Origin of the sequence: Cryobacterium sp. HLT2-28, assembly GCF_004402495.1 — a bacterium.
GTDB classification, from domain to species: Bacteria; Actinomycetota; Actinomycetes; order Actinomycetales; family Microbacteriaceae; genus Cryobacterium; species Cryobacterium mannosilyticum.
Genome location: NZ_SOFH01000018.1, coordinates 283,221 through 325,502, shown reverse-complemented (window position 1 = coordinate 325,502; position 42,282 = coordinate 283,221). Strand labels below are relative to the sequence as shown.

Sequence of the window (42,282 nt, the reverse complement as noted above, 5' to 3'; positions counted from 1 at the left end):
CATGATCCGCGGCAAACCCCAGGTCAAGGCGCCAGCCTGGGCAGGAACCACCACCACCTGGCAGCCCGGCGCCACCCACCGCGCCCAGCAGGCCAGCCAAGCCCGCAGCTGAACCGGACCGGGGCTCGGGGTCGACAAGCTCGACCACCGGGGCTCGCCTGCGCGCGGGCTAGACGTGTTGGATGGGGATCGCCGTGCTCGACGGCGGCCTCTGGAACAGGAACTCGAGCGCCGGTTTGAGTTCGGCGACCCAGGCCGCGTAACCCTCGTCGCTGAGGTGCAGCCGGTCCGTCGTCAACGCGATCGCGAGCTCGCCGTCCGGCTCGGCCATCGACGGCCAGAGGTCGAGGAACTGGGCGTGCTGGGTGGGCGCGAACTGGCGGAGATGGCGATTGATCGAGCGGAGGAGATGGCTGTAGTCCCGCTCGCGCGGGGGGACCGAGACCACCAGGATCCGGGCACCCGGCAGGTGCTTGCGCAGCTCGACGATGATGGTCTCGAGGTTGCGCACGATGTACTCGTCCGAGCGCCGCCAGCCCAGGTCGTTCGTGCCCACCTGCAGCACGACGGCATCCGGTGCCGTCGCGACGACCTTCGGCAGCGAGGCGACCACCTCGTCGGTCGTATACCCGCTCACGGCGAGATTCTGCACCTCGTACTCGGGAAGCCACTCGTTCCAGCGTCCCGCGACGGTGAGGCCATCCCCCACGAACACCACAGTCTGCGACATAACGGCCTCCCTCACGTTCGTTAATCATGCCCCGGGCGGGGCAGTCGGCCTAGTGTTTTCCGGCCGGCAGTGAGGTGTCGACGGCGGCGGCCTCGGCGTCGACGGAGGCCTGCTTCGACGCCGCCGCGGCGGCCGTGATCCGGTTCGCCATGCCACTGAAGATGACACCGTGGAACGGCAGGATGGAGAACCAGTAGAGCCGGCCGCCGAGCCCGCGGGGGAAGAACACGGCCCGCTGGCGGTAGATCGAACCGCCGTCGGGCGCCGGTTCCACGGTCATCTCCAGCCAGGCCCGCCCGGGGACGCGCATCTCCGCCCGCAGCCGCAGGAACCGGCCGCGATCGATCTGCTCGACCCGCCAGAAGTCGAGCACGTCACCGGTGTGCAGGCGCTGCGGGTCCCGGCGGCCGCGCCGCAGTCCGACGCCGCCGACGATCTTGTCCATCCAGCCACGCACCGCCCACGCCAGCGGGAACGAGTACCAGCCGTTGTCGCCGCCGATGCTCTCGATGATGCGCCAGAGGTCGGCAGGTTTCGCCGCCGTGTGCTTCTCCCGCAGGTCGGTGTAGACGAGGTGGCCGGCCCAGTCGGGGTCACTCGGCAGGGGGTTGCTCGAGGCACCCTCGATCGACGCGTTGCGCCAGCTCGTCTCGACGTCACCGTCGCGCATCCGCCCGAGGGCGAGGCGCACGGCCCGTCGGTACCCGGTGAGGCCTCCGGGCGGGCGCGGGATGTACTGGTCGATGTCGCGCTCGTGCACGACGCAGTCGTTCTGGAGCGAGGCGATGATCGGCACGGCGAGGCTGCGCGGGATGGGGGTGACGAGGTTCACCCACTGCGAGGCGAGCCACGGTGTGAACACGGGCAGCGAAGCGATCGGTCGCTGGCGGAGGCCGGCCTCGAGAGCGTAGCCATTCATCATCTGGCCGTAGCGGAGCACGTCGGGGCCGCCGATGTCGAACGTTCGGTTGACGTCGGCGGGAAGGTCGGCGGCGGCCACCAGATAGTAGAGCACGTCGCGGACAGCGATCGGCTGGATGCGGTTGCGCACCCACTTGGGCGCCGGCATGTACGGCAGCACATCGGTGAGGTGCCGGATCATCTCGAACGAGGTCGACCCGGAGCCGATCACGACCCCGGCCTGCAGCGCGGCCGTCGGCACGCCGGAAGCGAGGAGGATCCGCCCCACCTCGGCCCGGGACCGGAGGTGCTGGGACAGCTCGGCGGTATCGGGGTGCAACCCGCCCAGGTACACGATCCGGGTGACCCCACCGGCGGCGGCGGCGTCGGCCACGTTCTGCGCGGCGACACGCTCGGTACGCTCGAAGTCGCCGCTGGTGCCCATCGAGTGCACGAGGTAGTACACGGTGTCGATCCCGGCGAGCGCCGCCCGCACTCCGGCTGCGTCGCCGAGGTCCCCTTGCACGATCCGGACCCGGTCCTTCCAGGGCACATCGGTCAGTTTCTGCGGCGACCGCACGAGCACGGTCACCTCGTTCCCGGCATCAATCAGCAGGGGAACAAGGCGCCCGCCGATGTATCCGGTGGCGCCGGTCACGAGAACTCTTCTGGCCGTCATGCGGCCAGCATAAGGGCGCAATCTGGGTTGGAGCCGAGGATCGGGCGGACCTGTGCACCGACCCGTGCCGGTCCAGGCGCGCCGGCCCGTCGACCCTGTGGATTACTCGCGCGGGCGGGCACGGACTCCGGCATCATCACCGCATGACTCTTCGCCTCAATCCCCGTTATCCCCTCGTCTGGCGCACCCCAGACACCATCCAGATCGGAATCGACCATCCCCTCGTCGTGATCTCCCAGGTCGGCGCCGGACTGGAGCATGTCCTCGCCGCCCTGGTCTCCGGGGTGCCGCACTCCGGTGCGATGATGCTCGGCCGGCGGGCCGGGACGCCCGAGGCCGCCACCCTGGCACTGCTGGAGTCCCTGCGACCTGCCCTCATCGTCACGGCCGAACGCGGGCCCTGGTCCACCGGCGCGGAGCCGGTCCCCGTCGCCGCGTCGCCGCGCTCCGCCGCCCTCGTCTGCGTCGACGGGGACGGCCCGACCGCGCTGCGGATCGGAGCGCTGCTGCGCGACCTCGGCCTGCTGGTCGTCGGCCCCGCCCACGAACCGGCCCGGCCGCACCGTGCAGCCGTGAATCCTGCCGCGCCGAACCCGCCCGCACTGGCGGTCATCATCGGCCACTACGCGCTCGAGCCGGCCCGGCACGGCCGCTGGCTGCGCGGGGACGTGCCGCACCTGCCGGTGGTCTTCAGCGACAGCGAGGTGCGCGTGGGACCGCTGGTGGAACCGGGGGTCGGCCCGTGCCTCTACTGCCTCGAGCTGGCCCACCTCGATTCCGACCCGGCCTGGCCCGCGATCGCCTGCCAACTCCTCACCCGCACCGCCCCCACCGAAACCCGCCGGCTGGGCATCGACGTCGCCGCGCGCGTCGCCGGCCTCGTGCAGGACCGGCTGGACACCGGCCGGTCGGGCCTGACCCGCACGTCACTGGTGCTCGATGTGACGACAGGGGCGATCAGGCGCCGCGAGCACCGGCCACACGAGCGGTGCGGATGCCGATCTCTGCCAGGAACCGTGACTGCTCGCGCGGGGAACGCTGCTGGTGGCCTGCCGCGGACCAGCTCAAGCCGAGCCGCCGACGTGCCCGGGTGATGCCCACGTACAACAGCCTCCGTTCCTCGTCGATCTGGTCGAAGCCGGCGGCGTAGCTGATCGGCACCAGCCCCTCTGACAGGCCGACCAGGAACACGGCGTCCCATTCGAGGCCCTTGGCCGAGTGCAGGGTGGCCAGGGTCACGGCCGACACCGTGGGCTCATGCTGCCCGGCCTGGCGTTCCATCAGCTCGTCCGTGAACTGGCGGAAGGTCGTGCCGGGGGCGGCCTGGTCGACAAGGCCCATGATCGCGTTCAGGGACTCCCACCGGTCGCGCACCGCCCCCGCGGCGTCGGGTGCCCTCTGGCTCCAGCCGAGGGAGCGCAGCACATCGCTGACCGACTTGAACAGGGGTTCGCCGATGATCGACACGGATGCCGCGCGCAGCTGCATCACCGCCTGCTTCACCTCGGCGAGGTCGAAGAACCGTTTCGACCCGCGGATCTGGTAGTTCACGCCGATGTCGCCGAGCGCGGTCTCCAGCGCCGCCGCCTGCACGTTCATCCGGTAGAGCACGGCGATGTTCTCCGGGCGGGTTCCGCCCTCGATCAGGTCGAGGATGCTCTGCGCCACTCCCCTGGCCTCCGCCATGTCGTTCGGGTACTCGCGCACGATCGGCACGACACCCTCCTCGCTGGCGTGGGCGTGCAGGGTGAGGGCGCCCGCCCGGCCGCGCATCAGCTGGTTCGCCGCGGCCACGATCGAGGCCGTCGACCGGTAGTTCTGCTCGAGCCGCACGACCGTCGCATCCTCCCACCGCTTCGGGAAGTTGAGCAGGTAGTCGCTGCGGGCCCCGGCGAAGGAGTAGATGGTCTGGCTGGCGTCGCCGACGACGCAGAGGTCTCGGCGTTCGCCCAGCCAGAGGGTGAGCAGGTCGTGCTGCAGGGGCGACACGTCCTGGTATTCGTCGACGATGAAGAACCGATACTGCTCCCGCACCTGCAGGGCGACCGACGGTTCCGCCTCGATCATGCCGGCCATGGCGAGCAGCACGTCCTCGAAGTCGATCTGCTTGCGCTCGTCCTTGAGCCGCTCGTAGCTCTCCTGCATGGCCATCACCTGGTCGACGTCGAGGCGCCCGGGCAGGCTGCGCCTGGCGATGCCCGCGCCATACTGCTCGATGCTCAGCCCGCTGGTCTTGCGCCACTCGATCTCGGCGGCGAGGTCGCGCAGGGTGGCCGTGTCCAGTTTCAGCTTCAGGGTTTCCGCGGCGTGTCCGAGCAGCCGGCCCTTGCCGTCGAGGATGCGGGGCGCCTGACCGCCGACGACGTGCGGCCAGAAGTAGTTGAGCTGGGACAGTGCTGCGGCGTGGAAGGTGCGCGCGGCGACCCCGCCGGCGCCGAGCTGGCGCAGCCGGCCGCGCAGTTCCGCGGCGGCGCGGGCGGTGAAGGTGAGGGCCATCACCCGGTCGGGCGCGTAGGCGCCGGTCAGCACGCCGTAGGCGATCCGGTGGGTGATCGCCCGGGTCTTCCCTGTGCCCGCGCCGGCAAGCATGCAGACGGGCCCGACGAGGGCCTCGGCGGCGACTCTCTGCTGGTCGTCGAGGCCGGCCAGGAGCTCGTCGCCGGTCAGCGCCATCCGTGCACCTGGTCCGGTCCGAAGTCGATCGGTTCGCCCAGCCAGGCTTCGATGATCGCCCGGGCGATCGACGAGCGTCCCGGCAGGATGATGCTCGCCCCCGACGCGCGGAGTTCGTCGCGGCTGAACCAGCGCAGGTCGAGGATCTCCTCCCCGTCGGGCAGCAGCCCGCCCGGCGACTGCCCGTCGGCGAGCCTGGCGGTGAAGCCGAACATGATCGAGGCCGGGAACGGCCAGGGCTGGGAACCCAGGTAGACCGGGTCGGTGACCCGGAGCCCGGATTCCTCGAACATCTCCCGGATCACCGCGGCTTCGAGCGACTCGCCCGGTTCGACGAAGCCGGCCAGCAGAGAATACCGGTTGTTCTCCCAGAGCGCGTTCGAGCCGAGCAGGATGCGGTCGTCGGCGTCGGTGATCAGCACGATCACCGCGGGGTCGGTGCGCGGGAAGACCTGGCCGCCGTCCACGGGGCAGAGCCGGCTCCAGCCGGCGGACTCGACCGTGGTCGCGGCGCCGCAGCGCGGGCAGTGCGGGTGCGAGACATGCCAGTTGGCCAGGCCGAGGGCCTCGGTGAAGAGGCCGGCGTCACGGTCGGACAGCTCGGTGGCCAGGGTGCGCAGCGACGCCCACGCCTCCGGGCGCGGTTCGAGCGCGTGCGCGGCCTCGTCGCCGAGCACGGCGGCCACCAGCCGGGTGCCCACCGGTTCGGCGGCGTCCTCGGCCAGCGACCGGCCGAGGTAGACCCGAACGGTCGGCTCCGGCACCGTCTGCGGCTCGAGCAGGAGAATCCGCGGGGCGTCAGCGCTGCCGGCGGCGGGCGCCAGCAGCACGGAGCCGCGCCAGAGCACAAGCACGCGGGTGCCGGCATCCGCCCACAACTCGTCGAACAGTCCCGGCCGTGACCGGGTCTCATGGTCGCGGTCGACCGCGTGACGGGACAGCGGCAACCGGGCCGTGAACGAGAACGACATGGTGACCCCTTCGGGCTCTGGCGTGACAGCCGAGTAGGTGTGGGGCGTGGCGGACAACCGCGCCGGGGGGAAGTCGACCTAACCTAGTAGGCATGGCCAGATCCCACCTCACTCTAGCCGCGCTGGCCACCTCCGCTGTCCCGGGCCTCGACGTGGTCCAGGCTCGGCTGCACGGGTCCAGCGCGCGCACCCCAGGCGCCCACGGCGCCTTCGACTCTGCCCTGCTCATCGACAGCGACGGCCGCACGCTGATCATCCGCGTGCCGGCCAGCCAGGCCGCCGAGACCGAGCAATCCGCCGATCTCGTGGCGCTGCGCGCGCTGACGACCGGCACCCGAAGCCGGCTGCCGTTCGACGTGCCCGAGTTCGTCGGCCAGGCTCCGCTCAGCGGCACCCGCGCGATCGTCTATGAGCTGCTGCCCGGCGATTCCTTCGACGCGGATGCCCTGACCGGCCACGCGGGGGTGTCCGGTTCGATCGGGCGTGCCATCGCCGCGATCCACGGCCTGCCGACGGCGTTCGTCGGCACCGCCGGTCTCCCCCAGCAGAGCGCGGAGGAGTGCCGCACGTCCACGATCGAGCTGATCGACCGCGCCGCGGCGACCGGCTACCTTCCCGCGGCGCTGCTCCGCCGGTGGGAGCTGGCCACCGACGACGACTCGCTCTGGCAGTTCGCCCCCTGCGTCGTGCACGGGTCGATGTCGGCCGAGTCGTTCCTGATCAGCGACGATGCCGTCTCCGGCGTGCTCGGCTGGTCGGCGCTCAGCGTCGGCGACCCGGCCCGCGACCTGAACTGGCTACTGGCGTCGCGCGGCGCGGCCGGCGAGACGGCCGTCGCGTCGTACGCCGCCGCTCGCCAGGGCAACGACCCCCGGATCACCCAGCGCGCCATGCTCTACGCCGAACTGGAGCTGGCCCGCTGGCTGCTGCACGGCACCGACACCCGCAACCAGTCGATCGTCGACGACGCCGTGGCCATGCTCGACGGCCTGGTCGACAGCGTGCACACGAACACCATGCATCCGTTGTCGCCGAAGACCGGGCCCATCCTCGACGTCACCGACGTGGAGAATATGCTCGCCGCCACGCCGCGCGGCATTCCCCGCCGCGACCTGGGCTCGTCGATGCACACGGATGCCTACAACCTCTCCGAGTTCGGGCCGAGCGAGTTCGACGATGACTCTGCCGGCTCGGCCGACTCCGTCGGCGGGGCCGCGTCGGACACCACGGCCGGCCCGTTCGCGGACGACGCGACCGGGCCGATCGGCACGGTTCAGATCGACGCCGGGCCGGCGACCGACGACCAGGCCGCGACCAGGTCCTCCTCCGAGTAGAGCCGGTCGGGGGCGACGACCGTGTCGTCGGCGACGAAGTAGAACACGGCGTCGACGATGGCCGGGTCGATGCCCTTCCAGCGCGCGTAGGCCAGGCGGTAGAGCGCAAGCTGGGTCTGCTTGAGCTCCAGGTCCGCCGCATTCTTCGGCGCCCGGCCGGTTTTCCAGTCCACGACCTGGTAGCCCGTGTCGGTGCGGTACACGGCGTCGAGCTTGCAGACGAAGACCTGCCCGGCGAGCACGTGGTGGATCTCGATCTCCACCTCCTCGGGCGCGAGGCTGCCCCACGGGGAGCGTTCGAAGGTGCGTTGCAGCCGTTCGAGTTGCGCCTGTTCGAGCGGCTGGTCCTGGTCGAGGTCCAGGTCGAACGCGTCGGGGTCCAGGTCGCCGAGGTCGAGCTCACCCAGGTCCGCGTCGATGACGTCCCCGGCGCTGGCGCCGCCGGCACGGCGCTCCACCCAGGAGTGGAACAGGGTGCCCAGCCGGGTGGCCCGGTACGGGCGCTCGGGCATCGGGCGGCGCAGGCGGGCCAGGGTGCCGGCCGGGTCGTCGACGAAGTCCTTGAACCGTGAGGCCGAGATGCGGGTGGGCAGCGGCATCAGGCCGGAGCCGGCCAGGCGCTGCGCCCGTTCCTCGAGCAGCAGGGTCACGGGGTGCGACCAGCGGGTCGCCAGGTCGGTGCCCGCCTCGGCTGCCTCCGCGGCCCGGTCGACCCGGGCGGCCGCAGCCTCGACGACGGCACGCCTGGTGCCGAGTGGATCGAACGGCCACCGTTCCGCCTGGTCGAGGCCGGCGTCGGGCTTCTCCGACGCGTCGCTGACCAGCGGGACCGGGCCGATCAGGCCTGCGGCGGCGAGCTCCAACAGGTAGCGACTCGGTTTGCGCATGGTGCTGCCGCTGCCCCAGAACGACCCGGTGAGCAGTAGCTCGCGCTGGGCCCTGGTGGTCGCGACGTAGATCAGCCGGCGTTCCTCATCGTCGTGGCGGGCGGCGAGCTGCTCCTTGTAGGCCGTGAATTCCAGGTCGAACGACAGCTGGGTCTCGTGCCCGTGCCAGTGCAGCTCGGGGAGTTCTGCGCGGTCGCCGCGGAACGGGTAGGGCAGTTCGCCGAAGCGCAGCCAGCCTGCGCCCTCCCGGGTCTGGGCCGGCAGGCTCTTCTCGGTGAGGTTGGGGATGGCGACGTAGTCCCATTCGAGTCCCTTGGCGCCGTGCACGGTGAGCAGTTGCACGGTTCCCTTCTCCGACGGCTCGACCCGGGGGCCCAGGTCGTCGGCACGTTCCGCGCGCGCCAGCCAGCGCAGGAAGCCGGCCAGGCTGCCGATCTCGTCGCTGGCGAGGAACGCGGACACGGTGTCATGGAAGGCGTACAGGTTGGCCAGTCCCAGGCCGTTCGCCTCGTTGGCGATCAGTTCGACGTCGAGCAGGGTCTCCTGTTCGATCAGCCGCACGAAGTCGAGCAGGGGCAGGCCGGCCCGGGAGCGGAGCCAGGCGAGCTGGCGGCCGGCGGCGCGCAGCCGGGCCAGGCCCGGCTCGCTGAAACCGGCGAGCTGCCCGTGCCGGTCGGGCGCCGCCGCCACGAAGTCGAGGGCGTCGACGAGGGAGGCACCCTCGTCGACGGCGACGGATGCCCGCATCCTGGCCTTGAGTTCGTCGGTGACCGCCTGCTGGGCCCAGTCGTGGGCGGCCAGCCAGCGCGCCACCGCGGCGAGCTGCTGCAGGTCGCGCGGGCCCACCCGGTAGCGGCCGCCGCTGAGCAGCCGCACGAGTTCGCTGCCGGACGCCGGGTCGGCCACGACGCGCAGCACGCTGACGACATCGGTGACCTCGGGCGTGGACAGCAGCCCGCCGAGGCCGAGCACGTGCGCGCGCACCCCGTTCTCCCGCAGCACCTCCGCGAAGAACTCCATCTCCCGGCGGGCCCGGAACAGCATGGCCCCGGAGTGGTCCCCGCCCGGGGCGAGCCGTTGGGCGAACCAGCGGGCGAGCGTGCGGGCCTCCTCGGCGATGGTCTCGCTCATCCAGGCCTCGACCGTGCCGGTCTCCTTGCCGGCCGGCACCTTGAGCGTGTCCACCTGGATGCCGTCGGGCCGGGCTCGCAGCGCGTCGCTCAGCGGCGCCACGAGCGCGTTGGCCGCGCCCAGCACCGTCACCGGGTTGCGCCAGGTGTAGGAGAGCGACATCGACGGGGCCTCGGCGTTGGAGAGGCCCGCGAAGCTCTGCGAGAAGCCGAGCAGGTTGGCGGAACTGGCCCCGCGCCAGCCGTAGATGGACTGGTGCGGGTCGCCGACGGCCATCACCGGATGACGCGCGAACAGGGTGTGCAGCAGCTCGGTCTGCAGCACGGAGGTGTCCTGGTATTCGTCGAGCAGCACCACCCGGTACTGGTCGCGGTAGCGGGTGACGACCTTCTCCACCTTCTGGCAGACCTGCAGCGCGAGCGCCACCTGGTCGGAGAACTCGATCAGTCCGAGCCGGCGTTTTTCGCTGCAGTACCGTTCGGCCAGTTCGAACAGCACCGGCAGCGGCCCGACGGCGGCCAGCGACTCGTCGACCGAGGCGTAGGGGATCTTCTTGCGCGGGTTGCCGAAGGGCAGGTCGCGCAGGTAGGCGAAACCGTCGGCCAGTCCGGCCAGGTCGTGGCCGGCGGCCGGCCGGCCCGGGATGACCGGGGGCGGGTTTTCGGCGAGGGCCCGGCTGAACGCGAGCACGGCATCCGTCACCGCGTCGACGCTCTTGCCGAACGGGACGAGCCGGTGGTCGCCGTGTTCGACCACGACCCGCCGGGCGAGCAGCCACGCGCTGGTCTCGCTGAGCAGCACCGATTCGGGTTCCCGGCCGAGGAGCAGGGCGTTGTCGGTGAACAGGCGGCTGGCGAACGAGTTGTAGGTGGAGACGGTGGGGCTGTTGAACAGGTCGGTGGAGTCTGTTGGCGGCGAGTCTGTCGGCGGCGAGTCTGTCGGCGGCGAGTCGGCGGGCGGCCCGTCGGGCCCGGCCGGTTCGCCCCGCGGCAGCAGGCCCTTCGCGTCGAGCTGGTCGATCCGCTTGCCGATCCGTTCGGCCAGTTCGCCGGCCGCCTTGCGGGTGAAGGTGAGGCCGAGGATCTGGTCGGGCCTGGCGTGCCCGTTGGCGAGCAGCCAAAGCACCCGGTTCGCCATCGTCTCGGTCTTGCCGCTGCCCGCGCCCGCCACGACGAGGGTGGGGGCGAGCGGGGCCTCGATCACGGCCTGCTGCTCGACGGTCGGCGGGAACATCTCCAGCGCTTCGGCGATCTGGACGGCCGAGATCCGGGTGACCGGGGCTGTGGCGGCGGGGCTCCAGGCGGCGGGGTTCCGGGCGGCGGGTTTCTGCGCGGCGGAAAGGGGTGCGTTCATGAGCTGACCTGCTTGATGACGTGGATTCGGCAGGACCCGTGCGAGCGCGGGTCGAGGCAGTGGGAACTGATTTCGGCGACGAAGGTGGCCGCGCCCATCCCTGCGGCGTCCTCACCGACCCGGCGGCGGAAGGCGCCCAGCTCGTCGGGGGTGAAGGCCGGCTGGGTCGGGTTGCGGTAGTTCTGCTTGACCGTGCCGGAGGAGACGATCACCAGGCGCGCGCCGGCCAGCGGAGTGCCGGGCGGGATGCCGTCGATGGCGCCCTCGGTGAAGGCCAGCTGGTAGGCGCCGAGCTGCGGATGCTCCGCCACGCCGGCGTCGCTGATGGGGTCGCCGCGGCCGGTCTTCAGGTCGACGATCACGGCCCGCCCGTCGCGGAGCCGTTCCACCCGGTCGACCGTGCCGGAGAGCACCGCGCCGTCCACGTCGAGCGCGAAGGTGCCCTCGGCGCTGAGCAGGGCACCGCCGGTGTGCTCGAAGTCGAGCAGGTACGAGGCGAGCCGGTCGGTGAGCACCCGCGCCTCGACCTTCTGCAGCCGTGACTGCCAGTCGGCGTCGAAGTGCAGTTCGTTCCAGCGGGCGTCGACGGCCTGCCAGAGGGCGTCGGGGCTGCGGTCGGTGGATTCCTCCAGCACCTTGTGGATGATCGTGCCGAGGTTGGCGGCGGTGTTCGACGTGCCGCCGCCGACCTGCCCGATCGCCCAGTGCAGCGGACAGGTTTCGAACGCGGCCATCCGGGACGGCGAGACCCGCACCGGCCCGTCGCCGGCCTCCGGGTCGTTGAGCGGGCGCACGGTGCTCGGATCGGTGAGGCCGTACCACTCGCCGGGGGCCGCACCGGCCACCCCCTCCCGGGCGAGCCGGGCGAGGGTGGCCGCCGCCTCCGTTGCCCGGTCCGTGGCCTCGTCGCCGGGCCCGGAAACGCCGCCGAACCGGGTGAGGTCGCGGCGGAGCCGGCCGACCAGGCCGCGCAGCGACAACGGGTAGCGGCTGGCGTCGCCGGAGTCGAGGTCGCCGGTCGAAACGGCGTCCGGCAGCAGCCGCAGGAACACCGACGGCTCGTTGTCCTCATTGTCGACGGCGGTGACGAGCAGCTCGGTGCGGGCGCGGCTGGCGGACTGGGCGAACATCCGCAGTTCGTCGTGCAGCACGGCGGTGCGCTCCCCGCCCGGCTGCGGCACGAGGCCGGCGGCGAGCGCCGCCAGGTCGCCGGCGCCCAGCAGCGAGCCGCGGATGCGCAGGTCGGGCCAGACGTTCGCCTGCACCCCGGCGATGACGACGAGGTCGAAATCGCGGCCGATCAGTCCGCTCGGGGTGGAGACGACGACCGCGTCGCCGAGCGCGCGCGGAGCCAGGGTGTCCTCGGGCACGTCGGTGTCGACGAGGTGTTCGAGGAATAAGACCGGCGGGGCGGCCGGGGTGCGCTCCACGTAGCGCTGGGCGGCGGAGAACAGCGCGACCACGGCGTCGAGGTTGTGGTTGGCCTCGTCGGCCACGATGCCGGTGCCGGCGGCCTGGTCGTGCCATTCCCTGGCCAGGCCGCTGCGCTGCCAGAGTCCCCAGAGGAGTTCCTCGATCGTGGCGCCGGCGTCGTATTCGACGGCCGCCGCGCGCAGGCTTTCGCCGCAGCTCGCCGCCCGGCGGGCGGTGCGGTTGTCGATTCCGCCCAGCAGCCCGGGGTCGGCCAGGGCGTCGACGAGCAGTTCGTCCGCGCTGCGCGGGCCGCCTGCGGGCAGGTCGTCCCGGCTGAGTTCCTGTTGGCTGAGTTCTTGTTGGCTGAGTTCTTGTTTGCGCAGGTCCTGTTGGCGCAGGTCCTCTTGGCGCAGGTCCTGTTGGCGCAGTGCCGCTTTGAGACGGCGCAGCGTGATCGGGTCGAGGCCGCCGAGCGGGCCGCGGAGCAGGTCGACTGCCGTCGTGGCGTCGAGGGTCTTGCGTCCCAGGGTGATCTCGAGGGCGAGAATGAACGCACGCACCGCGTATTCGTCGCGCAGCGCGGTCTGCGCGCTCGACACCTGGGTCGGCACCTCGAGCGCGGCGAGGCCGCGGGAAAGCGACGGCACCAGGGAGCCGCTGCGAGCGATGACCGCCATCCGGCCCCACGGGATGCCGCCGAGCAGGTGCCTTTCGCGGAGGCGGCGGGCGACGACCGCGAGCTGATCGGCCGGGCTGGTCGCGAGGATCGCCTGCACGGCGGGCGCGTCGGGCTCCTCCCCTGCCGCCGCGACGCCCGGGACGGCCGCTGCGCGCTGGATGCCGGCGGCCGCGGCGCCGATCCGATGGCTGATCCCGCGCACCACCTGGCGGATAGCGTCGCCGTGCCGGTAGACCGTGCCGAGGACCAGGGTGGTCACCGGGATGCCGCCCAGGTAGGTCGAGAGCCGGCCGAGGGCATCCGGGTGGGCGCCGTGGAAGGACCCGGTGCTGATGTCGGGGTCGCCGACGGCGACGATGGCCACCCCGCGGGCCGCGAACTGGCGGATCAGGGTCAGGACGCCCTGGGTGAGCTCCTGGGCGTCGTCGAGCACGATCAGGCGCAGCCCGGCGAGCGCGCCGATCGCGGCGGCCCCGGCAGGTCCGGCCGGGGCCTCCGCCACCACGGCGGCGGCGAACTGCGCCAGCTCGGTCGAGTCGTACTGGCCGGGCCTGGATTGGTCCTTCACGTCTTCGTAGCCGCGGATGAACTCGGCGGCGGCCACCCACTCCGGCCGGTCGTTGCTGCGGCCGAGCCCGGCCAGGGCGTCCGCGGTCACGCCGTATTCGACGGCGCGCATCATCAGGTCGCGCAGCTCCGTGCGGAAACCGCGCAGGGCGCGCACGTCGGCGCCCAGGGTGGCCGACCAGTCGGGGCCGGACCGGTCCAGCCGGTGACCCTCGAGGAGCTCGGCGATGATCTGGTCCTGCTCGCCACCGGTGAGCAGGGTCGGGGCGGGGCCGCCGGCGCGGGCCACGGCGTCCCGCACGATCTGGAACGCCACCGAATTGGCGGTCCGGGCGAGAGGGCCGTTGGTGGGCACCCCCAGCCGCAGGGCGAGACGGTCACGCAGGGCGGTGGCCCCGGTGCGGGTGGGCACCAGCACGAGCACCTCGCTCGGCGAGTAGCCGCGCTGCAGCACCCGGTCGGCGACGAGTTCGACCAGGGCCGTGGTCTTGCCGGTGCCCGGCGCGCCGATCACGGCCGCCGAGACGCCGTCGGCGAGGGAGACCACGGCGCGCTGCACCTCGTCGAGGCCGACCGGGTTCGGCCCGGATTCCCGGCTGAACGGGCCGGACCCGGCCGGGTTCGCGGCTCCATCGGCGGCGGAATCGGTGTCGGTGCGCTGCGCGAATCCCAGGGTTGTCACGTTTTCAAAGCTAGCCGGTTGCGCCGACAGTGAACGATGTCGGGAGGGTGGGTCGTTCTGTCGTAATCTGGGCGCTTAGGCAACGAAAGGCGCATCTGGTGGATATCCGCATTGGCATCTTCAACTCTCCCCGGGAGATTGGCTTCGAGACCTCGCAGCCCGCGAACGAGATCGAGGAAACGGTCGCTGCCGCCCTCGCCGGGCAGACCGGTTACCTCAAGCTCTCCGACAGCAAGGGCCGGGTCTACATCGTCCCCACGATCGGGCTGGCGTATGTCGAGCTGGGCGCCGAGACCTCCCGCCGCGTCGGTTTCGTGGCCTAACCAGCCATGGAGCTCCTCTTCGTCGCCCTGGGCGGCACGCTGCTCGGGCTCGCGGCCCGATATCTGCTGCCCGGGCGGCACAGTCACGGTTCCGTGCTGGTGCCGGCCGTCGGCACGGCCGTCGCGTCGGTCGCCTGGGTGGCGCTGACCTGGCTCGGCTGGGCGTGGGACGGCGGCTGGATCTGGTGGGTGTCCCTCGGCCTCGCCGCGCTCGCATCCGTTGCCGCCGACCTCCAGCTGGGCCGCTCGCGCTCGCAGGGCGACCGGCGGATGCTGCACACGCTGATGAAGACCGGGCACCCCGGGCACGCCTGACCCTGTTCGGGCACGCCTGACCCTGTTCGGCGACCGCTCGGTGTCGCCGGTCAGGCGGTGAGGCCGAGCCCGTCCATCCGGCGCGTGTGCGCCGCGATGAGTTCGGTGAAGACGGGTTCGATCTGCGCCTCGCCGTGAGCGGATGCCGGGCCGTGAGCGGGCATCGTGCCGTGAGCAAGCACCGACGCACCGTCCGCCGGCACGGCGGCCGGGATCGCCGACCGCGCCACGAGCAGGGTGTCGCCGACCAGGCGGCGCCCCCAGAGGGCCAGGTGCGAGCCGAGTCCGGGGCTGACGTCGATGGCGGCCTTCAGATGCTTCACGAGCACGTCGGTGCCCGCGCCCTGGCCGAGCAGGTGCGCGACCCTCGGGCCGACGTCGCCGGGCAATCCGTCGGACAGCCGGATGAAGAAGTCGTCGAGCAGGCCGCCAGCCAGGTAGCAGCTGAGCAGCAGCTCGTGCCAGTCCGCCCCCATGGTCTTCGCCCGGAAGCCGTCGAGGGCGGGCACGAACGGCGCCATCACCTCGGAGGGTTCCCCGCCGCGCCGGCGGATCTCGGCGACGAGACCCTGGTGCTTGGCGAGCGCCCGGCCTGCGGCCGCGCTCAGCCCCTCCTTGGAGTCAAGGTCGGGGGCGAGCCTGATCGCCTGGGCGAGGTTCTCGAACATTCCCAGTTCGAAATATGCCGCCTGGCCGAGGTAGGGAAGCAACTCGGGGGTCAGGTCGGCGATGTCCACCTTGGTGGTCGACAGACGTGCTCCCCTGGTCGACGGACGAGGGATCTCCACACGCTTGGCGCGCCGATCGAGCCACGAGATCACACGCCCAGCATAGGACAGTGCGGGTCCCCGCGGAGCGCCTCATCAAGTTCACAGGGGTCGCCCGGTAAGGTTGGACCACGCCATCGGCATGGATCGGTGGCCGGTGCCCGAGGCAGAAAACGGGCGCATTCAACGCATCCAGCTAATGACAGGCAAACATTCGTGACTTTCTCCGAACTTAATATCGACCAGGACATGGTCCAGGCCCTCGCCGATAAAGGCATCCTCGAGCCCTTCCCCATCCAGGTCCAGACCATCCCCCTCGCCCTCAGCGGCCAGGACATCATCGGCCAGGCCAAGACGGGAACCGGGAAGACCTTCGGCTTCGGCCTCCCGCTGATCCAGCGCCTCGGCCTCAACCCCGCACCGGGAGTGCAGGCGCTCGTCGTCGTGCCGACCCGCGAGCTGTGCGTGCAGGTCAGCGAAGACCTCGAACTCGCCGCCCGCAACCGCGACACGAAGATCGTCTCCATTTACGGCGGCAAGGCCTACGAGGGCCAGATCGAACAGCTCAAGGCCGGCGCCCAGATCGTGGTCGGCACCCCCGGCCGTCTGCTCGACCTTGCCAGCCAACGCCTGCTCAGCCTCGCCAACGTGAGCGAGATGGTGCTCGACGAGGCCGACAAGATGCTCGACCTCGGCTTCCTCGCCGACATCGAGAAGCTGTTCTCGCAGACCCCCTCGACCCGCCACACGATGCTGTTCTCGGCGACGATGCCCGGCCCGATCGTGGCCCTCGCCCGCCGGTTCATGAACCGGCCGATCCACATCCGGGCGAGCGACCCCGACGAGGGCCTGATGCAGGCTAACATCGAGCACCTCGTCTACCGCGCGCACAACATGGACAAGGACGAGGTGATCGGCCGGATCCTGATGGCCGAGGGCCGCGGCAAGACCGTGATCTTCACCCGCACCAAGCGCGCCGCCGCCAAACTCGTCGAGGAACTCGGCGACCGCGGCTTCAACGCCACCGCCGTGCACGGCGACCTCAACCAGGAACAGCGCGAACGCGCGATGGCCGCGTTCAAGGCCGGCAAGAAGGACATCCTGATCGCTACGGATGTCGCCGCTCGCGGCATCGACGTCGAGGACGTCACCCACGTGATCAACCACACCATCCCCGAGGACGAGAAGGCGTACCTGCACCGCGTCGGCCGCACCGGGCGCGCGGGCAAGACCGGCATCGCCGTCACCTTCGTCGACTGGGACGACATGCACAAGTGGACGCTGATCAACAACGCGCTCGACTTCGGCACGCCCGTGCCGATGGAGACGTATTCCTCGTCGCCCCACCTCTTCACCGACCTGAACATCCCGACCGGGTCGAAGGGTCGCCTCCGCGCGTCGCCGGTCCGCGAGGCGCCGGCCGGTGCCGGCCGTTCCGACTCGGGTCGCTCCGGCTCCGGCCGGTCGGACTCGGGCCGTTCGGGCTCCGGTCGCTCCGACTCCGGACGTTCGGGCGCCGGCCGCTCCGATTCCGGCCGCTCCGGCTCGGGTCGCCCGGCATCCGTCGGCGCCGGCGTCAGTGCCGGTGCGAGCGCCGGTGCGAGCGCCGGTGCGAGCTCCGGTGCGGGTGACCAGGGCGGCGACCGCGCCGGTCGCGGACGCAACCGCACCCGGGTCGGCCAGTCCACGAACCCGGATGCCCCGGCCGCCACCCCCGCGGCCGGCACCCACGACGGCGGCGGCGCCGAGCACCACGACGGCAACAGCGCCCCGCGGCGTCGCAGCCGCACCCGCCGCAGCGCACCGCAGTCCGGCACCGCCAGCTGAACCGCCGGGTCGAGCCCGTCCCCGGTGGACGAGTTCGACCCCGGCGGGCTAACCGAAGACCGGCTCCGAGCCGGTGCCCTGGGCGATCAACGCCTCCAGCACCTCCGGCGCCGTCGTGTTCTCCCCCAGCCGGTTGGGCTTGCCCGCGCCGTGGTAGTCGCTCGAGCCCGTGACGAACAGACCGTACTTCGCGGCGAGCTCGTAGAGCCGGGCCTTCGCGGCCGGCTTGTTCTCCCGGTGCTCCAGCTCCAGCCCGAACAGTCCGGCCTCGACGAGCCGTTTCAGCCGGGCCTCCGGGATCACGTCCTGGACGCCCCGGGTCGCCGGATGCGCGATGACCGGAACTCCCCCGGCCGCGCGCACCAGCTCGATCGCGCGCAGCGGGTCCGGAGCGTAGTGCGGCTGGTAGTAACCCGCATCCCAGTGCAGGATCCCGGCGAACGCCTCGCTCCGGGTGAGCGCGAGGCCGCGCGCCACCAGGGCGTCGGCGATGTGCGGACGGCCGACGGTCGCATCCGGGGTGGTCTGGGCGAGCACGTCCTCCCAGGTCAGCGCGTAGTCTGCCCCGATCCTCTCCACCATCTGTTCGGCGCGCACGAGTCGGGCCTGTCGCACCCGGGAGGTCTCGGCGACGATGCCGGCGTCGGACGGGTCGAACAGGTAGGCGAGCAGGTGCACGCTGGCGAAGAAAACCCTGGTGCTGAATTCCATTCCGGGAATGAGGGTGATCCCCATCGTGCGCGCCGTCGCCGCCGCCTCGAACCAGCCCGCGGTCGAGTCGTGATCGGTCAGGGCCATCGTGCCGATCCCCGCATCGGCCGCGGCCCGCACGAGCTGGGCCGGGGTCTCGGTGCCGTCGGACACGCTCGAGTGGGTGTGCAGGTCGATGGGACCCCTGAATCGCCGTTCGCCTGCCATTCCCCCATGCTAGTTGGGCCGGGCAGAGGCGTCGCCCAGCCGGGTCGCCTAGCATGGTCACTCCATGCTGCCCAGAATCCTCACCGCCCTCGTCCTCGGCGGCTCCGCCCTCGCGTTGTTCGCCGTCGGCTGGCCGCAGTCGTTCGGCCTGCAGAACAGCTGGGTCTTCGCCCACGCCGTCTCCCTGCGCGGACTGGGCGTGGCCGTCGCCGCTGCCGGAATGGTCGTGCTGGCCCTGCTCGCCGCGATCCGGCCGCTGCGACGCCTGGCCGGGTCCCTCGCCGTGCTGCTGCTCCTCTTCGGGGTCGGCAACGCCGCCGTGCTTGCCGCCAGAGGGATCGGCGTGCAGCCGGCGTCGGCGGCCGAGCGGCCCCCGGCATCCGCCGGCACCACCGGCGACGTCACCGTGCTCAGCTGGAACACCCTCGGTGACGAACCGGGGGCGGCGGCGATCGCCCGGCTCGCGATCGACCGCGGCGCCGACATCGTCACCCTCCCGGAGACGACCGAGGCCACCGGAGTGAAGGTCGCCGAGGCGATGCGGGAGGCCGGACGGCCGATGTGGGTGCACACCATCGCGTTCGACCTGGTCTCCAAGGCACGGTCGACCACCCTGCTGATCAGCCCCGACCTCGGTGATTACACCGTGAGCAGCGCCGCGGGTTCCGGCCCTCCCGGCAACACCAATGTGCTTCCGACCGTCGTCGCCCGGCCCGTCGATGCCTCCAGGCCCACCATCATCGCGGTGCACGCCGTCGCCCCGATCAACTGGGAGATGTCGAACTGGCGCTCGGACCTCGACTGGCTGGCCCGCCAGTGCACGGCTGAGAATGTGATCATGGCCGGGGACTTCAACTCCACGGTCGACCATATGTCCGGACGGGAATCTTCCGGCTCGGCCGTGCTCGGTGACTGCCGGGACGCGGCGCTGGCCGCCGGGTCCGGGGCGGTGGGCACCTGGCCGACGTTCGTTCCTCCCCTGCTCGGCAGCCCGATCGACCATGTGCTCTCGACGCCGAACTGGCAGACCGACAGCATGAGCGTGATCGAGTCAGAGGATGCCGCGGGCAGCGATCACCGCCCGATCGTCGCGACCCTTTCGCCCCGCTGACCTCCCCCCGGACAGCCCACAGCGCGCGCCCGGCCGGGAATGGGACAATGGGCGCATGGCCAACCCCAACGAATCCGCGATCACCCCTGCCCCCCGATCGAACGAGAACCGGTCCACGACGCCCGGGTCGGCCGGTTTCAAGGCCTATATCTCCAGTTCCTGGGCCGAGCGCACCGCCGAACCGCCGCCCGCCCGGGAGCAGGCCCCGTTCGCGGCCGCCCGCCGGGCCAGGCTCTCCGCGATGTACCCGGGAACCCGGCTGATCATCCCGGCCGGCCGGCTCAAGCAGCGCTCCAACGACACCGACTACGCGTTCCGCGCGCATTCCGCCTTCGCGCACCTCACCGGCTGGGGCAGCGACTCCGAGCCGGGCGCCGTGCTGGTCCTCGAACCGACCGAGACCGGCCACGACGCCACGCTCTACTTCCGGGAGCGCGCCGGGCGCGACTCCGACGAGTTCTACGCCAACCCCGACATCGGCGAGTTCTGGATCGGCCCGCGCCCGTCGATCGCCCAGGTCGCCGCCGACCTCGCCCTGCGGGTGCGCGGCATCGCCGGCCTGTCCGCCGTGCTCGAGGCCGTGGACAGCGAGACCGTCGTCGTGCGCGAGGCGGACCCGTTCTTCACCGACGAGGTCGACGAGGCCCGGCTGCGTTTCGCCGCCGAGAAGGTGCTCACCACCAACGCGTCAGACTCCCCGTTCAGCCTGGAGATCAACGCCGAGCACGAACCCGACGACCACTTCGCCCGGGACCTCTCCGAGTTGCGCCTGGTCAAGGATTCCTACGAGATCGCCCAGATGCGCCTCGCCGTGGCGGCCACCGCGCACGGCTTCGACGACGTCATCCGCGACCTTCCCCGGTCCAGCTCCCACCTCCGCGGCGAACGCCTCGTCGAGGGTGTGTTCAACACCCGTGCCCGCTCCGACGGCAACGCGGTCGGCTATGACACCATCGCGGCGTCCGGTGCCCACGCCTGCATCCTGCACTGGACCCGCAACGACGGGCCGGTCACCCCGGGTGACCTGATCCTGCTCGACGCCGGGGTCGAGGTCGACAGCTACTACACGGCCGACATCACCCGCACCCTCCCGGTCGACGGCACGTTCACGCCCGTGCAGCGCATGGTCTACGACGCCGTGCGCGAGGCAGCGGATGCCGCGTTCGCCGTCGCCCGGCCCGGCGCGGTGTTCCGCGATGTGCACGCCGCGGCCATGGTCGTGATCGCCCGTCGCACCGCGGAGTGGGGCATGCTGCCTGTCTCCGCCGAGGAGGCGCTGCTGCCCGACAACGGCCACCACCGCCGCTACATGGTCCACGGCACCAGCCACCACCTCGGTCTCGACGTGCACGACTGCGCCCAGGCGCGCCGCGACATGTACATGGACGGCGTCATCGAACCCGGCATGGTGTTCACGATCGAGCCCGGACTGTACTTCCAGCCCGACGACCTCACCGTGCCGGCCGAGTTCCGCGGCATCGGCGTGCGGATCGAAGACGACATCCTGATCACCGTCGACGGCCCCGAGAACCTGTCCGCGGGCATCCCGCGCACCTCGGCCGACGTCGAGGCCTGGATCGCCGCCCTCACCGTCTGAGGACCGCCCTCCTCACCGCCCCGCCCCGGTCAGAAATGTTGCCGGTGCGGACAACTGCTGCCGGTGTGCGGGCCACAACTGTCCGCCCCGGCAACAGTTGCCGAAGGGCGGGAGCGTCAGACCTCCGGGGCCGGCGGGGTCACCGGGTCGGCGCTGCGCGGGGGCTCCGACGGATGCGGCGCGGCCGGCGCCTCGGCGCCTGCCTCGGCGTGCCCGGCGAGCAGGTTGCGTCCCCGGTTGACCAGCGCCGCATCCACGATCACCTGGTAGTTGCTCGCGATGACCTGCATGGTCGAGGTGAAGTCGCGGCGGCGGCGGTTGAGCGCGTAGCTGACGACCCCGAACAGCATGCCGAATCCGGCGCCGATCAGCACCGCGGCGAGCACGAACGGCAGGCCGGCACCGGCGGGCGAGAAGATGAAGAAGAGCAGCCCGAAGAAGACCCCGAGCCAGGCGCCGGAGGCCGCCCCGGCGAGCGCGACCCGACCCCAGGTGAGCTTGCCGGTCACCCGCTCGACGCTTTTCAGGTCGTTTCCGACGATGGAAAGCTTCTTGACCGGGAAGTCCGCCTTCGCGAGCGTGTCCACCGCGGCCTGCGCCTCGAAGTAGGTTTCGTACGTCGCGAGCACCTCGCCCTTGGGCAGAACGGGGAAGAGTGCGGGGCCTCGGGCGCCGAAGGGGCTCTGGTTGCTCATGCCGCCATTCTCCCACAGCACCGTTATCCCCTGAAGGTAGCCTAGATTTGTACTGTGAGTGCCACCAGAGTCTTCGTTGCCCGTTTGGCCGGGTGTACCGTCTTCGACCCCGCGGGCGACCGCGTCGGCAAGGTTCGCGACGTGTTGGTGGTCTACCGAAAAAACGACCCGCCCCTCGTGGTCGGCCTGATCGTGGAGATCCCGGGCAAACGACGCGTGTTCGTGTCGATAAGCCGGGTGACCAGCATCGGCTCCGGCCAGATCATCACCACCGGCCTGATCAACGTGCGCCGGTTCGAGCAGCGCGGCGGCGAGGTGCGGGTGATCGCCGAGATGCTCGGCCGTACCGTGGTCTTCAACGACGGCTCCGGCGAGGCCACCGTCGAGGACGTCTCGATCGAGGAGTCCGCCCAGGGCGGCTGGGCGATCAGCCAGCTCTTCGTGCGCCGGCCCAAGACGAGCCTGTCCCTGTTCGCGAAGGGCGCCACGGCGTTCGCCGCCTGGGGTGAGGTGCGCGAGCACGCCACGGTCGGCCAGGCCCAGTCCGCCGAGCAGCTCATCGCCACCTACTCCGACCTCAAGCCCGCCGACCTCGCCAACACCCTGCTCGACCTGCCGCAGGAGCGCATGTATGAGGTGGCAGGGGAACTGCCCGACGGCCGTCTCGCCGACGTGCTTGAGGAGATGCCCGAGCGCGAGCAGGTGGGCATCCTCACCCGGCTCGGCGACGCCCGCGCGGCCGACGTGCTCGATCACATGCAGCCCGACGACGCCGCCGACCTGATCGCGCAGCTGCCGGAGGAGCACGGCGAGCAGCTGCTCGACCTGATGGAGCCGGAGGAGGCCGACGATGTGCGCTTCCTGCTCACCTACGCCCCCGACACCGCCGGCGGCCTGATGACGACGGAGCCGATCATCGTCTCCGCCGACGCCACGGTCGCCGAGGGCCTCGCCCTGATCCGCCGCCACGACCTGGCCCCCGCCCTCGGCGCGGCGATCTGCGTGACCCTGCCACCCTACGAGCCGCCGACCGGCCGCTTCCTGGGCATGGTGCACTTCCAGCGGATGCTGCGCTACCCGCCCCACGAACGCCTGGGCACGCTGCTCGATCAGGGTCTCGACCCCGTCACCGCGGACACCTCGGCCGCGGAGGTCACCCGCATCCTCGCCAGCTACGACCTCGTCTCCGTGCCGGTCGTCGACGACAACCACCGACTCGTCGGGGTGGTGACGATTGACGATGTCCTCGACTATCTGTTGCCCGACGACTGGCGAAGTCACGACGGGAACGACGACGTGCGCCGCCGGGCCGCGGCCCGCACCGAACTGAGCACGGGAAGCATCCCGCTGAGCCACGGACGGAGGACCGGCAATGGCCCGAGCTAACCGATCGGATCTCCGTCTCGACTCGCCCAAGGGCCTCCGCACGGCCGCCCTGGGCCGAAAGCGCACCCGCGACCGCAACCGACCGAGCAGCGACCGGTTCGGCCGGTTCACCGAGGCCATCGCCCGGGGCATGGGCACCCCGTGGTTCCTGCTCGGCCTGACCTTCTTCGCCGTCGGCTGGATCGCCTGGAACACACTGGCTCCCGCGGCCTGGCGCTTCGACTCGGTGTCGCTCGGCTTCATCGCACTGACTCTGGTCCTGTCGATGCAGGCGTCCTACGCGGCGCCGATGATCCTGCTCGCGCAGAACCGGCAGGACGACCGCGACCGGGTGCAGTTCGAGCAGGACCGGCAGCGCGCCGAACGCAACCTGGCCGACACCGAATACCTCGCCCGCGAGGTCGTCGCGCTGCGCCTGGGTATGAAGGACCTGGCCTCCAGGGACTTCCTCCGCGCGGAGTTGCGGTCGCTGCTCGAGAACCTCGAGGAACGCGAAGACCAGGACAAGCGCGAACGCAAGCGCGCCCGCAAGGGTGAGCGCGACCACGACCACGACCCGGTGTCCGAACGCCGCCGTGAGGAGCGTCCCCGGAGTGAGTGACGCCCAGCGCACCCGCGACGGGGTGCTCGCCGCCCTCGTCCGGGTGATCGACCCCGAGATCCGCCGCCCGATCACCGAGCTCGACATGGTCGCGGGGGTCGAGGTGGATGCCGCCGGCCACACCACGGTCGGCCTCCGGCTGACCATCGCCGGCTGCCCGGCGGCACGGCAGATCGAGCGCGACGTGCGTGAGGCGGCCGAGTCCGTCGCCGGGCCCGGCCGGGTGAGCGTGGACGTCACCGTGATGACCCGCGAGCAGCGCCGCGCCATGACCGAGAAGCTTCGCGGCGGCCAGGGCGCGCGCACCAGCCAGTTCGGGCCTGACTCGCTGACCCGGGTCTACGCCATCACCAGCGGCAAGGGCGGCGTCGGCAAGTCCACGATCACCGCGAACCTCGCCGTCGCGCTCGCGGCGCGGGGACTCCGGGTCGGCGTCGTCGACGCGGATGTCTACGGGTTCTCCATCCCCGGGCTGCTCGGCCTGGTCGGGCCGCCGGCTCCCGGCAGCGAGAAGGGCACCGCGGTCAAGCCCACCCAGGTCGGCGACATGATCCTGCCGCCGATCGCCTTCGACGTGAAGGTCATCTCGATCGGCATGTTCGTCGACGACTCCTCCGTGGCCGTCGCCTGGCGCGGCCCGATGCTGCACCGCACGATCAACCAGTTCCTCACCGAGGTGTACTTCGGCGACCTCGACATCCTGCTGCTCGACCTGCCGCCGGGCACCGGCGACGTGGCCATCTCGGTCGGCCAGCTGCTCCCCCAGGCCGACGTCATCGTCGTCACCACCCCGCAGCCGGCCGCCGCCGACATCGCCGAACGCAGCGGCGTGGTGGCCAGGCAGACCGGGCAGACGATCTACGGCGTGATCGAGAACATGGCCGGGATCGTGCAGCCCGACGGCACCGTCCTGGACATCTTCGGCTCCGGCGGCGGCGCCGAGGTGGCCCGCCGGCTCGGCGCGGGCCAGGAGTCCCCCGTGCCGCTGCTCGCCCAGGTGCCGCTCAGCGTGCCGTTGCGCAGCGGCGGCGACACCGGGCTGCCGGTCGTGCTGGGCGATCCGCTCGACCCGGCGGCCATCGCCATCCAGGCCGTCGCCGACCGGCTCGCCACCCGCGCCCGCGGGTTGTCCGGCCGCAGCCTGGGCATCTCCCCGAGGTAGCCCGTGCCAGAGCGCCGTCGGCCCCTGGTGTCCACCCGGATGCCGGTGCTGCTGCTGCTCGCCGGCCTCCTCGCCGGCACGTCCGGTTGCGTGAGCGCGCCCGACCGGCCCGGAACGCCGACCATCACGGGTGCGACCCCGGTTGCCGCCCCGGCCGGCCTGCCGCCCGGTGTGACCGTGCGGATCTACCAGACCCGGTTCGATTACGCAGACCGGGTGCTCGAGCTCAGCGTCAGCAATGCCGCCCGGGCGCCGCTCGACCTGCGCTCCGCCCGTTTCGATTCCAGCCGGTTCACCGCCGCAGCAGGCTGGTCCGGCGGGCTGCGGCTCGAACCGGGACTGACCCGCGATCTGCGGGTGCGCCTGGCCGCCGCCGTCTGCGCGCCGTCGCCGGCAGCGACGTCACCGACACCGCCGCAACCGACACCGACACTGCTGCCGCCGGCACTGATGCCGACACCGACGGACACGGTCACCCTCGCCTGGGCCGAGCCGGGTGCCGGCGCCGGCACCAGCACCAGCACCAGCACAGCGACGGTGCCCGCGACGGACGACACCGGGGCCCTCGACCGGATCGAGGGCGAGGACTGCCTGGCCGGCGCGCTGACCCGGCTGCTCCGCATCGATGTGGCCCCGGAGCTCCGCGTCGACGGCGCGGGGCCGGCCTCCGCCGCCTGGCTCGACCTCACGCTCACCCCGACCGGCGCGCCGGGCGCCGTCACCGTCGACCGGGCAGGCTCGACGCCGCTCCTCGCCTCCGCAGACGGGCTCGACTGGCCGCTCGGGCTGACCGTGGACGCGGCCACGCCGCCGACCCGGGTCGCGCTGGGCCTGCGCCCGACCCGCTGCGACCCGCACGCCGTCGCCGAGGACAAACGCGGCACCGTGTTCCCGCTCACCGTGCGCGTCACGGCCGGGCCCGGCTCCCCGGAGCGCGCCGGAGACTGGGACCTGGCCGTCGATGATGCGCTGCGCGCCCGGCTCTACGCCTGGATCGCCGACCGCTGCGGCTACTGAGTGCCGCGGCCTAGACTGGCCGGATGTCCGCCTCCCCGCTGTCCCCGTCGTTCATCGCCGACGCCCACCGCGACATCATCGCCAGCACCGGAACCACCGTGCCGGTGACCATGCCGTTCACCGGTGAGGTGCTGCACGAGCTGCCGCGGAGCAGCCCCCGGGACGTGCAGGATGCCTACGCCAGCGCCCGGCTGGCCCAGCTCGCCTGGTCGCGCGCCGGGTTCGCGCACCGCCGCCGGGTGCTGCTGCGCGCCCACGACCTGCTCCTCGACCGCGCCGGGCTGCTCCAGGACGCGGTGCAGTCGGAGACCGGCAAGACCCGCGGCCAGGCGTTCGAGGAGGTCTTCCAGGCCGCCGGGGTCACCCGGTTCAACGCCCTCGCCGCCCGTGGGGTGCTCCGCGGGGGCCGCCGCCACTCGGCCCTGCCTCTCGTGGTGACCACCCGGGTGCGCTACCGGCCCAAGGGGGTGGCCGGGGTGATCACGCCGTGGAACTACCCGCTCAGCCTCGCCGCGATGGACGTCGTCCCCGCCCTCGCCGCCGGCTGCGGCGTGGTGCAGAAGGCCGACGACCAGGGCGCGCTGAGCATCCTCGCCCTCCGCCGGGCGTTTATCAACGCCGGAGTCCCGGCCGGGCTGTGGGCCGTCGTCACCGGCGAGGGTGCCGTCATCGGCACCGCCGTCACCGAGGAGGCCGACTACGTCTGCTTCACCGGGTCGACCGCGACCGGGCGCCGGGTCGCCGTCCAGGCGGCCGGCAAGCTGACCGGGGTGTCGCTGGAACTCGGCGGGAACAACCCGCTGATCGTGCTCGACGACGTCGACCCGGCCCGCGCCGCCGCCGACGCCGCCAATGCCTGCTTCTCGGCGATGGGCCAGCTCTGCGTGTCGATCGAGCGCATCTACGTGCAGCGCGGCGTCGCCGCGGAGTTCCTGCGCGAGTTCAGCCGGGTCACCGGCGCCCTCCGCCTCGGCGCCGGCTTCGACCATTCCGCGGATGTCGGTTCGCTCACCTCCCCTGCCCAGCTGGAGCGCGTGCGGGCGCACGTCGAGGACGCCGTCGCGAAGGGAGCGTCGATCGAGGCGGGCGGTCGGGCGCGTCCCGACCTCGGACCGTTCTTCTTCGAACCGACCGTGCTCACCGGCGTCACCGCGGCGATGGACTGCTTCGCCTCAGAGACGTTCGGACCGGTGGTCGCGGTCTCGGTCTTCGACACGGAGCAGGAGGCGATCCTCGCCGCCAACGACAGCGAGTTCGGCCTCAACGCCTCCGTGTTCTCCGGCTCGACCCGGCGCGGCCTGCGACTGGCCGGGGCGATCGAGGCCGGCAGCGTGAACGTGAACGAGGGCTACCGCGGGTCGTTCTCCTCGGTCGCCGCGCCGATGGGCGGGCTCAAGCAGTCCGGTCTCGGACGGAGGAACGGCCCGGAGGGCCTGCTCCGGTTCGTGGACGCGATCACCATCTCCCGGGCGACCGGCCTGCTCCAGCTGCCCCGGACCGGGCGCGAGTTCGAGGCTCTGACCGGCCCGATGCTGGTCCTGGCCCGCGCGCTGAAGACCCTCCGCCGGCGTTAGGGCGTCGCGTCCGTCGACTCCGTGGACTCCGTGGACTCCGTGGACTCCGTGGGAGCCGTGGGAGCCTTGGGGACCTTCGGCTGCCCATGCGGTTTCGGCTGTCCGGCGGCGACGGCGACGTCCGCCGCATGGTCCCGCACCGGGCGGTTCAGCTCGCGCGGCGGCCGCTCGTAGTCCGACCCGGTCGGCCGGTGCGGGATCTTCACGGCCGGCGGCTCTCGGTGCTCGTACGGCACGATCGACAGCAGGTGGTTGATCATGTTCAGGCGGGCTGCGCGCTTGTCGTCGCTCTCGATCACCCACCACGGCGCCTCGGGAATGTCGGTGTGCACGAACATTTCATCCTTCGCCTTGGAGTAATCGACCCATTTCGTGATCGACAGCAGGTCGGTCTCGGACAGCTTCCACCGGCGCATCGGGTCCTTCTGCCGCGACCGGAACCGAGCCTCCTGCTCATGGTCGGACACCGAGAACCAGTACTTGACCAGCAGGATGCCGTCCTCGACCAGCATCCGCTCGAACAGGGGCGCCTGGTGCAGGAACCGGCGGTACTCGTCGGGCGTGCAGTAACTCATCACGCGTTCGACCCCGGCGCGGTTGTACCAGGACCGGTCCATCAGCACGATCTCGCCCGTGGACGGCAGGTGCTCCACGTACCGCTGGAAATACCACTGGCCGCGCTGCCGCTCGGTCGGGATCGGCAGGGCCACGATCCGGGCGCTGCGCGGGTTGAGGTACTCGGTGACCCGTTTGATCGCGGAACCCTTGCCGGCCGCGTCCCGGCCCTCGAAGATCACCACGACCCGGGCCCCCGATTCCTTGACCCACTGCTGCATCGACACCAGGTCGGTTTGCAGGCGGCGGAGCTCCGCCTCGTACAGCGCCTTGTTCATACGCTTGACCGTCACGGGTTTGTTCGTCATCGGCACCTTCCCTGGCTTCAGCGTAGCGCCCCGGGATTCCACCGCGGTGGAGATGTGTGACCGCGGCCAGGCGTCCCCGGGATTCCTCCCACGCAACCCCTATCCGGTTCTGATCCCCCTGTCTATCCTGTTTCGAATAGTCACCCGTGCGGGAGCCAGATGCCACAGGATCGCCAGACCCTCATTTCCTCCGTGCAGCGCGCGTTGAAGCTGGTCGACATCGTCGCCACCGCCGCCCGGCCGCTGCCGGTCAAGGCCGTCGCGAACGCGGCGGGGCTCAGCCTCGGCACGGCCTACAACCTCACCCGCACCCTGGTGCACGAGGGGTACCTGGCCGCCGAGCCCGACGGGCTGGTGCTCGGCCATCGCTTCCCGAGCCTGCGCGGCGCGGACCACGCCGGGGTCTTCCTGGCCCGGGTGCGGCAGACCCTGCGGCGCGTCGCGGAGGAACAGGATGCGACGGCGTACCTGGCCCGGTTCAGCGGCGGAGATGTGAGGCTGATCGACATCGTCGACCAGACCGGGGCCCCCCGGCCGGAACTCTGGTCCGGGCTGGCCGACGGCGCCCACGCGACCGCCCTCGGCAGGCAGATCCTGGCCCAGCTGAGCCGCGAACAGCGGGCCGAGTACCTCACCCGGCACCCGCAGGTGCGGTTCACCCCGCGCCTGGGCTCCAGCCGGCGCGTCGTGCTGAACCATCTCCAGCGCGGAGCCGAATCCACCGCCGACCGGGAAGCGTACCGGCTGAGGCATTCCTGTGTCGCCGTTCCGGTGCGCGCGCCCGGCGTGATCGCTGCCCTGGCCGTCACCGTCTCCGGCGACCGCCTCGACTCCGGGCTGGAGGCGATCACCCACCAACTCCGGGATGCCGCGACCGCCCTCGCGCATCAGCTCGGCGCCGGGGCCCGGACCACGTTCAGCGCGTAGCCGAGGTCAGGTGGCTTCGGAGTCGAACGGTGCGGGCTGCGCCGCGGCGAGGGCCGCCTCGCGGGCGCGCTTGCGCTGCAGGTACGCGCCGTCGGGGTTCGGGCCGGCCCGGGTCACCGTCGCCGACTGGTCCTTCACCGCTCCGTCGTCGTCGATCAGTGCCTCACGGATGATGCGGCGCGGGTCGTACTGTCGCGGGTCGAGTTTCTTCCAGTCGACGTCGTCGAACTCGGGGCCCATCTCGTCGCGCATGCGCTCCTTGGCCCCGTTCGCCATGTCGCGGAGTTGCTTCACCAGGCGCGCCAGCTGGGCCGCGTAGTGCGGGAGTTTCTCCGGTCCGAGCAGGAAGACGGCGACGATCCCGATCAGGAGGATCTTCTCGAACGTCAGACCAAACATTCCCTCAGAATAACCCCCGGCGAGGCCTCCCCCGACCAGAGCGGACCCGGCCTTAGGCTGGACCCAATCACCAACTGGAGTTGCGCTTGTCTGACAAAGATCTGAACTGGAAGTTCTCCGACGATTCCGTCGTCGAGTCCGACGCTGTGGCCCGGGCCAGGCAGCAGTCCCTCGAGCTGGGAATCGACGCGATCTCCCCTGCCGTCGGCGCGCAGTCGGCCGTGATCGCGGCCGCGACGGGGGCCCGCAGCATCCTCGAGGTCGGCACCGGGGCCGGCGTCTCCGGGATCTGGCTGCTCACCGGCGCGCCCGGCGCCACCCTCACCTCGATCGACACCGAGGTCGACCACCAGCAGCACGCGCGTGCCAGCTTCGCCGAGGCCGGCATCCGCTCGAACCGGGTGCGCCTGATCACCGGCAAGGCCGCCGAGGTGCTGCCGCGGATGAACGAGAACTCCTACGACATCGTCTTCGTCGACGCCGACCCGCAATCGGTGATCGAGTACGTCGAGCACGGCCTGCGCCTGGCCCGCCCGGGCGGAACGGTGCTCGTCGCCCACGCACTCTGGCGCGGACGGGTCGCCAACCCGGCGCAGCGCGACGATGTCGCCACCGGCTTCCGCACGCTCCTGGCCGAGATCGCCGGTTCCACCGCGGTGATCAGCGCCCTCACGCCCGTGGGCGACGGCCTGCTCCAGATCACCAAGATCCGGGCCTGACCGGCCGCGTCCGGGCCAACGAGTCCGGGCCAACCCCGCCGCACACCCTCGTCCGGGCAATAAAAATCGGCCGCGCAGCACTGCTGCACGGCCGATCGATAAGGCTATACGGTCGACTGGACCACGCCGGCAAGGGCGTCGTGAAGCTCTCTGGCCTCGGCGTCGTTCACAGAGACGACAAGTCGGCCTCCACCTTCGAGCGGAACACGCACGATGATGAGGCGCCCCTCCTTTACAGCCTCCATTGGCCCGTCTCCGGTCCGTGGCTTCATGGCCGCCATGAACTCCCCTTCCATTCATTCGTCTGAACTTCCATTATCGACCATTACCGCCCCAGACAGTAATTAGGGTGGTGTCCAGTCCGCTCCGTCGACCCCCCAGCAGAGCAGGAGCCAGCCCCACTGGCCAGCGATGGCGAGCAGCACGAGCGCCACCCGGTAGACCGGGTTCTTCGGCACGGCGGCGGCGCCCAGCAGCGGGAACAGCGGCATCAGCAACCGGAACGTGCTCGACTGCGGGAAGAACACCGCGAGCAGGTACAGCCCGTAGGCTGCCAGCCAGAACCGCAGGTCGACGCCCAGGCGGCGCACCGGCGGCGAGAACAACAGCGCCGTGAAGCCGACGATCAGGGCGGCGACGACGGAGATGCCCAGCGGCGTCCCCAGCCACCACACGCCGCTCTGGAACCACGCGGTGAAGGGCACAAGCTCCTGGTAGCCGATGTACGCCGACCGCCAGGCCAGCTCGGTGTCGGTGTACGCCGTGACCGACCCGGTCGCCGCCCAGGCGATGAGCGGCCAGGCCAGTCCGCTGGCCGCGCTGAACCCGGCGACGGATGCCGCGACCACCCGCTCCCGGACCGGGAACGGGTCCCGCTGCCGGCCCAGCCGGCGCTGAACCAGGTGCAGTCCCATGGCCAGGGCGAAGGCGAGCCCGCTCGGACGGGTGAACGCCATCACGAGGATCACCGGGAACAACAGCACATACCGCCGCTCGAGCAGCAGGAGCAGGGCGAGGGTGAGGAAGAACAGGTACATCGACTCGGCGTAGCCGAACTGCAGGATCGGCGACAGCGGCGCGACGCAGAACAGCACGGCCGCGAACAGCGCCGCCGGCGCGTCCAGCACCCGCAGCATCAGCCGGTAGAACAGCAGGGCGCTGCCGAGGCTGAAGCCGAGCGAGACGAGCACGGCCATCGGCGCCCACGGCTGGTCGAGCACGATCATCAGCAGGCGCACCACGGCCGGGTAACCCGGCATGAACGCCCAGGCGTTCTCCGCGACGTGCCCGTCGATCGTGACCGGGAGCACGGACGGGTAGCCGGCGACGGCGACGATGTTGTACCAGCGTCCGTCCCAGATGTTCGCGAAGTCGGAGTACCCCGGGCTCGCGGCCGTCCACGGGTTCGCACCCTGCACCCGGGCGAGCAGCAGCACCAGCGTCGTCGTCACGACCCGGGAGGCCGCCCAGATCATCGTGACCCTGGCCCACCACGGAACCGGGCGCAACCGGGCGGTCAGCCTGCCGGGCCGGGCCGGACGGGCCGGTGCGCCGGGCTTCAGCCGGCGGATGCGGTCAGCCACGAACGCAGGCCGTCCTCGCACTCCGTGATCTGGTGCAGGGCGACGCGTTCGTCGTCCGCGTGGGCCTTCAGCGGGTCGCCGGGGCCGTAGTTCACCGCGGGGATTCCGAGCGCGGAGAACCGCGCGACATCCGTCCAGCCGTACTTGGGCCGCGCCGTCCCGCCGACGGCGACGAGGAAGTCCTGGGCCAGGACCGCGTCGAGGCCGGGCCGGGCCCCCTCGGCCAGGTCGACGACCGTGATCTCGTAGTCGCCGAACAGCTCGGTGAGGTGCGCGAGCGCTTCGGCGCCCGACCGGCTCGGAGCGAACCGGTAGTTGACGTGCACCATGCATTCGTCGGGGATGATGTTGCCGGCGATGCCGCCGCTGATGCCGACGGCGTTCAGGCCCTCGCGGTAGACGAGTCCCTCGACCTCGACCTCGCGGGCCTGGTATCCGGCGAGCACGTCGAGGATCGGCGCGACCTTGTGGATGGCGTTGTCGCCGACCCAGCTGCGAGCCGAGTGCGAGCGCAGCCCGAAGGTGCGGATCTCGATCCGCACATTGCCGTTGCAGCCGCCCTCGACCTGGCTGTTGGTCGGTTCGCCGAGGATGGCGAAGTCGCCGGCGAACAGGTCGGGGCGGTTCCGGGCGAGCCGGCCGAGGCCGTTGAGGTCGTCCGAGACCTCCTCGTGGTCGTACCACATCCAGGTCACGTCGACGGCAGGGTCGGTGAGCTCGGCGGCCAGCTTGAGCTGCACGGCGACGCCGGCCTTCATGTCGACCGTGCCGCGGCCCCAGAGGTAGTCCACCCCGTCCAGGGTCTCGAACCTGGTCGGCAGGTTCCGGTTCAGCGGGACGGTGTCGATGTGGCCGGCGATGACCACCCGTTGCGCCCGGCCGAGGTTCGTGCGGGCCACGACGGTGTCGCCGTCCCGGATGACCTCGAGGTGACCGAGCCCGGCGAGGGCGTGTTCGATGGCGTCGGCCAGCACCGTTTCATTGCCGGACACCGACTCGATATCGCAGATCGCCCGGGTGACGTCGATCGAGGAGGCGGACAGGTCCAGAGTCACGAGGTTGAGAGGCACCCTACTAATCTAGAGCCATGATCACCGCAGTGTCCCCGCAGTCCACCGTCCCCGCCAACGCCTGGGGGTACGGCCTGGCCACCGTCGCCGGTGACGGCACGGTGCTGGACACCTGGTTCCCGGCCCCCAGCCTCGGCACACTGCCGCCGGGGCGCGACCGCTGGATCGTGCCGTCCGAGCTGGAGGAGTTCGCCGGCGACGACGCCCGACGGGCCGTGCGGATCGAGGCCGTCACCGTCGAGATCGACCTGGCCGCGGCCCCGACCGGCACCTCGGATGCCTACCTCCGCCTGCACCTGCTCTCCCACCTCCTCGTGCGTCCCAACAGCATCAACCTCGACGGCATCTTCGGACACCTCCCCACCGTGGCCTGGACCACTGCCGGCCCGATGCTGCCCGCCGACTTCGCCCGGCTCCGCCCCGCGCTGCAGCGCGCCGGCATCCAGGCCACCGGGATCGACAAGTTCCCACCGCTGCTGAACTACGTCACACCTGACCGGGTGCGGATCGCCGACGCGTCCCGGGTGCGCCTGGGCGCCTATCTCTCCCCCGGCACCACGGTCATGCACGAGGGCTTCGTCAACTTCAACGCCGGCACGCTCGGCACGTCGATGGTCGAGGGCCGGATCTCCCAGGGTGTCGTCGTCGGCGACGGCGCCGATATCGGCGGTGGCGCGTCGATCATGGGAACGCTGTCCGGCGGCGGCACCGAGCGGGTGTCGATCGGCGAGCGTGCGCTGCTCGGCGCCAACTCCGGTGTCGGCATCTCGATCGGCGACGACACCGTGGTCGAGGCCGGGCTGTACGTGACCGCCGGCACCAAGGTCGCGCTGCCCGACCAGCCGCGCACCGCGGACGGCAAGGCCCGCACGATGAAGGCCGTCGAACTCTCCGGGGTGCCGAACCTGCTCTTCCGCCGCAACTCTGTCTCCGGGGCGGTCGAGGTGCTCCAGCGCAGCGGAACCGGCATCCTGCTGAACGAGCAACTGCACGCCTGACCGGCCCCCGCCCGGGAGTACGCTGCCAGTCACAAAGGAGTGATGTGGGAACCGACGCACCGCGCAGCAGGCGCCACCGCAGGATCAGGGCCGCCCTCGCCGTGCTCGCCGTCGCGCTCAGCCTCGCCCTGGTCGGCACCGGCCTGGGCGTGTGGACGGTCGTCCGCTCCTTTCCCGCCCTCTCCGGGCAGGCCACGCTGCCGGGGCTCGACGCCGACGTGACCGTGTACCGCGACCAGGCCGGCATCCCGCAAATCCTGGCCCGCAGCGCCGGCGACCTGTTCATGGCGGAGGGCTATGTGCACGCCCAGGACCGGTTCTGGGAGATGGACTTCCGCCGGCATGTGACGAGCGGGCGGCTCTCCGAGCTGTTCGGCAAGAGCCAGGTCGGCACCGACACCTTCATCCGCACCCTCGGCTGGCGTGCCGTGGCCGAGCGGGAGGTGGCGCTGCTCGACCCGGTCACCCTCGGCTACTACCAGTCCTACGCCGACGGGGTGAACGCCTACCTGGCCGGGCACCGCGGCGCCGACCTCTCCGTCGAATACGCGGTGCTCGCCCTGCAGAACCCGGGCTACACCCCGGAGCCGTGGACGCCGGCCGACTCCGTGGCCTGGCTCAAGGCGATGGCCTGGGACCTGCGCTCCAACCTCGACGACGAGATCGACCGGGCCATGCTGGCCGGCAGCCTGAGCCCCACGGAGGTCGCCCGGCTGCATCCGGACTACCCGTACACCGCGCACCCGACCATCGTCGGCGGGATGCCGGCCGGCGCCGCGGGGGCCGTTGCGGCATCCGTCACCCCGCCGCCCGTGCCGGCGGCTCCCGTGCCGGCCGGCGCGGAGAAAGCATTGGCGTCGTCGCTGAGCGGCCTGCACGACACGCTCACGGCCGTGCCCGAGCTGCTCGGGCCGGCCGGCGGGGAGATCGGCTCCAACTCCTGGGTCGTGTCGGGGGCGCACACCGCGACCGGCAAGCCGATCCTCGCCAACGACCCGCATCTGGGCGCCGTGATGCCGTCGGTCTGGTACCAGGTGGGGCTGCGCTGCGAGTCCGTCACCGCGGACTGCCCGTTCGACCTGGCCGGCTACGGCTTCTCCGGGCTGCCCGGCATCATCATCGGCCACAACGCGAGGATCGCCTGGGGCTTCACCAACCTGGGCCCGGATGTCGCCGACCTCTACCTCGAGAAGGTCACCGGGGACAGCTACGAGTACGACGGGGCCGCCAAGCCGATCCAGGTGCGCACCGAGAAGATCAGGGTCGCCGGCGGCCCCGCGGTGAAGATCCGGATCCGGTCGACCGAACACGGCCCGATCGTCAGCGATCTGGAGGGCAGCGCCTTCCCCGCCATCGCCGCCGACTACCCGGAGGCGGTCGACCTGCCGCCGGCCACCGCGGAGACGGGCTACCAGCTGTCACTGCAGTGGACGGCCCTGACCCCCGGGCGCACCGCCGCCGCCATCTTCGCGCTCGGCGCCGCAACCGACTGGGCGAGCTTCCGGCAGGCGGCCTCCCTGTTCGACGTGCCGTCGCAGAACCTGGTCTACGCCGACGTCGACGGCAACATCGGCTACCAGGCGCCCGGCCTCATCCCGATCCGCCGGGCCGGCGACGGCACGGTCCCGGTGCCCGGCTGGACCAGCCAGTACGGCTGGGACGGGTACATCCCGTTCGACGCGCTGCCCCAGACGCTGAACCCGGCCAGCGGATTCATCGTCACGGCCAACAACGCCCTGGTCGGAGCCGACTACCCGTACCTGATCACCAGGGATTGGGACCTCGGCTACCGGGCGACCGAGATCACCGCCCGGCTGCAGGCGCTGATCGACCACGGCACGCCGATGACCCCGGCCATGATGAGCGAGATCCAGGCCGACACGTTCAGCCCGCTCGCCGCCCGGCTGGTGCCGGTGCTGCAGGCGCTCAAGCCGACCGGGCAGACCGAACAGACCCGGGCCGCCCTGGCCCTGTTCGACGGCTGGGACTACCGGTTGGAGAGCGACAGCGCCGCCGCCGCGTACTTCAACATCGTCTGGCGGAACCTGCTGGTCGACCTGTTCAACAAGAAACTGCCCGAGTCCACCTGGCTCACCGGCGGCGACCGGGCCTACGCGGTCGTGATCGCCCTGCTCGACGAGCCCGACTCGCCCTGGTGGAAGAACGCCAGGGTCGGCTCGGCCGGACGGGACAGCATGCTCCAGCGGGTGCTCAAGCAGGCCGCCGTCGAGGGCGAGCGGCTGATGGGGCCGGATGCCACCACCTGGCGCTGGGGCAGCATCCACACCCTCGAGGTCACCAACGCCAGCTTCGGCAAGTCGGGCGTGGCCCCACTGGAGTGGCTGTTCAACCGGGGCCCGTACGAACTGGCCGGCGGATCATCCGTCATCGATGCGGTCGGCTGGGACGCCACGGCCGGCTACACGGTCGACTGGGTGCCCTCGATGCGCGAGGTGGTCAGCCTGGCCGCCTGGGACGACTCGACCTGGCTGAACCTGACCGGCAGTTCAGGTCACGCATTCCACCCGAACTACGCCGACCAGACGGCGCTGTGGCAGCACCAGGAGACCAGGCCCTGGCTGTTCTCCCTCGCCGCCGTGCGCGCGGCGGCGACGGACACCCTGAAACTCCGGGCGGGCCGGTAGCCCGCCCGGAACGACTCAGCGTTTCGGAACGACTCAGCGCCGCGGAATGACTCAGCGTTTCGGAACGACTCAGCGCCGCGGAACGATCAGCGCGTCGGGAAGTCGCGCTCCGGCGAGCCGATGTACAGCTGCTGGGGACGGCCGATCTTGGTCGTCGGGTCCTCGTTCATCTCACGCCAGTGCGCGACCCAGCCGGGCAGGCGGCCGATGGCGAAGAGCACGGTGAACATGCTCGTCGGGAATCCCATCGCCTTGTAGATGACGCCGGTGTAGAAGTCCACGTTCGGGTACAGCTTGCGTTCCCGGAAGTAGTCGTCGTTCAACGCGATCTGCTCGAGTTCCTTGGCGATGTCGAGCAGGTCGTCCTTGACGCCGAGCGCGGCGAGGACCTCGTCGGCGCTCTCCTTGACCAGGGTGGCCCGCGGGTCGTAGTTCTTGTAGACCCGGTGGCCGAAGCCCATCAGGCGCACGCCCTGTTCCTTGTTCTTGACCCGTTCGACGAACTTCTCCACGCCCTCGCCGGAGGCCTTGATCTCGCCGAGCATCTTGAGCACGGCCTCGTTCGCGCCGCCGTGCAGGGGCCCGGAGAGGGCGTTGATCCCGGCGGACACCGACGCGAACAGGTTCGCCTCGGTCGACCCGACGAGGCGCACGGTCGAGGTCGAGGCGTTCTGCTCGTGGTCCTCGTGCAGCATCAGGAGGCGCTCGAGCGCCTTGCTCACGACCGGGTTCACCTCGTAGGGCTCGGCCAGGGTGCCGAAGATCAGCCGGAGGAAGTTGTCGACGTAGCCGAGCGAGTTGTCGGGGTAGAGGAAGGCCTGGCCGATGCTCTTCTTGTACGCGTAGGCCGCCATCACCGGAAGCTTGGCCAGCAGGTGCACCGTGGCCAGCTCGACCTGGATCGGGTCCTTCGGGTCGAGCGCGTCCTGGTAGTACGCCGCGAGGGCGGAAGTGCCCGACGACAGCACCGACATCGGGTGCGCGTTGTACGGCAGCACATCGAAGAGGCGGCGCAGGTCTTCGTGCAGCAGGGTGTGCCGGCGGATCCGCTGGTCGAAGGCGGCGAGCTCGCTCGCACTGGGCAGTGCGCCGTAGATCAGCAGCCAGGCCGTCTCGAGGAAGTTGGAGTTCTGGGCGATCTGTTCGATCGGGTAGCCGCGATAGCGGAGGATGCCCTTTTCGCCGTCGATGAACGTGATCGCCGACCGCGTAGCCGCGGTGTTCACGAACCCGGAGTCGAGGGTGATCAGGCCGGTCTGGCGGGTGAGGCTCGAGATGTCCAGGCTGGACGCGCCGGCCGTGCCGCGCACGATCGGGAAGTCCGCCGACCCTCCGGGGAAGGTCAGCCTGGCCTTTTGCGGATCGATGGACGGCGTTCGCTGTGCGGTCTCGCTCACGGCGGCTCCCTGGGTATCACTGAGTGTCACTGAGTATCACTGCCTCTCGGCGCGCGGTCTTCTACACAGCACACCGGTGTGGCTGGAGACGTCAACGCTGATACAGCCTAATCGGCCCGACCGCCTACTGTTGCATCCGATAGGAATGCCCGGGTTTCGTTGGTGATTGTCCACAAGCCCCGGGTTGGCACCCCCGGAGCCGCGCGGCGCGCGCTCATCCGGCGCCGAGGCGGCTCGCGGCGGCGGCTATCCGCTCATCGGTGGCGGTGAGGCTGAAGCGCACGTACTGCGCGGAACCGGCGCCGTAGAACGGGCCGGGGCCGGCCAGGATGCCGAGGTCGGCGAGCCGCCCGATCGAATCCCAGGCGCCGCGCCCCTCGGTCGCCCAGAGGTACAGCCCGGCCTCGCTCCGGCTGATCCGGAAGCCGGCCGTCTCGAGCGCCGGCAGCAGCAGCATCCTCCGGGCCCGGTACCGTTCCTTCTGATCGGCCACGTGGGAGTCGTCGCCGAGGGCGGCGACCATGGCGGCCTGGAGCGGGGCCGGGAGCATCAGGCCCGCGTGCTTGCGCACCGTGAGCAACCGGCCGAGAACGGTGGCGCAGCCGGCGGCGAACGCACCGCGGTAGCCGGCCATGTTCGACTGCTTGCTGAGGGAGTAGATGGCGAGCACGTCGCGGCGGTCGGTGCCGATCACGCGGGGGTCGAGGATGCTGGGGATCGGCTCGTTCGCCCACTGCCCGGCCCAGCCCAGTTCCGCGTAGCACTCGTCGGAGACGATCACCGCGCCGAGCGCCCTGGCCCGTTCGACCGCCCGGCGCAGTTCGGCGACCGTCAGCACGCGCCCGTCGGGGTTGCCCGGGCTGTTCAGCCAGACCAGCTTCGTCGTGGCCGGCCAGCCGGCCGGGTCGTCGGAGGCCACGGCATCCGCCCCGGCCATGGCCGCGCCGATCGCGTAGGTGGGGTAGGCCGCGACCGGGTGCACGACGGTGTCGCCCTCGCCGAGGCCGAGCATGAACGGCAGCAGGGCCACCAGCTCCTTCGACCCGATGGTGGGCAGCACATTGGCCTCGGTGAGGCCGGCCACGCCGCGGCGGCGGGCGTACCAGTCGATGATCGCCCGCTGCAGCTGCGGGGTGCCCGCGGTCTGCGGGTAGGCGTGCGCGTCGGTGGCGTCGGCCAGGGCCTGCCGGATGACCGCGGGTGTCGGGTCGACCGGCGAACCGATCGACAGGTCGACGATGCCGCCGGGGTGCGCGCGGGCGCGCTCGGCGAAGGGGACCATCTGGTCCCACGGGTAGTCGGGCAGCGGCCTCCGCACGGGCCGGCTAGACCTGCGGGGGAAGGACGGCGATGATCGGGTGGTCCTTGTGGATCACGCCGACCTTGGCCGCTCCGCCGGGAGATCCGACGTCGTCGAAGAACTCGACGTTCGCCTTGTAGTACTCGGCCCACTGTTCGGGCACGTCGTCCTCGTAGTAGATCGCCTCGACCGGGCAGACCGGTTCGCAGGCGCCGCAGTCGACGCATTCGTCGGGGTGGATGTAGAGCGAACGGTCGCCCTCGTAGATGCAGTCGACGGGGCATTCGTCCACGCAGGCGCGATCCTTCACGTCCACGCACGGCAGGGCAATGACGTAGGTCACGGGTGACGAGCTCCCTTCACGAGCGGAACTGCAATTCTATGCCGTACCGCGGCGGCCCGGAATCCGCGGCCAGGCGAGCACGATGGTGGCGACCAGGGTCGGACCCACCGTCCAGAGGGTGCCGGGCAGCCCCTGCGGCACCAGCACGGAGCCGCCCTCGCTGCGCAGCGACAGCAGGAAGATCGTGCCGAGCAGGCCGATCGCGGCGAGCAGCACGACCAGCCGGTCCCCCACGACCAGGCGCAGGCCGGCCAGCAGGGCGGTCACTCCGGCGAGCGCGAGGACGAGGCCGATCGGGATGGTGACCGGGCCGAGCACGATCGTCGCCTGGTGCGCGATCGTGCCGAGGACGCCGAAGGCAACCCCCACCACGAAGGCGAGCAGGCCAGCCAGCGCCCGGGCGCCCGGGCCGGGAGGGACCTCCGCGGCGTGCTGCGCCTGCGGCGGCGGAAGGCGCAGGTAGGTCTCGGTTCCGCCGACGACCGTGCCTGCACCCGCGGCGGCGGCGCCGGCCGGCGGTGTCACGGGGACGACGGTGTGGCCGGTCACACTCCAGCGCCCCGGATAGGCGTAGATGGCTGCGAGCTTCCGCTCCACCTGGTCGCTCACGTCGATCGCGATCAGGCGCTGGCCGATCGCGCCGGAGACGCGCTTGCTCTGGAAGACGGGGATGCCCGCCGCGTGAGCGGCATCGGTCGCCGCGGCCTGCAGCCGGGCGTCGTCGGTGCCGAGCACGAGCGCGGTGGCCTCCACCTCGAGCAGCACGTCGGCCACCTGGGCGGTCAGGGCGTCGGGGTCATGGCCTGCGGCCGGGCGGGCCAGCATCCGCCAGTCGCTCACCCCGAGCCCGCCCAGGGCGGCCCGCACGTCGGCGCTGTCGGCGGTGTCGTCGCCCGTGTCGCCGTGGGTCCTGGCGCCGAACAGCACCACGACCTCGGCGCCGTCGGAGCGGAGGCGGGCGATGGCGCCGCCGGTGAGCAGCGCCTCGTCACCGGGGCGGTCGTGCACGAAGAGGACGCTCTCTCCGCTGCCGGACATGACCATGCTGGGCTCCACTAGGTAGCTGACGGGCAGACACCCACGGAAGAACACTAGCTGGACACGGCGGTCCCGGCGAAGTTAGAGTACCTTAGTTAGGTAAGCCTAACCATCCCGTGCTCGCTGCTCCCCGACCCCGACCAGGAAGTCCCGTGCTCGCAAATTATCTGATCGGCCTCCGTGAAGGCCTCGAAGCGGCGCTGATCGTGACCATCCTCGTGGCCTACGTGGTCAAGATCGACCGCCGTGACGTGCTGCGCCGGATCTGGCTCGGCGTCGGCCTGGCGGTACTCCTTGCCCTCGCGATCGGCGCCGCCCTCACCTTCGGCACCTACGGGCTCTCCTTCGCCGCCCAGGAGACGATCGGCGGCATCCTGTCGATCGCCGCCACCGGCCTGGTCACCTGGATGGTGTTCTGGATGCTGCGCACCGCCCGCGACCTGTCCGGCCACCTCCGCGGCAGCATCGACCGGTCCCTGCTCGGCACCGGGCTCGGCCTCGTCGTGGTCGCGTTCGTCGCCGTCGGCCGGGAGGGAATCGAGACCGCCCTGTTCATCTGGGCGGCCGTGCAGGCCACCGGGGAGACCGCGCTGCCCCTGCTCGGCGCCGCCCTGGGCATCGTGACCGCGGTCGGCCTGGGCTGGCTGGTGTATTCGGGGATGCTGCGGATCAACCTGGCGAAGTTCTTCACCTGGACCGGCGGCATCCTCATCGTCGTCGCCGCCGGGGTGCTCTCCTACGGGGTGCACGACTTGCAGGAGGCGGGGGTGCTGCCCGGGCTGCACAGCCTCGCCTTCGACGTGAGCGCGGCGATCCCGCCCGACAGCTGGTACGGAACCCTGCTCAAGGGCACCCTCAACTTCTCCCCGGTGACGACCTGGCTCGAACTGGCCGTCTGGACGGGGTACACCGCGACCTGCCTCACCCTGTTCATCCGGGCGAGCCGAGACCAGCGCCGGGTGCGCCCCGCACCCCGCCGGTCGGCACCGGCCACCGTGCCCGCCCGCTGACCGGCGGCATCCCCTACTCCCCCGTTCCCTCCCCAGCAAGGATCTCCCTCATGCGTGCTCGCTTCCCCCTGCTCGGACTCGCCTCGGCGGCCGGCCTCCTCGCCCTCACCGGCTGCGTGCCCAACGCCGGCGCCCCCGGTTCGTCCCACGCCGCCCTGACCGTGGACAGCAGCGCCACCGCGTGCACCGTCTCCGCCGACGAGGCCCCCGCCGGCAACGTGCGATTCACGGTCGCCAACTCCGGCGACCAGGTCACCGAGTTCTACCTGCTGGCCGACGACGGGCTGCGCATCGTCGGCGAGGCGGAGAACATCGGGCCGGGCCTCAGCCGCGACCTGGTCGTGCAGCTGCCCGCCGGCAGCTATTTCACGGCCTGCAAGCCGGGCATGACCGGCGACGGGATCGGCAAGGCCGAGTTCACGGTGACGACATCGGAGGGCGCGGCCGGAGCCAGCGTCGATCTGGCCGCCCGGATCGAGACGGCCAACACCAACTACGCCGCCTACGTCAGGGACCAGGTCGCCCAGCTGGTCACCGGCACCGCCGCGTTCGCCGCCGCGTACACGACCGGCGACGCGGACGCCGCCCGCGCCCTGTACGCCCCGACCCGAGCCCACTGGGAACGGGTCGAGACCATC

General features: G+C 71.4%; 35 protein-coding genes (1 of these 35 cut by a window edge). 17 read left to right on the top strand and 18 right to left on the bottom strand.

Annotated features, from left to right (window positions below; genetic code table 11):
* Positions 1–169: 169 nt before the first annotated feature.
* The 4 genes from E3O48_RS09120 to nudC form a co-directional block, all read right to left on the bottom strand.
* Positions 170–730, bottom strand: coding sequence for a GDSL-type esterase/lipase family protein (locus E3O48_RS09120; protein WP_134538173.1), 561 nt, complete (start codon positions 728–730; stop codon positions 170–172).
* Positions 731–779: 49 nt separating this feature from the next.
* Entirely contained in the window at positions 780–2,309 is a 1,530-nt protein-coding gene (locus E3O48_RS09115; RefSeq protein ID WP_134538171.1) for an SDR family oxidoreductase, read from the bottom strand.
* Positions 2,310–3,266: 957 nt separating this feature from the next.
* A complete protein-coding gene (locus E3O48_RS09110) occupies positions 3,267–4,982 on the bottom strand; it encodes an ATP-dependent helicase (protein WP_134510639.1) in 1,716 nt (571 codons plus the stop codon).
* A complete protein-coding gene (gene nudC / locus E3O48_RS09105) occupies positions 4,973–5,953 on the bottom strand; it encodes an NAD(+) diphosphatase (protein WP_134538169.1) in 981 nt (326 codons plus the stop codon). Before nudC ends, E3O48_RS09110 begins: the two co-directional genes overlap by 10 nt.
* Positions 5,954–6,045: 92 nt before the next feature.
* Here nudC and E3O48_RS09100 point away from each other — a divergent pair, with 92 nt between their 5' ends.
* Positions 6,046–7,287 carry a phosphotransferase gene (locus E3O48_RS09100; RefSeq protein WP_134538167.1) on the top strand — a complete coding sequence of 414 codons (1,242 nt, stop codon included), beginning with the start codon at positions 6,046–6,048 and terminating at the stop codon, positions 7,285–7,287.
* Here the strand turns inward: E3O48_RS09100 and E3O48_RS09095 are convergent.
* Both E3O48_RS09095 and E3O48_RS09090 read right to left on the bottom strand, forming a co-directional pair.
* Positions 7,227–10,658 carry an ATP-dependent DNA helicase gene (locus E3O48_RS09095; RefSeq protein ID WP_134538165.1) on the bottom strand — a complete coding sequence of 1,144 codons (3,432 nt, stop codon included), beginning with the start codon at positions 10,656–10,658 and terminating at the stop codon, positions 7,227–7,229. The genes E3O48_RS09100 and E3O48_RS09095 overlap by 61 nt on opposite strands.
* Complete coding sequence (locus tag E3O48_RS09090; RefSeq protein ID WP_241982468.1) at positions 10,655–13,999, bottom strand: ATP-dependent DNA helicase; 3,345 nt, start codon at positions 13,997–13,999, stop codon at positions 10,655–10,657. Before E3O48_RS09090 ends, E3O48_RS09095 begins: the two co-directional genes overlap by 4 nt.
* A gap of 98 nt (positions 14,000–14,097) precedes the next feature.
* Between E3O48_RS09090 and E3O48_RS09085 the strand changes: the two genes are divergently transcribed.
* Both E3O48_RS09085 and E3O48_RS09080 read left to right on the top strand, forming a co-directional pair.
* Entirely contained in the window at positions 14,098–14,322 is a 225-nt protein-coding gene (locus E3O48_RS09085) for a DUF3107 domain-containing protein (RefSeq protein WP_134510634.1), read from the top strand.
* A gap of 6 nt (positions 14,323–14,328) precedes the next feature.
* The gene (locus tag E3O48_RS09080; RefSeq protein ID WP_134538163.1) at positions 14,329–14,637 is read left to right on the top strand and encodes a hypothetical protein; all 309 of its coding nucleotides are present in this window, start codon (positions 14,329–14,331) and stop codon (positions 14,635–14,637) included.
* A 50-nt stretch (positions 14,638–14,687) separates the two neighbouring features.
* On the opposite strand, the gene E3O48_RS09075 is transcribed toward E3O48_RS09080, so the two are convergent.
* Positions 14,688–15,458, bottom strand: a complete 771-nt coding sequence (locus E3O48_RS09075; RefSeq protein ID WP_241982467.1) for a ferritin-like fold-containing protein — start codon at positions 15,456–15,458, stop codon at positions 14,688–14,690.
* Between the two features lie 162 nt (positions 15,459–15,620).
* Between E3O48_RS09075 and E3O48_RS09070 the strand changes: the two genes are divergently transcribed.
* Positions 15,621–17,231, top strand: coding sequence for a DEAD/DEAH box helicase (locus E3O48_RS09070; RefSeq protein ID WP_134510632.1), 1,611 nt, complete (start codon positions 15,621–15,623; stop codon positions 17,229–17,231).
* 48 nt (positions 17,232–17,279) lie between these two features.
* Here the strand turns inward: E3O48_RS09070 and E3O48_RS09065 are convergent, their stop codons facing one another.
* Entirely contained in the window at positions 17,280–18,149 is an 870-nt protein-coding gene (locus E3O48_RS09065) for a PHP domain-containing protein (RefSeq protein WP_134538161.1), read from the bottom strand.
* Positions 18,150–18,213: 64 nt separating this feature from the next.
* Between E3O48_RS09065 and E3O48_RS09060 the strand changes: the two genes are divergently transcribed.
* Positions 18,214–19,260: an endonuclease/exonuclease/phosphatase family protein gene (locus tag E3O48_RS09060; RefSeq protein WP_174774779.1), complete on the top strand. Its 1,047-nt coding sequence runs from the start codon at positions 18,214–18,216 to the stop codon at positions 19,258–19,260.
* A 55-nt stretch (positions 19,261–19,315) separates the two neighbouring features.
* The gene (locus E3O48_RS09055) at positions 19,316–20,857 is read left to right on the top strand and encodes an aminopeptidase P family protein (protein ID WP_174774778.1); all 1,542 of its coding nucleotides are present in this window, start codon (positions 19,316–19,318) and stop codon (positions 20,855–20,857) included.
* A gap of 116 nt (positions 20,858–20,973) precedes the next feature.
* Here the strand turns inward: E3O48_RS09055 and E3O48_RS09050 are convergent, their stop codons facing one another.
* Positions 20,974–21,552: a general stress protein gene (locus E3O48_RS09050; RefSeq protein ID WP_134538157.1), complete on the bottom strand. Its 579-nt coding sequence runs from the start codon at positions 21,550–21,552 to the stop codon at positions 20,974–20,976.
* Positions 21,553–21,606: 54 nt separating this feature from the next.
* On the opposite strand from E3O48_RS09050, the gene E3O48_RS09045 reads away from it, so the two are divergent.
* Genes E3O48_RS09045 through E3O48_RS09025 form a run of 5 tightly spaced genes read left to right on the top strand, consistent with a single transcriptional unit; the run spans position 21,607 to position 27,292 of the window.
* Complete coding sequence (locus E3O48_RS09045) at positions 21,607–22,938, top strand: magnesium transporter MgtE N-terminal domain-containing protein (RefSeq protein WP_134538155.1); 1,332 nt, start codon at positions 21,607–21,609, stop codon at positions 22,936–22,938.
* Complete coding sequence (locus tag E3O48_RS09040; RefSeq protein WP_134510627.1) at positions 22,925–23,539, top strand: DUF1003 domain-containing protein; 615 nt, start codon at positions 22,925–22,927, stop codon at positions 23,537–23,539. Before E3O48_RS09045 ends, E3O48_RS09040 begins: the two co-directional genes overlap by 14 nt.
* Complete coding sequence (locus E3O48_RS09035; RefSeq protein ID WP_241982466.1) at positions 23,532–24,701, top strand: Mrp/NBP35 family ATP-binding protein; 1,170 nt, start codon at positions 23,532–23,534, stop codon at positions 24,699–24,701. The genes E3O48_RS09040 and E3O48_RS09035 overlap by 8 nt, the downstream gene beginning before the upstream one ends.
* Positions 24,702–24,704: 3 nt before the next feature.
* Positions 24,705–25,718 (top strand): hypothetical protein, encoded by a 1,014-nt coding sequence (locus tag E3O48_RS09030; RefSeq protein WP_134538153.1) that lies wholly within the window; start codon positions 24,705–24,707, stop codon positions 25,716–25,718.
* A gap of 23 nt (positions 25,719–25,741) precedes the next feature.
* A complete protein-coding gene (locus tag E3O48_RS09025; RefSeq protein ID WP_134538151.1) occupies positions 25,742–27,292 on the top strand; it encodes a succinic semialdehyde dehydrogenase in 1,551 nt (516 codons plus the stop codon).
* On the opposite strand, the gene ppk2 is transcribed toward E3O48_RS09025, so the two are convergent.
* The gene (gene ppk2, locus E3O48_RS09020) at positions 27,289–28,215 is read right to left on the bottom strand and encodes a polyphosphate kinase 2 (RefSeq protein WP_134538149.1); all 927 of its coding nucleotides are present in this window, start codon (positions 28,213–28,215) and stop codon (positions 27,289–27,291) included. The genes E3O48_RS09025 and ppk2 overlap by 4 nt on opposite strands.
* A 159-nt stretch (positions 28,216–28,374) precedes the next feature.
* On the opposite strand from ppk2, the gene E3O48_RS09015 reads away from it, so the two are divergent.
* Positions 28,375–29,142 (top strand): IclR family transcriptional regulator, encoded by a 768-nt coding sequence (locus E3O48_RS09015; protein WP_134538147.1) that lies wholly within the window; start codon positions 28,375–28,377, stop codon positions 29,140–29,142.
* A 6-nt stretch (positions 29,143–29,148) separates the two neighbouring features.
* Here E3O48_RS09015 and E3O48_RS09010 read toward each other — a convergent pair whose 3' ends face one another.
* On the bottom strand, positions 29,149–29,541 hold the full coding sequence (locus E3O48_RS09010) for a Sec-independent protein translocase TatB (RefSeq protein ID WP_134510622.1): 393 nt from the start codon (positions 29,539–29,541) through the stop codon (positions 29,149–29,151).
* Positions 29,542–29,627: 86 nt separating this feature from the next.
* Here E3O48_RS09010 and E3O48_RS09005 point away from each other — a divergent pair, with 86 nt between their 5' ends.
* Positions 29,628–30,260 (top strand): O-methyltransferase, encoded by a 633-nt coding sequence (locus tag E3O48_RS09005; protein WP_134538145.1) that lies wholly within the window; start codon positions 29,628–29,630, stop codon positions 30,258–30,260.
* A gap of 104 nt (positions 30,261–30,364) precedes the next feature.
* Here the strand turns inward: E3O48_RS09005 and E3O48_RS09000 are convergent, their stop codons facing one another.
* From E3O48_RS09000 to dapE, 3 genes are all read right to left on the bottom strand, one after another.
* A complete protein-coding gene (locus E3O48_RS09000) occupies positions 30,365–30,541 on the bottom strand; it encodes a DUF3117 domain-containing protein (RefSeq protein ID WP_134510620.1) in 177 nt (58 codons plus the stop codon).
* 63 nt (positions 30,542–30,604) lie between these two features.
* Positions 30,605–31,843 carry a mannosyltransferase family protein gene (locus E3O48_RS08995; RefSeq protein WP_241982465.1) on the bottom strand — a complete coding sequence of 413 codons (1,239 nt, stop codon included), beginning with the start codon at positions 31,841–31,843 and terminating at the stop codon, positions 30,605–30,607.
* Complete coding sequence (gene dapE, locus E3O48_RS08990) at positions 31,819–32,913, bottom strand: succinyl-diaminopimelate desuccinylase (protein WP_134538143.1); 1,095 nt, start codon at positions 32,911–32,913, stop codon at positions 31,819–31,821. Before dapE ends, E3O48_RS08995 begins: the two co-directional genes overlap by 25 nt.
* Positions 32,914–32,930: 17 nt before the next feature.
* Between dapE and dapD the strand changes: the two genes are divergently transcribed.
* Positions 32,931–33,911: a 2,3,4,5-tetrahydropyridine-2,6-dicarboxylate N-succinyltransferase gene (gene dapD, locus E3O48_RS08985; protein ID WP_134538141.1), complete on the top strand. Its 981-nt coding sequence runs from the start codon at positions 32,931–32,933 to the stop codon at positions 33,909–33,911.
* A gap of 44 nt (positions 33,912–33,955) precedes the next feature.
* Positions 33,956–36,556 (top strand): penicillin acylase family protein, encoded by a 2,601-nt coding sequence (locus E3O48_RS08980; RefSeq protein WP_134538140.1) that lies wholly within the window; start codon positions 33,956–33,958, stop codon positions 36,554–36,556.
* An 86-nt stretch (positions 36,557–36,642) separates the two neighbouring features.
* On the opposite strand, the gene E3O48_RS08975 is transcribed toward E3O48_RS08980, so the two are convergent.
* The 4 genes from E3O48_RS08975 to E3O48_RS18005 form a co-directional block, all read right to left on the bottom strand.
* Positions 36,643–37,953, bottom strand: coding sequence for a citrate synthase (locus tag E3O48_RS08975; RefSeq protein ID WP_134510616.1), 1,311 nt, complete (start codon positions 37,951–37,953; stop codon positions 36,643–36,645).
* Positions 37,954–38,167: 214 nt separating this feature from the next.
* On the bottom strand, positions 38,168–39,271 hold the full coding sequence (gene dapC, locus E3O48_RS08970; RefSeq protein ID WP_255453741.1) for a succinyldiaminopimelate transaminase: 1,104 nt from the start codon (positions 39,269–39,271) through the stop codon (positions 38,168–38,170).
* Between the two features lie 7 nt (positions 39,272–39,278).
* On the bottom strand, positions 39,279–39,596 hold the full coding sequence (fdxA, locus tag E3O48_RS08965) for a ferredoxin (RefSeq protein ID WP_134510615.1): 318 nt from the start codon (positions 39,594–39,596) through the stop codon (positions 39,279–39,281).
* A 36-nt stretch (positions 39,597–39,632) separates the two neighbouring features.
* Positions 39,633–40,640, bottom strand: coding sequence for a hypothetical protein (locus E3O48_RS18005; RefSeq protein ID WP_241982464.1), 1,008 nt, complete (start codon positions 40,638–40,640; stop codon positions 39,633–39,635).
* 146 nt (positions 40,641–40,786) lie between these two features.
* On the opposite strand from E3O48_RS18005, the gene efeU reads away from it, so the two are divergent.
* On the top strand, positions 40,787–41,644 hold the full coding sequence (gene efeU / locus E3O48_RS08955) for an iron uptake transporter permease EfeU (RefSeq protein ID WP_134510614.1): 858 nt from the start codon (positions 40,787–40,789) through the stop codon (positions 41,642–41,644).
* Between the two features lie 50 nt (positions 41,645–41,694).
* Positions 41,695–42,282, top strand: partial view of an iron uptake system protein EfeO gene (gene efeO / locus E3O48_RS08950; RefSeq protein WP_174774777.1) — the 5' portion only. It continues 582 nt past the right edge of the window; only the first 588 of its 1,170 coding nucleotides appear in the window; its start codon is at positions 41,695–41,697; its stop codon lies off the right edge, out of view.

Excerpts from the sequence above, each read along its gene's own strand:
- E3O48_RS09050 (WP_134538157.1), bottom strand. The coding sequence starts at position 21,552 with ATGAGCAACCAGAGCCCCTTCGGCGCCCGAGGCCCCGCACTCTTCCCC.
- ppk2 (WP_134538149.1), bottom strand. The coding sequence starts at position 28,215 with ATGACGAACAAACCCGTGACGGTCAAGCGTATGAACAAGGCGCTGTAC.
- E3O48_RS09080 (WP_134538163.1), top strand. The coding sequence starts at position 14,329 with ATGGAGCTCCTCTTCGTCGCCCTGGGCGGCACGCTGCTCGGGCTCGCG.
- dapD (WP_134538141.1), top strand. The coding sequence starts at position 32,931 with ATGATCACCGCAGTGTCCCCGCAGTCCACCGTCCCCGCCAACGCCTGG.
- E3O48_RS09025 (WP_134538151.1), top strand. The coding sequence starts at position 25,742 with ATGTCCGCCTCCCCGCTGTCCCCGTCGTTCATCGCCGACGCCCACCGC.
- E3O48_RS09120 (WP_134538173.1), bottom strand. The coding sequence starts at position 730 with ATGTCGCAGACTGTGGTGTTCGTGGGGGATGGCCTCACCGTCGCGGGA.
- E3O48_RS09060 (WP_174774779.1), top strand. The coding sequence starts at position 18,214 with ATGCTGCCCAGAATCCTCACCGCCCTCGTCCTCGGCGGCTCCGCCCTC.
- E3O48_RS09065 (WP_134538161.1), bottom strand. The coding sequence starts at position 18,149 with ATGGCAGGCGAACGGCGATTCAGGGGTCCCATCGACCTGCACACCCAC.
- E3O48_RS09055 (WP_174774778.1), top strand. The coding sequence starts at position 19,316 with ATGGCCAACCCCAACGAATCCGCGATCACCCCTGCCCCCCGATCGAAC.
- E3O48_RS09000 (WP_134510620.1), bottom strand. The coding sequence starts at position 30,541 with ATGGCGGCCATGAAGCCACGGACCGGAGACGGGCCAATGGAGGCTGTA.
- E3O48_RS18005 (WP_241982464.1), bottom strand. The coding sequence starts at position 40,640 with ATGGTCATGTCCGGCAGCGGAGAGAGCGTCCTCTTCGTGCACGACCGC.
- E3O48_RS09110 (WP_134510639.1), bottom strand. The coding sequence starts at position 4,982 with ATGGCGCTGACCGGCGACGAGCTCCTGGCCGGCCTCGACGACCAGCAG.
- E3O48_RS09015 (WP_134538147.1), top strand. The coding sequence starts at position 28,375 with ATGCCACAGGATCGCCAGACCCTCATTTCCTCCGTGCAGCGCGCGTTG.
- E3O48_RS09010 (WP_134510622.1), bottom strand. The coding sequence starts at position 29,541 with ATGTTTGGTCTGACGTTCGAGAAGATCCTCCTGATCGGGATCGTCGCC.
- E3O48_RS09040 (WP_134510627.1), top strand. The coding sequence starts at position 22,925 with ATGGCCCGAGCTAACCGATCGGATCTCCGTCTCGACTCGCCCAAGGGC.
- E3O48_RS09100 (WP_134538167.1), top strand. The coding sequence starts at position 6,046 with ATGGCCAGATCCCACCTCACTCTAGCCGCGCTGGCCACCTCCGCTGTC.
- E3O48_RS09095 (WP_134538165.1), bottom strand. The coding sequence starts at position 10,658 with ATGAACGCACCCCTTTCCGCCGCGCAGAAACCCGCCGCCCGGAACCCC.
- nudC (WP_134538169.1), bottom strand. The coding sequence starts at position 5,953 with ATGTCGTTCTCGTTCACGGCCCGGTTGCCGCTGTCCCGTCACGCGGTC.
- E3O48_RS09115 (WP_134538171.1), bottom strand. The coding sequence starts at position 2,309 with ATGACGGCCAGAAGAGTTCTCGTGACCGGCGCCACCGGATACATCGGC.